Annotated in this window: 45 protein-coding genes, 1 tRNA gene and 1 pseudogene (1 of these 47 cut by a window edge); 21 read left to right on the top strand and 26 right to left on the bottom strand. The window is 63.0% G+C overall.

The window, feature by feature from the left end:
* On the bottom strand, positions 1–829 hold the 5' portion of the coding sequence (dinB, locus tag ACRYA2_RS22320; RefSeq protein WP_433633202.1) for a DNA polymerase IV. It extends 455 nt beyond the left edge of the window; the window shows 829 of its 1,284 coding nt (coding positions 1–829); its start codon is at positions 827–829; its stop codon lies off the left edge, out of view.
* Between the two features lie 432 nt (positions 830–1,261).
* Here dinB and ACRYA2_RS22325 point away from each other — a divergent pair, with 432 nt between their 5' ends.
* Positions 1,262–1,561: a HalOD1 output domain-containing protein gene (locus ACRYA2_RS22325; protein ID WP_433633205.1), complete on the top strand. Its 300-nt coding sequence runs from the start codon at positions 1,262–1,264 to the stop codon at positions 1,559–1,561.
* Positions 1,562–1,774: 213 nt separating this feature from the next.
* Positions 1,775–2,089 (top strand): HalOD1 output domain-containing protein, encoded by a 315-nt coding sequence (locus ACRYA2_RS22330; RefSeq protein ID WP_433633207.1) that lies wholly within the window; start codon positions 1,775–1,777, stop codon positions 2,087–2,089.
* Positions 2,090–2,139: 50 nt separating this feature from the next.
* Here ACRYA2_RS22330 and ACRYA2_RS22335 read toward each other — a convergent pair whose 3' ends face one another.
* Positions 2,140–3,861, bottom strand: coding sequence for an RNA-guided endonuclease InsQ/TnpB family protein (locus ACRYA2_RS22335; RefSeq protein ID WP_433633209.1), 1,722 nt, complete (start codon positions 3,859–3,861; stop codon positions 2,140–2,142).
* Between the two features lie 53 nt (positions 3,862–3,914).
* On the opposite strand from ACRYA2_RS22335, the gene ACRYA2_RS22340 reads away from it, so the two are divergent.
* Positions 3,915–4,052: a hypothetical protein gene (locus ACRYA2_RS22340; RefSeq protein WP_197407743.1), complete on the top strand. Its 138-nt coding sequence runs from the start codon at positions 3,915–3,917 to the stop codon at positions 4,050–4,052.
* Between the two features lie 251 nt (positions 4,053–4,303).
* On the top strand, positions 4,304–4,993 hold the full coding sequence (locus ACRYA2_RS22345) for a class I SAM-dependent methyltransferase (protein WP_433633211.1): 690 nt from the start codon (positions 4,304–4,306) through the stop codon (positions 4,991–4,993).
* A gap of 18 nt (positions 4,994–5,011) precedes the next feature.
* On the opposite strand, the gene ACRYA2_RS22350 is transcribed toward ACRYA2_RS22345, so the two are convergent.
* Positions 5,012–6,376, bottom strand: coding sequence for an adenylosuccinate synthase (locus ACRYA2_RS22350; RefSeq protein WP_433633213.1), 1,365 nt, complete (start codon positions 6,374–6,376; stop codon positions 5,012–5,014).
* Between the two features lie 267 nt (positions 6,377–6,643).
* Here ACRYA2_RS22350 and ACRYA2_RS22355 point away from each other — a divergent pair, with 267 nt between their 5' ends.
* Complete coding sequence (locus tag ACRYA2_RS22355; protein WP_433633215.1) at positions 6,644–6,949, top strand: hypothetical protein; 306 nt, start codon at positions 6,644–6,646, stop codon at positions 6,947–6,949.
* Here the strand turns inward: ACRYA2_RS22355 and ACRYA2_RS22360 are convergent.
* Together ACRYA2_RS22360 and ACRYA2_RS22365 are read right to left on the bottom strand one after the other, a co-directional pair.
* Complete coding sequence (locus ACRYA2_RS22360; protein ID WP_433633217.1) at positions 6,946–9,051, bottom strand: DUF7527 domain-containing protein; 2,106 nt, start codon at positions 9,049–9,051, stop codon at positions 6,946–6,948. The genes ACRYA2_RS22355 and ACRYA2_RS22360 overlap by 4 nt on opposite strands.
* Before the next feature lie 280 nt (positions 9,052–9,331).
* On the bottom strand, positions 9,332–10,570 hold the full coding sequence (locus ACRYA2_RS22365) for an RNA-guided endonuclease TnpB family protein (RefSeq protein ID WP_433633219.1): 1,239 nt from the start codon (positions 10,568–10,570) through the stop codon (positions 9,332–9,334).
* Positions 10,571–10,767: 197 nt separating this feature from the next.
* Between ACRYA2_RS22365 and ACRYA2_RS22370 the strand changes: the two genes are divergently transcribed.
* Positions 10,768–11,532 carry a PHP-associated domain-containing protein gene (locus ACRYA2_RS22370; protein WP_433633221.1) on the top strand — a complete coding sequence of 255 codons (765 nt, stop codon included), beginning with the start codon at positions 10,768–10,770 and terminating at the stop codon, positions 11,530–11,532.
* A gap of 26 nt (positions 11,533–11,558) precedes the next feature.
* On the opposite strand, the gene ACRYA2_RS22375 is transcribed toward ACRYA2_RS22370, so the two are convergent.
* The 3 genes from ACRYA2_RS22375 to ACRYA2_RS22385 form a co-directional block, all read right to left on the bottom strand.
* Positions 11,559–12,035: a metal-dependent hydrolase gene (locus ACRYA2_RS22375; RefSeq protein WP_433633223.1), complete on the bottom strand. Its 477-nt coding sequence runs from the start codon at positions 12,033–12,035 to the stop codon at positions 11,559–11,561.
* 148 nt (positions 12,036–12,183) lie between these two features.
* On the bottom strand, positions 12,184–12,663 hold the full coding sequence (locus ACRYA2_RS22380; protein WP_113277221.1) for a 50S ribosomal protein L11: 480 nt from the start codon (positions 12,661–12,663) through the stop codon (positions 12,184–12,186).
* Between the two features lie 229 nt (positions 12,664–12,892).
* Positions 12,893–13,096: a VNG_1110C family protein gene (locus ACRYA2_RS22385; protein WP_113277222.1), complete on the bottom strand. Its 204-nt coding sequence runs from the start codon at positions 13,094–13,096 to the stop codon at positions 12,893–12,895.
* A gap of 110 nt (positions 13,097–13,206) precedes the next feature.
* Between ACRYA2_RS22385 and ACRYA2_RS22390 the strand changes: the two genes are divergently transcribed.
* The 6 genes from ACRYA2_RS22390 (at position 13,207) to ACRYA2_RS26690 (ending at position 19,150) form a co-directional block, all read left to right on the top strand.
* The gene (locus tag ACRYA2_RS22390; protein ID WP_433633226.1) at positions 13,207–14,316 is read left to right on the top strand and encodes an OBG GTPase family GTP-binding protein; all 1,110 of its coding nucleotides are present in this window, start codon (positions 13,207–13,209) and stop codon (positions 14,314–14,316) included.
* Complete coding sequence (locus ACRYA2_RS22395; protein WP_433633228.1) at positions 14,313–14,726, top strand: TIGR04206 family protein; 414 nt, start codon at positions 14,313–14,315, stop codon at positions 14,724–14,726. Before ACRYA2_RS22390 ends, ACRYA2_RS22395 begins: the two co-directional genes overlap by 4 nt.
* Positions 14,727–14,857: 131 nt before the next feature.
* On the top strand, positions 14,858–15,160 hold the full coding sequence (locus ACRYA2_RS22400) for a ribbon-helix-helix protein, CopG family (protein ID WP_433633230.1): 303 nt from the start codon (positions 14,858–14,860) through the stop codon (positions 15,158–15,160).
* Positions 15,160–15,648, top strand: a complete 489-nt coding sequence (locus ACRYA2_RS22405) for a PIN domain-containing protein (RefSeq protein ID WP_433633232.1) — start codon at positions 15,160–15,162, stop codon at positions 15,646–15,648. The genes ACRYA2_RS22400 and ACRYA2_RS22405 overlap by 1 nt, the downstream gene beginning before the upstream one ends.
* 116 nt (positions 15,649–15,764) lie before the next feature.
* Positions 15,765–16,523 (top strand): VOC family protein, encoded by a 759-nt coding sequence (locus ACRYA2_RS22410; protein ID WP_433633234.1) that lies wholly within the window; start codon positions 15,765–15,767, stop codon positions 16,521–16,523.
* Positions 16,524–17,101: 578 nt separating this feature from the next.
* The gene (locus ACRYA2_RS26690) at positions 17,102–19,150 is read left to right on the top strand and encodes a BGTF surface domain-containing protein (protein ID WP_472850136.1); all 2,049 of its coding nucleotides are present in this window, start codon (positions 17,102–17,104) and stop codon (positions 19,148–19,150) included.
* Positions 19,151–19,462: 312 nt separating this feature from the next.
* Here the strand turns inward: ACRYA2_RS26690 and dph5 are convergent, their stop codons facing one another.
* Both dph5 and ACRYA2_RS22430 read right to left on the bottom strand, forming a co-directional pair.
* A complete protein-coding gene (gene dph5, locus ACRYA2_RS22425) occupies positions 19,463–20,242 on the bottom strand; it encodes a diphthine synthase (protein ID WP_433633236.1) in 780 nt (259 codons plus the stop codon).
* 72 nt (positions 20,243–20,314) lie between these two features.
* Positions 20,315–20,965: a hypothetical protein gene (locus tag ACRYA2_RS22430; RefSeq protein WP_433633237.1), complete on the bottom strand. Its 651-nt coding sequence runs from the start codon at positions 20,963–20,965 to the stop codon at positions 20,315–20,317.
* Positions 20,966–22,375: 1,410 nt separating this feature from the next.
* Between ACRYA2_RS22430 and ACRYA2_RS22435 the strand changes: the two genes are divergently transcribed.
* Both ACRYA2_RS22435 and ACRYA2_RS22440 read left to right on the top strand, forming a co-directional pair.
* Positions 22,376–23,365 carry a class I SAM-dependent methyltransferase gene (locus tag ACRYA2_RS22435; protein WP_433633239.1) on the top strand — a complete coding sequence of 330 codons (990 nt, stop codon included), beginning with the start codon at positions 22,376–22,378 and terminating at the stop codon, positions 23,363–23,365.
* Positions 23,366–23,464: 99 nt separating this feature from the next.
* Positions 23,465–23,539: transfer RNA gene (locus tag ACRYA2_RS22440), tRNA-Thr, on the top strand.
* Between the two features lie 376 nt (positions 23,540–23,915).
* On the opposite strand, the gene ACRYA2_RS22445 is transcribed toward ACRYA2_RS22440, so the two are convergent.
* The 6 genes and pseudogenes from ACRYA2_RS22445 to ACRYA2_RS22470 all read right to left on the bottom strand — a co-directional run bounded on the left by ACRYA2_RS22445 (position 23,916) and on the right by ACRYA2_RS22470 (position 29,109).
* A complete protein-coding gene (locus tag ACRYA2_RS22445; protein ID WP_433633285.1) occupies positions 23,916–24,368 on the bottom strand; it encodes a DUF8173 domain-containing protein in 453 nt (150 codons plus the stop codon).
* A gap of 95 nt (positions 24,369–24,463) precedes the next feature.
* Positions 24,464–25,036: a flavodoxin domain-containing protein gene (locus ACRYA2_RS22450; protein WP_433633287.1), complete on the bottom strand. Its 573-nt coding sequence runs from the start codon at positions 25,034–25,036 to the stop codon at positions 24,464–24,466.
* Positions 25,037–25,277: 241 nt separating this feature from the next.
* Positions 25,278–25,505 (bottom strand): annotated as a pseudogene (locus ACRYA2_RS22455) (zinc ribbon domain-containing protein); the annotation flags it as partial.
* Between the two features lie 313 nt (positions 25,506–25,818).
* Positions 25,819–26,238 carry a hypothetical protein gene (locus ACRYA2_RS22460; RefSeq protein WP_433633241.1) on the bottom strand — a complete coding sequence of 140 codons (420 nt, stop codon included), beginning with the start codon at positions 26,236–26,238 and terminating at the stop codon, positions 25,819–25,821.
* Positions 26,239–26,476: 238 nt separating this feature from the next.
* Complete coding sequence (locus ACRYA2_RS22465; RefSeq protein WP_433633243.1) at positions 26,477–27,220, bottom strand: flavodoxin domain-containing protein; 744 nt, start codon at positions 27,218–27,220, stop codon at positions 26,477–26,479.
* A 455-nt stretch (positions 27,221–27,675) separates the two neighbouring features.
* Positions 27,676–29,109, bottom strand: coding sequence for a cryptochrome/photolyase family protein (locus ACRYA2_RS22470; protein WP_433633289.1), 1,434 nt, complete (start codon positions 29,107–29,109; stop codon positions 27,676–27,678).
* Positions 29,110–29,648: 539 nt separating this feature from the next.
* Between ACRYA2_RS22470 and katG the strand changes: the two genes are divergently transcribed.
* Positions 29,649–31,826, top strand: a complete 2,178-nt coding sequence (gene katG, locus ACRYA2_RS22475) for a catalase/peroxidase HPI (protein ID WP_433633245.1) — start codon at positions 29,649–29,651, stop codon at positions 31,824–31,826.
* A gap of 138 nt (positions 31,827–31,964) precedes the next feature.
* Here katG and ACRYA2_RS22480 read toward each other — a convergent pair whose 3' ends face one another.
* Positions 31,965–32,258 carry a hypothetical protein gene (locus ACRYA2_RS22480; protein ID WP_433633247.1) on the bottom strand — a complete coding sequence of 98 codons (294 nt, stop codon included), beginning with the start codon at positions 32,256–32,258 and terminating at the stop codon, positions 31,965–31,967.
* 205 nt (positions 32,259–32,463) lie between these two features.
* Here ACRYA2_RS22480 and ACRYA2_RS22485 point away from each other — a divergent pair, with 205 nt between their 5' ends.
* Positions 32,464–32,769, top strand: a complete 306-nt coding sequence (locus ACRYA2_RS22485) for a cupin domain-containing protein (RefSeq protein ID WP_433633249.1) — start codon at positions 32,464–32,466, stop codon at positions 32,767–32,769.
* Positions 32,770–32,826: 57 nt separating this feature from the next.
* Here the strand turns inward: ACRYA2_RS22485 and ACRYA2_RS22490 are convergent, their stop codons facing one another.
* The 5 genes from ACRYA2_RS22490 to ACRYA2_RS22510 all read right to left on the bottom strand — a co-directional run bounded on the left by ACRYA2_RS22490 (position 32,827) and on the right by ACRYA2_RS22510 (position 35,621).
* Positions 32,827–33,606: a GHMP family kinase ATP-binding protein gene (locus tag ACRYA2_RS22490; protein ID WP_433633251.1), complete on the bottom strand. Its 780-nt coding sequence runs from the start codon at positions 33,604–33,606 to the stop codon at positions 32,827–32,829.
* 45 nt (positions 33,607–33,651) lie between these two features.
* Positions 33,652–34,164, bottom strand: a complete 513-nt coding sequence (locus tag ACRYA2_RS22495; protein WP_433633253.1) for a hypothetical protein — start codon at positions 34,162–34,164, stop codon at positions 33,652–33,654.
* A complete protein-coding gene (locus tag ACRYA2_RS22500) occupies positions 34,164–34,667 on the bottom strand; it encodes a DUF7342 family protein (RefSeq protein ID WP_433633255.1) in 504 nt (167 codons plus the stop codon). The genes ACRYA2_RS22495 and ACRYA2_RS22500 overlap by 1 nt, the downstream gene beginning before the upstream one ends.
* Before the next feature lie 449 nt (positions 34,668–35,116).
* The gene (locus tag ACRYA2_RS22505; RefSeq protein WP_433633257.1) at positions 35,117–35,359 is read right to left on the bottom strand and encodes a DUF8150 family protein; all 243 of its coding nucleotides are present in this window, start codon (positions 35,357–35,359) and stop codon (positions 35,117–35,119) included.
* The gene (locus ACRYA2_RS22510) at positions 35,337–35,621 is read right to left on the bottom strand and encodes a hypothetical protein (RefSeq protein WP_433633259.1); all 285 of its coding nucleotides are present in this window, start codon (positions 35,619–35,621) and stop codon (positions 35,337–35,339) included. The genes ACRYA2_RS22505 and ACRYA2_RS22510 overlap by 23 nt, the downstream gene beginning before the upstream one ends.
* Positions 35,622–35,775: 154 nt before the next feature.
* On the opposite strand from ACRYA2_RS22510, the gene ACRYA2_RS22515 reads away from it, so the two are divergent.
* Positions 35,776–37,029 (top strand): RNA-guided endonuclease InsQ/TnpB family protein, encoded by a 1,254-nt coding sequence (locus tag ACRYA2_RS22515; protein WP_433633261.1) that lies wholly within the window; start codon positions 35,776–35,778, stop codon positions 37,027–37,029.
* 333 nt (positions 37,030–37,362) lie between these two features.
* Here the strand turns inward: ACRYA2_RS22515 and ACRYA2_RS22520 are convergent, their stop codons facing one another.
* The 3 genes from ACRYA2_RS22520 to ACRYA2_RS22530 all read right to left on the bottom strand — a co-directional run bounded on the left by ACRYA2_RS22520 (position 37,363) and on the right by ACRYA2_RS22530 (position 39,653).
* Positions 37,363–38,604: an RNA-guided endonuclease InsQ/TnpB family protein gene (locus tag ACRYA2_RS22520; RefSeq protein WP_433633263.1), complete on the bottom strand. Its 1,242-nt coding sequence runs from the start codon at positions 38,602–38,604 to the stop codon at positions 37,363–37,365.
* Positions 38,605–38,770: 166 nt separating this feature from the next.
* Positions 38,771–39,229, bottom strand: a complete 459-nt coding sequence (locus ACRYA2_RS22525; RefSeq protein ID WP_433633265.1) for a hypothetical protein — start codon at positions 39,227–39,229, stop codon at positions 38,771–38,773.
* Positions 39,230–39,308: 79 nt separating this feature from the next.
* The gene (locus ACRYA2_RS22530) at positions 39,309–39,653 is read right to left on the bottom strand and encodes a DUF7344 domain-containing protein (protein WP_433633267.1); all 345 of its coding nucleotides are present in this window, start codon (positions 39,651–39,653) and stop codon (positions 39,309–39,311) included.
* A gap of 225 nt (positions 39,654–39,878) precedes the next feature.
* Between ACRYA2_RS22530 and ACRYA2_RS22535 the strand changes: the two genes are divergently transcribed.
* Together ACRYA2_RS22535 and ACRYA2_RS22540 are read left to right on the top strand one after the other, a co-directional pair.
* Positions 39,879–40,778 (top strand): ArsR/SmtB family transcription factor, encoded by a 900-nt coding sequence (locus ACRYA2_RS22535; protein ID WP_433633269.1) that lies wholly within the window; start codon positions 39,879–39,881, stop codon positions 40,776–40,778.
* Positions 40,779–40,805: 27 nt separating this feature from the next.
* Positions 40,806–41,096, top strand: coding sequence for a hypothetical protein (locus ACRYA2_RS22540; RefSeq protein WP_433633271.1), 291 nt, complete (start codon positions 40,806–40,808; stop codon positions 41,094–41,096).
* A 139-nt stretch (positions 41,097–41,235) separates the two neighbouring features.
* Here the strand turns inward: ACRYA2_RS22540 and ACRYA2_RS22545 are convergent, their stop codons facing one another.
* A complete protein-coding gene (locus ACRYA2_RS22545; protein ID WP_433633273.1) occupies positions 41,236–42,492 on the bottom strand; it encodes a threonine synthase in 1,257 nt (418 codons plus the stop codon).
* A gap of 112 nt (positions 42,493–42,604) precedes the next feature.
* Between ACRYA2_RS22545 and ACRYA2_RS22550 the strand changes: the two genes are divergently transcribed.
* Together ACRYA2_RS22550 and ACRYA2_RS22555 are read left to right on the top strand one after the other, a co-directional pair.
* Entirely contained in the window at positions 42,605–42,934 is a 330-nt protein-coding gene (locus tag ACRYA2_RS22550) for a GerW family sporulation protein (protein WP_433633275.1), read from the top strand.
* Between the two features lie 81 nt (positions 42,935–43,015).
* A partial coding sequence (locus ACRYA2_RS22555) for a squalene/phytoene synthase family protein (protein WP_433633291.1) occupies positions 43,016–43,176 on the top strand: 161 nt, incomplete at its 3' end.

Here is a 43,176-nt window from a genome sequence, read left to right on the forward strand (position 1 = left end):
TCGGACGGCCCCTCGGGGTCACGTCGCGCTCGTCTGCGCCGCGAGCGCGCCGGTGGAGCTCGCGGCCGCGCTCGCCGAACTCGTCCTCGAGTTCCCGGGGGTCGGCGTCTGCGAGGTCGCCGGCCGTCTCGACGCCCATCTCGCGGAGCGTCCGGGCGGTGACGGGGCCGACGCCGTGGACCTCTTCCACGTCGAGCGGCGCGAGAAACGCCTGAACTTCGTCGGGGTCGACGACGACCAGTCCGTCGGGCTTGTCGTAGTCGCTGGCGATCTTCGCGGCGCTCATGTTCGGCGCGACGCCGACGCTGGCGGTGACGCCCACCTCGCGGTCGATGCGCTGCTTGACGTGGCGGGCGAACCCCTCCGCGACCTCCCACGCAGTGCGGTCGGTGACGTCCAGGTACGCCTCGTCGACGCTCACCTCCCGGACCGTCCCGGCCGAGTCGTGGAGTATCTCGCGAACGTCCTCGCTGACCGACTGGTAGTATTCCATGTCGACCGGACGGTAGTAGCCCGCCTCCGCCGGGTCGTGGTCGGTGTCGGGGTCGTCGGCGGTCGCCTTGCGCGGCAGACGCTCCAGCGCGGTCGAGATGGCCTGGGCGCTCTCGACGCCGTACTCGCGGGCCTCGTAGCTCGCGGTGGCGACGGCACCGTGGGTCGCACCGTCCTCGTAGCCCATACCGACGACGACCGGTTCGCCCCGCAGTTCGGGCTCTCGCAGGCGCTCGCAGGCAGCGTAGAAACAGTCAATATCGACGTGGAGGACGATGCGGTCCTCCTCGTCCTCGTCGTCGAGCCCCGGCAGATTCGAACCGCCGTGGTCCGTCATCGTCCGTACCTGTCGCGCTGGGCGGATTAAACTGTCCGAACCGCGGCGAAAGTGACGCCGGCGCCAGACATTATTTTCTATCCGTGAAACATTTAAAATAACTTGTGTGTGAACGGTCGGCCATGAACCGCTTCAATAGGCGGTGGGTCTGTGCGGACTGCGGGAAGAAGTACAAGACGCGCCGAACCTGGTGCAAGATGTGCGGCAGCACAGACTACGAACGGCCCCACATGCGGAGTTGACCGCGGCGCTGGTACGGGATGGCTCGGCGCTGGACTGCCACCGCCGCCGCGGCAGTGCTTCCGTTCGTCTCGGCGGAGTCGCTGCCGACGGAGCACCGTCTCGCCGAAAACGCCGGTCGGGGGCCGGGTGCTCGGCCGTACTCGTCGGACGAGGTATGCGCCATCGTTCGACATATTTATTGGAGGAGATGTGAAAGAGCCGGATGAGATGGGCTCACACGCCTCGAACGGCGACCGGCTCAGCATCGCCGTGATCGAAGCCGTCGCCGAGTTCGAAGGAATAAGTCCAACCGACGTTCGGCCCGTGCTGTACGAACTCGTCGACCCCGACGCGCTCGACGCGCTGTTCGGGCCGACCCGTTGCGGGACGCCGCGAGCGGAGGGTCACGTCGCCTTCGACTACAGTGAACACGACGTCACCGTCTACAGCGACGGACGAGTCGAGATAGAGGGCATAGGTGAGTCGCAGGTCGACGCCGGCGGCGACTGACCGGACGAGATTCCCCCGGCCCGCTTCCGGAAGTGCGTTCGACCGACGCAGTTGCGCTCGCGAGCGGACCGGTTCGCCCCGAGCCATCGCCGGGAAGGTCGAAACCGTGCGACCGTCGTACCAGCGGGTTGTACCTCCAGCTTGCGACAGCTATATGAAGCTCACCCTCTGAGTGAGAGTAGTAATCACCGGAATCGTCCGGGCTGATACCGAATGGATATCGAAATTGAATCTCAGAGCGACGAAAACCCAGCGGAGTCAACGAAGACGTACGTGTTCGACATCGAGCGAGAGATGCGAAACGGACAGACCTGCGCGGGCGTCGTCCGAGCGCTCTCGAACGTGATGGACACCGCCCCGAACGCGATGAAACCACTGCACTCCGTCGTCAACTGTGACGCTCTCGACGCCCTGTTCCGCGCTCGCCGGTACGGGGAGTCGCGCGACAACGTCTCGGTCACCTTCACCTACGAGATTTACGACGTGACGGTCGACGCCAGCGGACAGGTCGTCGTCAGCGAAGAATGACATCCTCCCCAGCGTGAACGCCGGAGTCTCCTCGCGCTGGGGGGTATCGCTTACCGACTCATAGAGGCAACTTGCGGGTTCGTATGCTCCTCGTTGGGACGGGGAGAGCGTGATGACTCCAACCAGTCGTGGTTGTCCCACTTGAGGCATACAGGCCGTGCCATCGACCGTGTTACCGTTGTCTGCCGTCTCAAGAACGTCTCTGACGCCACGAGGTCAGCGTGACCCTCGAAGCCACACGGACACGTTAGTGTGTCGCGGTGACGAGTCGTATCCTCTGTCGAACCACAGTTCGGGCACTCCTGACTTGTCCACGCCTCAGACCGCACTTCCACCGACATACCGTATTCTCCGGCGGTACACGCCAACCGGTTCACGAACGCCCGGAACGCCCAGAAATTGTGCGTCTTTGCGTTCGTCTCCACCGACCAGTGCGTTTCCAGCACGTCCGTCAACGCCCCGACGTACACCGTCGAAACGCCTTCATCGTACAGCCGTTCGATAAGGTCACGGGCGAGCGCGTCTTGAGCGTGGTCACGTCGCTTTGTACGCCGGTCGTACAGGCGTCGGATACGGTGACTACTGTGCCGACCGTTCTCCAAGAGTGATTGGAGACGGGCTATTTCTCGCGTCGTCTCGCGGAATCGCTTGAATAGGCCACGTCCTTCGTACAGGAGTTGTTGGCCGGTTGTGGTTGTGCAGGCGACGAGGTTGTTCGCACCAATATCCAGAGCGGCTTCTTCCGAAGCCAGTGGTTGTGCCAGTCGAGAATCATCGACGGTGACTGGCTGAAAGGCCCTGAACGATTGTGCTTGCTCGTCGTAGAACAACTCTAACCGACCCTGCTTCTCGTACTCCTTCCAGTTAGGGTCGCCCCGAACTTCGAGCCGGAGGCGTTCACGGTGTCCCAACCCATACTCGTCTTTCAGGTCTTTACCGACGAGGATTTCGAGTCGAGAGTATTCACCCCACTCGACGGAGTACGAGGTGTTTCGGATGTACGTGCGGAGTTCTCGTCCCTCGTCTGCATTACGTAAATTCAGGCGAGAAAGCCTCGCCCTTGAGGGCGGGGATGAATCGCCGTCTTCGGTCACTTTCACTGTCCGGGAAAGTCTTAGGGTCACTCCCGGCGTCCCTATATCTATCCGACGCGGCCTGTCCGCGCCCATACCGGGACAATCGGACAAATTCGGATGCATCCGACCGAAGCTCGAAGATACCTCTTCGGGATACGTCGGTACCAGTAGCGACACAAGTACCTCCGAATCTGCCGACAATCGGTCGTCCCCTGCCGGAAACGGTGGGGGCGTTCGATTCGAGGATAGGAGTAACGGCCACTTGGCATGGCCAGTGAACGCCGTTCCGCGATGGGATGAATCCCCGACAAGGACCGTTCCGTTCACGAACCTTAAACATCCCAACGACCCCGCTGCAGTGCGGTGGGAATCCTCGCCCTTGAGGGCGAGGAGGATGTCAACCCAGAATCCGGGTTTGCCGTTGGCTTCGCCTTTCTTCTTGAGGCTGAAGAACGACTTCCACGCTTCGTGGTTCTTGCGCTCGATTTGTTGAACCGTCGAAGCACCGAGAACACCGCCGTATCGACCGCGATACTCGCTAATGTCCCATACGTCTTTGTCTGGGTCGGCGTAGTGTTCGCGGCGCTCGTAGTTGATTTCGTTCCAGAGAGCGGCAGAAGCGTCCAACAGGCGTCGAAGCAACTCCCCGTCCTTGTCGGATTGAGGAATCACCTCGAACGTGTTGGCTCGCTTCATCGACTACTGGTTGTACCGGAACACACATAAATGTGTGATTTGTGTGTTGTTGTATGGTCGAAGTTCGCATCGAGTTCGATGATGAGGAACAGTACGAGCGGTTGAAGGAACTGAAGAAACACCGAGGGTTGACATGGAAGGGGTTGCTCCTCGAAGGCGAGAAGAAGGTCAGGGAGGATACCCCGGAGTAAACGTCGAACGTGGTTTGTGTCGTAGAGTGTCGGATTCACGCCCGCCCTGAAGGGCGGGACTCTCTCCTTGATTCAGGTAGCGAGCGTCGACGGTTTCCTTTTCCACAGCGTCTGCGAGAACGTGCGAGGTGGGCGACGTCGCGACGAGCGGTTGCCGTGACTCCTCTCCCGGCCATGCACTGCGAGCATAGATGGTCCGACTTGCATAATCGCCGACAAAGCATTACTCCGTTTGGCTCCTACAGCGGTGCATGACGAAGCCAGGTGAGGTGTTCGAAGACTCCCGCGTGTACGACCCCGGCATCGAGGCCATCGTCCCGCGGTACGACGAACTTCACGACGCCATCCTGAACGCACCCCCGCAGGAGCGCTCGGCCTCGGTTCGCGTTCTTGAACTCGGCGCGGGCACGGGGGAACTCACGGCGAAGCTCCTGACGCGGTTCCCCGAGAGCACGGTGCTCGCGGTCGACCACAGCGAGAACATGCTGACGGAAGCCGAACGCAAACTGGAGACGTTCGGCGACCGCGTCGAGATCACCCGGGGTGCGTTCCCGGATGACTACCCGACCGAGCGCGCGGAGTACGACCTCGTCGTCTCCTCGCTGGCGGTTCACCACCTCGACGGCGAGGAGAAGCGGGCGCTGTTCGACGTGGTCTACGACGCGCTCGTTCCCGGCGGCTGGTTCGTCAACGGAGACGTGGTGCGGTTCGACGCCGACCACCTGGAGACGCTCGCAGACACCATGATACAGAACTGGGTGCGCTCGAAGGGATGGGAGGAAGAGGAGTTCATGGACCGCTGGGAGGCGAGCGACGACTACGACGACCCCGACACGCTGACCGACCAGTTGGTCTGGCTGCGGGAGGCCGGTTTCGAATCCGTCACCCCCGTCTGGCAGTACTACAACTTCGCGGTGTTCGGCGGCGGCAAGCCGGAGTAAGACGAGCGAGAACGAGCGCTACTCGAAGGGGTCGTCGAGCACGACGGTCTGCTCGCGGCCCGGTCCGACGCCGACGGCGTAAATGTCCGTGTCGATCTGTTCGCTCACGTAGTCGAGATAGCGTCGGGCGTTCGCCGGGATGGCGTCGTACCCCTGCTCGGCGACCACGTCCCAGTCGACGTCCTCCCAGCCGTCGAAGCTGCGGAAGTTGGGTTCACAGCGTCCCCAGCGCTCGGTGGTCGCGGGCATCGTAAACAGCTCCTCGCCGTCGAGGTCGTAGCTGTGGCCGACCTTCACCTCGTCGAGGCCGGCCAGCACGTCGACGTGGTTGATGGCGAGGCCGGTGAAGCCGTTGGTGCGCGCGGCGTGACGCAGCATCGGGACGTCGAGCCAGCCGACCCGCCGCGGGCGACCGGTGACGGTGCCGTACTCCCCGCCCTTCTCGCGGATGTACTCGGCGAGTTCCTCGTTCTCGCCCTCTCCCTGCTCGTCGTAGCCGGGCGTGTCGCCGGCGACGCCGCCGAGTTCGGTCGGCAGTGGCCCGCTGCCGACCCGAGTGAGGTAGGCCTTGACGATGCCGATGACCTCGCCGCCTCCGACGACGCCGGGGCTGACGCCGGTCCCCGTGGCGGCCCCGCCCGCGGTGGGGTTCGAGGACGTTACGTAGGGGTAGTTGCCGTGGTCGATGTCGATGACGGTGCCCTGTGCGCCCTCGAACATGACGTTCTTTCCGGCATCGATGCGGTCGCCGAGGAAGTCGCCGGCGTCGACGGTCATGTCCTCCGCGGCCAGGCGCTCGCCGTACTCGCGGTACTGCTCGTAGAGGGCATCGACGTTGAACTCCTCGCCCGTCTCGACGCCGTACACCTCCTCGGCGAGCGCGCGCTTCTGCGGGACGACGTACTCCAGTTTCTCCCGGAGGACGTCCGGGTCGAGGAGGTCGCCGACGCGGACGCCGCGCCGGCCGACCTTGTCCTCGTAGGTCGGGCCGATGCCTCGTCCGGTCGTCCCGACTTCGGCGTCCGAGTCGCTCTTGGCCTCCTCCTCGATGCCGTCGAGCGCGCGGTGATAGGGAAAGATGACGTGCGCGCGACGGGCGAGACGGACGTCGGGGTCCAGCCCCCGCTCGCGGAGCGCGTCCATCTCGTCGAACAGCGTCTCGGGATTGACGACGCAGCCGTTGCCGAGCACGCCGACCTTGTCGCGGACGGCCCCGCTCGGAACGAGCGAGAGCTTGTACTCCTCGTCGCCTTCGACGACGGTGTGGCCGGCGTTGTCGCCGCCTTGGTACCGAACGACGACGTCGGCGGCGTCGCCGTAGAGATCGACGACGCCCCCCTTGCCCTCGTCGCCGAGTTGCGAACCGACGATGGTTACGGTCATACCGACGGTGGATTCTCCCGCACTTCCTAAACCGGTTACGGTATCTCGCCCCCGAATGATGCACGGACGTGCATAACTTCGGAACGTTGTCGACGGAATACCGGCACGGCCGAGGATATTCCGGCGCTCCGACGACCGGTGCGTCTCCGGTGACCCCGCTTGCCAGCCGCAAGTGTTAACCCGTCCCACTTCGAAAGCTCGACTCACTGTCGATTCTGAGCCCGGACAACAACATTTAAAAGTCTCTAAGACAAGTTAACAAGTGCCATGATAGACCGACTTGAAAAGGAAGTCGATATGCTCGAACGGCACTTGCAGGTGCTGAAGATGGTAATCGAGAACGAACCCATCGGCATCGTGAAGATGTCGAACGAGACCGGCTACCCGCACCACAAGGTCCGGTACTCCCTCCGCGTCCTCGAAGAAGAGAACCTCATCTCCCCCTCCAACCAGGGCGCTATCACCACCGACCGCACTCAGGAGTTCGTCGCCGAACTCGACGAGAAGCTCTCCGAGATCACCGACAAGCTCGACTCGATGAAAATCGGCGACATGGCGGAAGCCGAAAGCTAGAGTTCGGGAACGTTCAGGTGGAACTCGCCGTCGCGCGACTCCACGAGACACAGATGATACCCTCGTTTGCGCGATAGTTTCACGAAGCTCTTGCGCTTTTCTCTGGTCAACAGACCACCGCTCGTCACGTCTTCCGTCGTCTCCAGCGCCGCCGGCTCGAAGAAGCTTCGCGTGACCTCGAACGCCCCGCAGAGTTCGTCGTTGGCCTGGCCGACCGCGGACGCGGCGTTGACGAGCGACTCCAGCATCTCGCCGGTGGCCGGGTCGCGGGAGTCGTTGAGGTTCGCCACCGCGAGCGGATTCCCCATCCGGTCGCGGAACACCACGTCGAATGTCTCCTCGTAGACCTCGCCGTCGTCGTCGGCCGCTTCGACCATGCCGCGAAGCTCCACGCGGTCCACGTCGGGGATGGCCTCGAAGACGTCGTTCATGCCGCGCTCGTTCCCCGTATCGACGATCTCGTACAGGAGGTCGGACACTAGCCAGTTCGCGAACTCGTACTCCATGGAGTCGGAGAGGAACTCCTCGAACGGTTCGCCGTCGACCGTGACCGCGTCCGCGTCGAACTGGGTGTGGTGTTCGAGTTTCAGGTTGGCGGCGACCTCCTCGCGACTCGCTTCGCCGACCGCCGCGTCCTCGAGCGTCCCCTTGCCCTTCGAGCCGTACCGGACGAACAGGTTCGTCCCGTCGAGCGCCTGCTGGCGCGTCAGGTCGCGGTCGGCGGTCGGTGCGCTCTCGCCTGCCGCCCGCGCTGTCTCGAGTTCCTCGCGGAGACGCTCGACCTCCGCCTGGAGGTCGTCGCGCTCCTCGCGGAGGCTGTCGCGCTCGTTTTCGACCGTCGAGAGGCGCTCGCGCAACTGCCGTATCTTCTCGCCGCGTGACTCCAGTTCCGCCTTCAGTTCCTGCGGGCTCGGGCCGTCACTGCCCTGACTCTCAGAACTGACCGCCTTCGACGGCTGCCGCTTGGAACCCCGAGGCTGGCGCTGAGACGCCGGTCGGGACTGTCCCTTCGACCGCGACCCGGCCTGCTTGCCCGCGGTCCTCGCTCCCTTCAGTTGTTCGCTGCTCCGTTCGGGGTCGAGCGAGGGGATGGTGGTGGTCTCGCGCCACTGCTGTTCGTCGGCGAGCGGCCCCTCCTGGTCAGTTCCGTCGGCCTCCTGGGACGCCGCCGGTCCGCCCTCGTCGGGAACATGGCGCTGCTGTCCGGCCGTCTCGCCTGCTGCATCCCGGGTCCACTGGCCGTCCAGCCGGTCGCGGTCGACGTCCGCCGACGCGGACTCGCCGGGCGATCGTCCGGTGCCGGCTCCGCCCGCCGCGGCGTCGGACGGGGGCGTCTCCGACGGCTGGGACGCCGCCGCGTCGGTCGCTCCGGCGTCCGGACTGCCGCTGCCCCCCGCCGCTTCCGTGTCGACCTCGGTCGTCCCGGTCGCTTCCGGAGAGTCGCCGTCGTCGCCCGCGTCGCGAGACGCCGGCGTCGACTCCCGACGGTCCTGGGGCCCGGAGTCGTCTCGCGCGTCGGCGGCCGCCCCCGCGGCGGCCCCGCCGTCGTCCGTCGACGATTCTGGCTCCGGAATCTCGGTCACTTCCCCGTCCACGTCGACGACCTCGTAGATGCCGACCTCGTCGTTGGCGCGCTCGAAGGCCTCCTCGCCAGCGATGAGCTGTTCGCTCTCGCCGACGAAGGCGACGCTCATGGAGCGCCCGCCGTGGTAGACGACGTAGTAGTCCCCGCTCAGGACGTTCTCGCTGAGTTCGACGTAGCCGGTGAACCCCTTCTTGGAGAGTGTGTCACTGGCTTCCGAGAGCGGCGTGTCGTTCGTGTAGTACTTCGCCTGCGTCCGCCCGCCCCGTTCCTGCATCGCATAGAGCAGCGGCAGCGACGGGTGAGGAGCCTCGAACGCCGTTCCGTCCGCGGCGTCGAAGTCGGCGAGTTCGCCGTCGAAGACGCCGATGACCCGACCGTTGAGCATGAACAGCCACGACCCGCCGGCGCGAACCGCCCCGGCGAACTCCGAGTCGGCCAGGTCCCGGAGTGCCTCGAAACCTCCCGAGAACGGGCGGGAATCCCAATCTTTCACCTGTTCGACTGTACGCGCATCCATGTTACGTCAAAGCCGCAACCCATTCAAATACTTTCGGGTTGGCGTGGTCGAATGCGAGAGCGCCGTCGAGTCGCGCTGACTCCCCGCGGGCGCGACGTCGCCGGACCGAAACCGGGTGTGTAATATCTTATACGTCGGGGTGTCTGTCGACGCCGACGTCCGTCACTGCGTGTGAAACGATGACGGGTCAGACAGTGTCGGATTGACCTCCTTCCGCGTCAAAAGACGCGGGAGTCCCACCACGGGATGTCAGGCCGAGCGTTTACCCGACCCTGTGGTTTCAAGACGCATACGTTCCACGCGTCTCCTGCTGGATTTCAGCATCGGCGTGGCTGTCTTGTGGCGCGGTCAAACGCGCCCCATCCGCAGCCGAGTCATCGTCGTTCTCGTGTTCTCTGGAACGACTCTCTCCGCTACGGTAGCGGTCTGCAATGTTTATTGCCCCGTTCACGTCCGCCTGGTATTCGCCCATCCAGCAAGCGTCGTTAGAGCATTTGAACGTTGCCTGTCGCGGACGATACCCTACCTCACCGCAAACGTGACACTCCTTCGATGTGTTACGTGGGGTCACCGTCTCGACGGGAATCCCTTTCTCGACGGCCTTGTAGCGTATCTGAGCGTGGAGTTTGGCGAAACCCCACCCGTGGAGACGGCGGTTCATATACTCCCCATAGTCTATCGATTCTCGGATGTACGTCAGGTCTTCCAAAACTAGCACTGGGTTCTCGACGGACTCAGCGTATTCCACTACTTCACGAGTCACACGGTGGAAGACATCGTCAATCTGTGTCCACAAGTCATCTCCGAACGACTCTGCGATACGCTCGCCTCTGCGTCTCTGGAGTCGCCGTTTGGCGGTGAAATAGGTCTTGCGGAGCCGACGAACGGTCTTGCCGTCGTCGGCCCACAGTTCAGGAGCGGTCGGGCAACCGTAGTCGTCGCGGTGACACACCGTGACGAGCGACGCTTCCCCGATATCGACACCGATGGGTGTCCGTTCCTCGGCGGACACCTTGGAACCGTCCTCCACGTTGCGGGTCGCGGTGACGTGGAGATACCACGTCCCATTCCGCTTGAACAGCCGACTCTCGCCCATCTCCGCGTCACCAGCATGTAACGCTTCCAGCCAGTCCCGCTGTTCGGGATTCGGTTGTGCTGGCATCCAGAGGTGGTAGTCCTCATGGTGCGGAATTTTGATGTACCACTCGATTTCGTTCTCGGGCTTGTGATCGAGACGTAGCCCCTCGTTCGTGAAGCGGACGGGGTGGTCGTCGTGAAGCTCGTCCGCGTCGTAGGTCGTCGTCAACTGCGGAATGTACTTCTTGAGTGCGTTTTTTGCGTACCCGCTCAGGTCGTAGTTGACCACCACGTCGTTCGCTTCGGTCTGCGTGGTACATCGGGCGTCGAAGGCGTCTTGGATGGCGTTCTGGTACGCTTCTCGCGTTTCTCGGAGTTTCTGTCGCTTGTGGGCGTTCGGCGCGACCAGTTTCAGTTCTAGTGTCTTCGTGAATTCGGTCACGATCCGCTCTCCCTTCCGTGTTGTACACTATATTGTTCACGTATTTTAATACTATTGGTGTGGTGTAAGGAATCTATCAATGCCGAGATTAGCGGGACATCACACCATTTTACTGCTAGACCTCCGCCTGAAGACGGAAGTATACGCTACTGGTCTGTATCAGAACCCCTAAATTCCGACCGTGGAAACGAGATATCGTGACCGCGCGTGACGAGTTCCGGGTCGACATGCACGTGAAAGTGCTTGACGAGCGCGCAGCCGAGCGCGCGAAGGCCCGCAGTATCGACGTCCTGGTGTACGCCCCCCACTTCGTTCCCTACCCGGAGATAGAGCGACGAGCCGACGAGCTCTCCGACGACGACCTGCTCGTCGTGCCGGCCCGGGAGGTGTTCACGGGGACCTGGCGCAACCGCAAACACCTGCTCGCGGTCGGCCTCGACGACCCGATTCCCGACTTCATCTCCCTGGCCGGCGCGATGGCCGAACTCCGTCGACAGGACGCCGCCGTGCTCGTTCCGCATCCCGAGTTCATCAACGTCGGCGTTTCGGAGGCCGACATCAGGGTGCACGCCGACGTGGTCGACGCCGTCGAGACGTACAACCTGAAGAACCTCGAACGACATAACCGCCGGGCGAAGGAGATCGCCCGCGACACGCGCAAGCCGACGTTCGCCTCCTCGTACGCCCACACGCGGTGGGCCATCGGGGAGGCCTGGACGGAGCTGGCCGAGCCGGTCGCGTCGACGGACGAATTCGTGGACAGTATCCAGTCCGGCGACCTCGGGCGGGTCGTCCACCGGACGGGCCGCCCGCATGAACTGCTCCGCAAGGCCGAGTTCGCCCACATCGGCTGGGAGAACACGTGGAAGAAACTCGACCGCATCGTCCTCTCGGGGACGGAACCCACCCATCCCGACGCCGAGACGTACGACAGGCGGTTCGACGACGTGAGCGTCTACTGACGCCGTCGACGCGGCCGACCCGATGGCTAGATTCCGAGCGCCGCGAGCCCCGCGTCGACGACGAGTCCGCGATAGACGACGAGCGCTGCGACGGCCAGTTCGACGCCCGTCACCACAAGCGTGACCGTCGTCGCCAGCGAGCTGCCGACGGAGACGCCCAGGGGCGCGCCGAACTCCTTCTCGTAGGGGTAGAACAGCGCGAGTCCACGCTTGCTCCCGAGCATGTCCAGCGCGTAGTGGGTCAGCACGCCGATCCAGACGAAGTGGAGGTTGCCGAAGTAGAAGGGGAAGACGTAGAACAGCGCCAGCACTGGCAGGTTGTGCAGCGTCTTCCGATGTTTGCCGAAGGCGGTGTCGACGTCCGGAAACAGCGCGCCCAGCACGACGGGGACGCCGACCTCGACGATGCTGACGAACGTTTCGACGTCGCCCGAGGGGTGGAGGACGTACCCCAGGCCGATGCTCAGAAGTGCCGCGTTGAGGACGTGTTCCTTCCGATTCATCCGGTCAGAACTCACACCCTCGCGTATCAAGGCTTTCCATTTCTGTCGAGTGACGGTCAGACGGAGCCCGGACCGGTGCGTCCGTCGGGTGAGGCAGGGCGGACGCGTCGCTCGGCGGTGGTCGCGAATCGACAGGAGGAACTCCGCGTTAGGCTTCCGCGAGCTCGTCGTCGTACTCGCCGTCGTCGACCTTCTTCTTGAACTCGCGGGGGTCTTCGCCCTCGATGGTGACCCCGAGCGAGGTGCAGGTGCCGACGACTTCCTTCGCGGCGTTCTTCGTGTCGTAGGCCAGCAGGTCCGGCTTCTTCTGTTCAGCTATCTTCTTGATCTGGTCGACCGAGAGGTCGGCGACGAACTCCTCGTGGGGTTCGCCGCTGCCCGTGTCGAACCCGGCCTCGTCCTTGACGAGCGCCGCTGTCGGCGGAACGCCGACCTCGATCTCGAAGCTACCGTCGTCTTCGACGGTGATGGTGACGGGCACCTCGGTGCCGTCGAACGCCTCGGTCTGGTCGTTGATCTCGTTGACGACCTCCTGTACGTTGACCGCGGTCGGCCCGAGTTCGGGGCCGAGCGGCGGTCCGGGGTTCGCCTCTCCACCCGGAACCAGCACTTCTATCGTATCAGCCATAGGTGAACGAAGTCCCGCGGCAGTTTTAAGGATTTTCTTTTGGTGCCTCGCCGGAACCGCGGACCGGCGAACCGTCGCGACTTCGACGGGTCGCGGGTCGACTGCCGCTTCGTCCGGTCCCGCGACGACCGGGCGTCGCCGGCGAGGAGATCTCGGCGTCGACGGCGAGGGCGTCGACAGCGGGCGTCGCCACCGACCGTCGGGTCACCTCGGTGGCGACGCGGTCACGTCACGGCAGGTTGACGCCGTGTCGTCCGAGAAACTGACTGACGTCCTGTATCTCCACCGGGCTGCCGACGATGCGGAGATACTCCTCCTCGACCGGCACGATGGTCACCGTGAACTGTCGTTCGAGCTCCTCTCGTACCCCAGCGAGCGCCTCGTCTGGAAGGACGATCTGTGTGCTGTCGCGTAACGTCGCGGGGTCCGGCATCTCTCGTCGTCCGTTCGAAGGCCAGTAACTATTAACGTATCGAAACCGGAGGACCGCACCGCTCGAACGAAGGAAAGGGTTTTTCGGCGGTCGTGGCGGAGGTTCCCGTGATGGGACTGGAGGAGGAGATAGAGGACCTCCGCGAGGAGATCGCCGAGACGCCGTACAACAAGTCGACCGAGGAGCACGTCGGACGGCTGAAGGCGAAGCTCGCGGAGAAAAAGGAGAAGCTGGAGAACCAGTCCTCCGCTGGCGGCGGCCAGGGCTACGCCGTCGAGAAGACCGGCGACGCGACCGTGGCGTTCGTCGGGTTCCCCAGCGTCGGGAAGTCCACGTTGCTGAACGCCCTGACCGCCGCGGAGAGCGAGGTCGGGGAGTACGAGTTCACGACGCTCGACGTCAACCCCGGCATGCTGCAGTACAACGGCGCGAATATCCAGGTGCTCGACGTGCCGGGGCTCATCGAGGGCGCGGCCAGCGGACGCGGCGGCGGCCAGGAGGTGCTGTCGGTCGTCCGCGCGGCCGACCTCGTCGTCTTCGTCCTCTCGGTGTTCGAGATCGACCAGTACGACCGCCTCAAGGAGGAACTGTACAAGAACAAGATTCGGCTCGACCAGGAGCCGCCGAGCATCCACATCTCCAAGAAGGGGAAAGGCGGTATCAGGGTCACCTCCAGCGTCGACCAGGACCTCTCGGAGAACGTCATCAAGGAGGTGCTGCGCGAGCAGGGGTACGTCAACGCCGACGTCACCCTCCGGGAGAAGATCGACATCGACCGCCTCGTCGACGGCGTGATGGACAACCGGGAGTACCTCCCCTCGATGGTCACCGTGAACAAGGTCGACCTCATCGAACCGGACTACGCAGAGAAGGTGCGCGATGAACTGCGCGAGCGCGACATCGACCCCGACGAGGCCGTGTTCATCAGCGCCGAGAAGGAGAAGGGCCTGGAGTCGCTGAAGGAGAAGATCTGGTCGGAGCTCGGCATGATGCGGATATACATGGACAAGCCGGGTCGCGGCGTCGACTACGAGGAACCGCTTGTCGTCCCGCAGGGCAGCACCATCGAGGACGCCTGCGAGCGGCTTGGCGGCGACCTCAAGCAGCGGTTCCGGTTCGCGCGCGTCTCCGGCCCGAGCGCGAAACACGACGAACAGCAGGTCGGCATGGACCACGAACTCGCGGACGAGGACGTGCTCCGGCTCATCGTCCGGAAGTGAGACGACTCGCGCTGCTCGCGCTGCTCGCCGTCCCGTGGACCGTCCTCTTCGCGCCAGGCGGGACGACGCTCGTCTTCCCCTGGGGGCTGGTGAACCCCGTGACGGGCCACGTCACGACCCTCGCCGACTACCTCTTCGTCTACACCGCCGGCCTCCCACAGCGACTGCTGGCGTGGCCCGTCTCCGTCCTCCTGTATCTCGCCGGCGTGGCCAGCGCGTTCGCCGGCCGGTTCGAGGACCGCCGGGTGACGGGCGGCCTGCTCGTCATCGCCGGCGCGAGCAACGCCGTCTTCGCCTCCGGGTTCGTGCGCCGCGGCGGCCAGGTGGTGCCGCTCGGAACCCTGCTGCTCTGGGCCGCCGCCTGGTGGTTCTACCGGTCCGATCTTCGCGAGTCGCTCGACAGGAAGTAGTCAACGCGTACGCGAGTACAAATTGTTGTCTCACTGTATCGATACTATTTTCCTCGAGTCGAATCCGTTGGCCTTCGGAGAAGTGGAGCCACCGATACGCTCTTAGAATCGTACGTACAACGTACATACATATGGGCACGAAGCGAGTCAACTTCCGGCTGCCGGAGGAATTGATCACCCAGGCAGATATCGCCGCGGAGGTCACCCACAAGAACCGAACGGAAGTTCTCATCGAGGCGCTACGCCAGTACCTCGAAGAGAAAGAGTCCGAGGAGGACTTTCGAGAAGCAGTCGTCGAACTCTACCTCGACGACCAGATCGAATTCGAAGCGCTCGTGGACGTCATCGGGCGGCAGGACGCTGAGTCGGTCCGCGCTTCGAAGCAAGTGCTCGATCGCGGCGAGGAGCTTGCGGACAAGCTCGCAGATCTCTAATGCTCGTCGTCGATACGAGTGCGTTCATCTCACTCGCAGTCGGTGACGTTCTCGAAACAGTCCTCGACGAGTTCGATATCGTCACGACTCAGATCATCGTCGACGAACTCGAACAGACAGCTGACTACGAGGATCTCCATGGACGAGGGGCCACCAACGCACTCGCCTACATGGACAGGGTCGACATCGTCGATGCCGACGGTCAAGACTTCGTAACGAGTCGTATCGATAGCGGTGAGGCTAGCTGTATCGTCGCTGTCCGAGCGGTCGATGCTGCGTTCCTTATTACCGACGACTATCGTGCACTGCCGGAATTACAGCGCCTCGTCGATGCAGACGTTGCGTTGTCCCCTATCGTACTTCGTGCATTGATCAAGCGAGACGCTCTTAGTGAGGAAGAAGCGAAAGCCACACTCCAGACGATTGCTGAGCAAAGAGACTGGCTCGGTGCGCCGATCTATCGGTACGCCCGCCAACTGTTCGACTGACACCGTACTAGTGGAAGCTCACGGCTTCAGCCGTGGGAGAAGGTCATCTCGTCGCCCAGTCTCGGCGTTCCGCGAGCGGTAGCCTTAACGCTCCGGAGGGGATGCTCTAGAACGCAATGAGCGGGACACTCGACCACGTCATGATGCGCGTGGAGGACCTGGAGGAGACGCTGGACTGGTACCAGGGACACCTGGACTACGAGGAGAAGGGTCGGTGGGAGGCGGACACCTTCACCAACGTCTACCTCGGCCCCGAGGACCTCCACGAGGAGGGGGCGGTCCTCGAACTCACCTACAACCACGACGACCGCTCGTACGACCTGGGCGACGCCTGGGGACACATCGCCGTGCGCGTCGACGACGTGTACGACGCCTACGAGCAGTTGATGGACGAGGGCGTGGAGGACTACCGCGACCCCGACTCCTGCGGCGGTAGCTACGCCTTCGTGAAGGATCCCGACGGTCACGAGGTCGAGATCGTCGAGCGCGACCACGGCGCGCCGTGGAGTCTCGACCACACGATGATCCGCGTCGAGGACGCCGACGAGGCGCTCGGGTTCTGGACGCGGAAGTTCGAGTACCAGCACACCGGCCGCTGGGAGTCGGACACGTTCGCCAACTACTTCGTGAAGCCCGAGGACGCCGCCGAGGAGGCGATGGCGGTCGAGCTGACCTACAACTACGACGGGCGCTCCTACGACCTGGGCGACGCCTGGGGGCACCTCGCCGTGCGCGCCGACGACCTCCACGACTACTGGGAGACGCTGCTGGAGCGCGAGGCCGAGGACTACCGCGACCCCGAATCCTGCGACGACCGCTACGCCTTCACCAAGGACCAGGACGGCCACGAGATAGAGATCATCTCGCGGGACTGACCGCGCTCGCCCACCCACTGTTTTTCACGCGCGGATCGACCGTCGCGTCTCGTGCGAACCACCCACGGTTTTCTCGTTCGACTGCGCCGCCATCCCGCGCGCTAATCGACCGTAACTTCTCACTCTGATTGACTCTCTCAATTACAATTTCCCGCCGATATAACGCGGTCGCGTCCGAACTACCACTTTTGTATCATACCTAACCGCATCTTTTCATAATCTATCTTTGAAATCTGCACCGAAGAGAACTACTTAAAGGATGGCGATGTGAACCGGCGTCTTGCAGCCCCGAAGGAAATTTCCGTCCCGGGAGGATTCGGCGGTAGTGGTCTGCTGAATTACGTATCACCTACACGCCACTGAATCTGCGATTAGCTGTATTCCGACGACTGAGTCCTTGAGGTGGCGTTTCAGACCACAAAGCATATATAACGAGGGCATAACGTTTTCAGTGTACCCCTACCCATGGTGGCAGGACGAGTCCCGCTTCCCTGCTCGGTCGGTCCGAGTTACACAAAGTATTCAAAGGGTCGTGGGAAAGATGCTGTCGCCGAACAACAACCAAAGAAAGACAAACTATGGCAGGAAACGTAGACAAAATCCGCAGCCTGTTCCTGACAGCGCTGATGGTCATGTCGGTTTCCGCCGGCGCGACCGCGTTCGCAGGATCGGCTGCAGCGGCAAATAATACCACGACTATTACGGACGATAAAGTCGTGTACCAAGGTCAGGTCGGACTTGTTTCTAAGTTCGGGACCAGTACAGATGTAACGCTTGCCGAAGGTAAAAACGGTGAAGGCCAGTTCGTCGACTCGTACAGTACCGGCGATAACGGTGAATTCACGGTCGACACTGCAGAACTGGAGACTGGATTCTGCAACCTCTCCGACGGTAGCACTAGCATCACGTTCCAAGTTGTCAAACAGACACTCAAAGTGAGCGCTGACACGACCTCGGTTAAGAACAGTGGTGCTGACTCAGTAATTAAGTTCACCGTCGATGACGCTAACCGAGAGGACTTCACGGTTAACGTGACGTCCGATGCCTTCGGTGATGATGTAGTGATTCAGAAGTCAGGTATCCACGAGAAGGGTGACGTCCAGGCCGTGTTCTATGTTGACTTCGCCGAGAACACGAGTCAGGGTACCTCGCAGGTCTCTCCGGGAACGTACAACCTTTCCGTTTCCGTGAGTGACACGACGGCTACTGAGGAATTCGAAATCGATGTTAAGAAAGCAGGGTCGTCTAGCGCTTCGTTCGACGAAAGCGTCTACACGGCCCCGCGCGGTGACATCGTTCCGGTTACAGTGAATCTGGAAAACACTGACTCTTCAATCGTTACTGTCGGTAGTGACGATGCAAACTTCAAGATGACTGCAGAGGTCACCGACAATGACGATGACAATCAGGTCACCTTCTACCTGAACACGTACAAAACGACGAGTGGCACCGCGGAAGATGCCCTCTACGTGAAACCGGGTAGTTCCGACAGTGTGAGTGCCTCTTGGGTAACGCCCTCGAGCGGTGGTCTTGACGACCCCCTAGCAGTCACTACTGGCGATAGCATTTACGAGCTGTCGGTTGAGGCCGACGGCGACAGTAGCAGCCCAGAAGATGTCGCGTCAGTCTCCATCAATCAACGGTCCACCGGCAGCGCCCAGACGTGGGTCGCTCCCTCGGACGCTGACACGACGAACGCGACGACGCTGAAGGCTGACCTCACCCAGCGCGGGAACGTCGCCTACGGCGACTACGTTGTCGTGCAGGTTCAGAACACGAACGGTATCTTCGGTGCTGTCAGTGACGGCGACGCACCACTCCCGACGGGCCTCTCGATGACGCTCAAGGAAGTCAACCCCGAACCGAACACGGTTGCGGACAAGTTCAGCACCGGTGACAGTGGCGTCTCGCTGCTCGCTGACAGCGAAAACGAGGCGCTTTACGTCCTCGTCGACACGGCTTCCGCTTCCAGCATCAACGACGGAGACGCTACGCTCGACGAGAAGGACTTCAAGGGCGAATGGAAGGCTACCTTCAAGGTCAGCAGCGACTACGCTGTCAAGCCTGACGAGGAACAGACCACCTCGACGAAGTTCAACGTCGAGGATGTCTCCCTCGAAGTCAACGATGGCAACGACGTCTCCGTCGCCAACGCGAACAACCAGACGATCTCGGGCACCACCAACCTCGCACCCGGTACGAAGCTGACGGTCCAGGTCCGTAGCCCTGGCGTCTTCTTCAAGGAAGTCGAGGCAACCATCAACTCCGATGGTTCCTACTCGAAGGAATTCGACTTCAGTGACTACGAGAACGGTACCGAGTTCAACGTGGACGTCTCCTCGTCGACCGGTACGTCAGCTAGCGCTTCCGCTGACGGTGTCCTGAACGCTGACCTCCAGGACCCGACGACGACCACGACGACCACGACGACCACGACGACCACGACGACTACAACGACTACGACGACGTCGACCACGTCGACCACGTCGTCGGATGATCCGTCCGAGACGAGCACGACGTCGACCACCAGCACGACCAGCAGTGACGGTCAGCCTGGCTTCGGCGTCGCCGTCGCCCTCGTCGCGCTGATGGCCGCCGCGTTCCTCGCACTCCGCCGCGAGAACTAAATCGGAGTAGCTGACTCCGATTCCACACGATACTGACTTTTCTTTCGCGCTCGACCGGTGAGCGACGCTGTAGCAATACGGATTACTCCGCGTATTGCGACGAACCGTTCCGACCCGAGCGGTGACGGAACCGCTCTACCCCGTGACGTGACAGAACCGCTCTACCCCGCGACGAGACGAACCGTTCTAATCCGAGACGGAGTACTACCAATCGAACCGGAGCAAGACACGTCCCACTGCTAAACCGAGCACCACAGAGAAGGAGTGAACGCGGACGATTCTACGTGACGACGACCTATCGAGAATTGCGGGCTACGCCAGCTTCTCGTCGAGCAGGTCCGCCGGCGCGTCGGCGAGCGTCGCCAGCGCGTCGCGTTCGATATGATGCAGGTCGCCGGGGACGACGAGCAGGTGGAGCGGGTCGCCGAACTCCCGCGTCGCCAGTTCCGACAGCGGGGCGGCCTCGACCACCGGACTCGGACTGCCGGCACGCGCGACAGCGACCGCGAGGACGTCCTCGTAGCCGGACGCGAGCATGTTGGCGGCGGTGCTGGCGGTCATGTAGTCACCGCGGTCTTCCTTGATGTCGAGGTAGACGAGCGTGTGGAGGCCGCGCTCGCGGTTCTCGTCGAGCGTGTCGGTGACGCTGGCCGGGAGCCCGTCCGCGCCGTGGGCGTAGTCGAATGGGAGCGTCGTCGCCTTTCCGAACCGGTAGTTCTGGAGGCCGGTCAGGCCCGCGGCAGCGGACTGGGCGGTCGGCGCGTGGACGACCCGGATGTCGATGCCGCGCTCCTCGGCGCGCAGGCGCAGGTCGACGTGGGTCGTCGATATCATGCTGTCCCCGGCGGTGACGAACGCGGCGTCGCCGTCCTCCGCGGCCGCGAGAATCTCCTCGGGGTCCTGCTCGACGCCGGCGCGGTCCCGGACCTCGATGTCGGCGTCGTGATACCGTTCGAGGTCCTCGACGGACGCGCCGACGAGGTGGCTGGTGTAGAACTCCGCGAAGACGCGGTCGGCCGCCCGGAGCGCGTCCCGACCCTCGACCGTGATCGAGCGCTCGTCGTACAGGCCGAGCCCGATGAAGGTGAGCATACCCGCCTCTCGTCGCGCGCGGGAGTTAAGCGGCGCGCATCCACCGTCCGCGAAAAACGGTCGATCGCCGGGTCAGTACCGCGGCGTCTGCGTCTGCTGCTGGGGCTGGTACTGCTGTTGCTGGCTGCCCTGCTGTGGCTGATACTGTTGCTGGGGTTGCTGGTACTGCTGTGACTGGTACCGCTGGCCACCCTGCCGACCGAACTGCTGGCCGCCCTGTTGGCCGACCTGCTGTTGACCGCCCATCGTCTGGAGCGACATCAGACCCTTATCGATGGAGTCCAGCGACCGGCGGGTCTTCTCGACGGCGTCCTGCACCTCTGGCTCGTCGATGTACTGCTGGAGCTCCTGCAGTCCCTGCTGGAGGACCTGCTGTGATGTCTGCCCGATCGGCTGGGCGAACGGCGACTGTCGAATCACGAGTTTCTTCTCCAGGTGCGCGATGTCCTGAATGTCGTCACAGACGCGCACGACGGTCGGCATGCCGCGCTGTGCGGCCTGCGTCTTCACCCACTCCGCGACCGATGCGGCGCGGTCGAGGTCGTGGATAGTCGTGCGAACCTCGCTCGAGAACGCCTCGTCGAAGCGCCGGCCCATCTCTTGGCCGAACTGCCGCTGGGGTTGCTGTTGCTGGCCGAACTGCTGCTGGCCGGTCTGCCCGTGCTGGGTCATCGGTCCGCCGTATCGCTGCTGGTGCTGTGGCTGCTGTAGTTGTTGTGCCATGGTCTTGTTCCAACTCCAAGCGACGCCCGGAGCGATTCAGTCTTCGGTAAACACCGACTTAACTTGGCGCAACCGTTCGAACGATTTGGCGTTCAAAACGCCAATAGATGCCTATACAACCGCTTGCTCTGCCGATTCAGTGAGTTTCGTCGAAGCTGTCGACCAGGTACGAGTAATAGGCCGTTTCCCGGCGATGTCCGTGACGGCGTATTCGAAAACGACGGCGGATGTGAACGATTTCGGTTCTGAATCGTCGGTTCGCCACCGACCTCGGATGATCGGACAGTCGTTACTGGGGTTTCACGGACGAGGGCGTGACGTTCTCACACCCGAGCGGAGTGGGCCACCGCTCGCTACGTGTCGGCATCGGCGTGACTGTCTCGTGGCCCGGTCGACGAGACGGCATCCATGGTCGAGTCCTCGCCACCCCTTCTGCCGGGAATCCTGATTCCTCTAGGGCCGGCGCTCTCCGCTCCGGCAGCAATCGTCGATGCCGCCTCGATTCATAATCAGAATCGCGGGACGAGAACCGATTATGAAAGTTCTCCCCCGATATCGAGGCGTAAAACCGGGTTCATAATCGGCCCGAACGCCCGGTAAAAGACTGTGTGGACGCGTGAAAAACGGAACTAGGGAAGTGAGTTGGAGGCGTCGCGAATCGGCTGAAGCCGCACATTTCGCTGGATAGACGCAGTCTCACGAGGATCGCATCCGACCGGCGGCGAGGAGACGGACTCCGATATCGGGCGTCTCATTCTTCATAATCGGTTTCCGTCTGGCGATTCTCGTCCGTGGACTCCCCAGAATTCAGAGCAACCACCATCACCGAAACCACCGGACGCAACCGCATTCACTCGCTCCGAATCACTCACCCACCTCACTCGCAGACGCTCATACCACGCTCTCGCATCATACTCCCCCCTTCGAACACACCGCTCACTCCTCCTTGCGGGGTTTGACGCCGATTATGAACTCACGTCGAGACCCGCTCGTCGCCGAACGGTCCCTCTCGTCGCACGAGCGACCGTTTTCCCGATTATGACTCGGACGCCGCGTCGAGGCGGTCGCGCGACCACGCGGTCGGAGACGTCACAGCCATCCCAGCGTATCGACACGGCACTGCTGTAGTGGATTCATCTTGCTATCGGTCATCTCGATACGTGGTTCGCTCCTACTATGGGTACCCCCGTTCCCGTGTTCAATCGGAACACCACTTGCACAGATGCCGGGCATACGCTTCAGCCGTAGTCTCGACGGCACGGATTCGACGGGCCGGAAATACGGCGAGTCCGAAACTAGTGCTCTATCCGTCGCTCGCTCTCCCTGACCGAGCGAAATCTCTACCATTCGTCTGATTGCCGTGGCCCTCGAAGCGTCAGGGTTAACGCCCGCTCGGGGAAACGAGGAAGCATGGAGACGCCGTGCGTGCGCGTCGAGCGTGAACGCGGGGAGGCGACCCGCCGCGAACTCGCGGACGCCAACCTGGTGGCCGAGAACCGCGAGATAGAGGTCGAGGACGGATGGCTGTACGTCCCCGTAACGGATCCTGAGGCGGTCCCCGACGGCTTCGAGGTGGTCGAACGCGACGTCCCCGCTCGCGAGACCCAGACGATGCCCGCGGACCTGCTCGGCTCCTCGCCGAGCTACGAGCGCCTGGGAGACATCGTCATCGTCGACGAGGACGACCCGGAGCGCGCCCGCGAGATCGCCGACGCAATCACGAACTCCGACCTGCCGGTGAAGACCGTGCTCGACCGGGCGTCGAAGGTGAAAGGCGACCGGCGCGTGCGCGACTGGACGGTGCTCGCGGGCGACGGCACGGAGACGGTCCACCGCGAGTACGGCTGCGAGTTCGTGCTCGACGTCGCGCAGGTGTACTTCTCCCCCAGACTCGCCACGGAGCGCCACCGCGTCGCGGAACAGGTCGGGGCGGACGAACGCGCGTTCGACATGTTCGCAGGCGTCGGCCCGTTCGTCGTCCCGTTCGCGAAGCGGGGAGCGGAAGTCGTCGGCGTCGACATCAACGAGGCGGCCATCGAGTACCTTCGGGAGAACGCACGCCGGAACGGCGTCGCAGACCGCGTGACCGCGATTCACGGGGACGTCCGAGACGTCGCGTCGGATTACGGGAACTGGGCCGACCGCATCGTGATGAACCTCCCACACAGCGCCGACGAGTTCCTCGACACCGCGGTCCTGCTCGCAGGCGACGACTGCACGGTCCACTACTACGACATCCAGCACGAGGACGATCCGTTCGGTCCAGGCGAGGACACTATTCGCGCGGCGGTGGAGTCGGGAGACCACGCGTACGACGTGACGGTCGAGAACCGCCGCGTCGTGCGCTCGTACGCGCCCCACGAACTGAACGTCTGTCTCGACGTGCGCCTGTCCCGGTAGCTCGCCCTGGTTTCGTATAGCCCGGCGGCGATTCCGCAACCCTTAAGCCGTTTCTGGCAAGAACATTCGAGTGCAGAGAGCGCAGGTGACCCTGAGCGTGCCGGTGTAGCTCAGACTGGCTAGAGCGATTCCTTCGTAAGGAATAGGCCGAGGGTTCAAATCCCTCCACCGGCTTGTCTTCTGCGACGAACAAACGTGAGGAGCGAAGCAACCGTGGCAGGATTTGGAGTAGGGTAGACTCTTGCTCCGACCGTGGTTCAAATCTCGCCACTGGCTCTTTCCTTCGAAATAACCCAATTAAGTCGCCAGCGGCTTACTTACTCGATTGTTCGCTCGGAAGGAGTAGCAGTCTGCCCTCGCTACACAACGGGTTCCCGATATACTGTGATACGGCTCTGTTGAACCTCTCACCAAGTGGCTGGTATAGCGTGCTGTGTAGAGAGCTGTATTCATCGAGCAGGACGTCCAGTACATACGAATTCACGGAATATCTCATAAGGAACGTCGTGAAGCTTGACTTCCAACTCTCGATTAGATCTGGTCACCCGCCTCACGCAAGATATGCCCGCAGAACTGCGCCGAATCCGGCGGCGCCGACGCAGACGCTGACGAGGCCGCCAATACCCGTCAGCGTCAACAGCCCGTTGATTCCGGCCCCCACCAGCAGGGGTTTGGTCCAGCCGTCTTCGTGGCCGACGAGTCGGTCGGCGATGGCGAGAAAGCCTATCGCCGACCCGACTGCCCAGACGACCCACACCAGCAAGAGGAAGGGAATCGCCACTACGATTCCGATGATGGTGATGACCAACACGACGGTTACCAGGATGACGACCAGAAGGCTCACCAGCCCGTAGATGAAGGTCTCGACGGGGTTCTCAAGGACCTGCGCCATCCGTTGGCGCGTGTACTCAGGCGCCGCAGCAACCATGATACCCCCGACCAGCAGCGTTGTCAGGAAGGCCCCAACAGCACTGCCAGCGACGTTGGTAACAGGGTCACCCATCGGTGCGTCTACTGGCGGTCCCCCCTGTAGCAGCGTCCACTGCCGCACTCCCACGATTACTGTGGATTCGATTCCTGCGATGACGAACGATTCACTCATGAATTTGTGTCGACCGCTTCGCCGGTCCGTTCGCCGACGAACGTGGCGAAGTCGTCGGCGAATGCCGTGACCGACTCCCAGTCGGTGAACTCGACGTCGTTAGACGTGTCCACTTCGGGATGTTCTTTCCTAGCGATACGTTTCATCAGCGAACGAAGCAGGAAGCCGTACTCCGAGAAGCGCAGCGCACCGCCGAAGAGGCCGATTCGATCGGGACGCCAGTCCGTGGCCTCGATGAACTCGTCGATATATCCTGCTGCCTCCGCCTCTCCCTTCTCGGTCTCTTCTCCTGACGCCCCGGAGACTTGGAAGAGCCCCGTCGGCTTCGTCACCAGTGCGCCGCGGTTGGTGCTGACGAATCGACGCACCGTCTTCTGGTGTCTACCCATGTGGATCGATGCACCGACCAGTACGGCGTCGAAGTCCTCGATATCGAGGTCGGAATCGATCTCCTTCACGTTGATCGTCGTCGTCTCGTGGCCGTGCGCTGTGAGTTTGTCGGCGATACGGTCGGCCACCTTCGCGGTCTGGCCCTCACCGGTCCCATAACAGACGAGAATCGAGGCCATCGTTACTCCCTTCCTCATAGGGCCGTCTCGGGGATAACCATACGGGGTCCTCGCACATAGAACTCAGTACCGTTCGACGCATTGACTTCCTCCCACGGCTTCAGCCGTGGGATTCCTCCGTGTGAGTGATTCAGGCCGTGCCTGCGCCACCGGAGGCAAATTTCCCCACGTCGTCGCGGGTACTCCGGTCTGTGGGTTCCTCTTTGGTCGAGCGATCCCGCCGTCGCCAGCGGTGATTGTCCTACTCGAGGCGGGCCACCTCGCGGTGTGCCCTCTCCGTCGTGTTCTCTCGGGAGACCGCGGGCCGAGCCCTCGACCCATCCTTTGCGTGATCCACCAGCAGATTCTCACTCACCGCCAAATCGCTGTGTCCCTCGAAGCCACAGTCGTAGCACGTGAACACGTCCTCCTCACGATGTACGTTCCCCGATCTGCACTCGGGACACATCGAGGAGGAGCCAGTTTCGCTGACTTCGCGTACCCCCGCTCGCCACGTGTCAGGGACGGTGAACGCGAACGGCGATTATACGCCTTCCGCGTTGCGCGGGTAGAGCGGGAGTCTACTGACAAGCCTCGGGGCGTGACCCCGATGCGGTTGACCCTACAGCGAGGGCGGTGATAAAGCTCAGCGGTGATCGAAACGGTGATGGAAACATTGCTGGCTTCGCGCGTTGTATGCAGCGGTGGCTGACTGACCTCCTCCGAAGATATCAGGGAGTTTTTATACAGACAGAGGGTGAGTTCAGCACCTCCTGTCGCCGAATGTCCGAAAGTGTTCGCGGTCAGCCAACGGGCTGGAGCCAGTCGGTCATTGCAGCCCACAAAACGACGAGGTCGAGGGCCATCGGCAGCACCTTCGTAGCTCCGAAGAATCCCGCCAGCAACAAGAGCGACAGGACGGCTCCGCCCCCAGCCAGCACCCGCCACCAACCGAACGGAACCCAGATTCCCACTACCGCCAGAGCCGCACAGAAAAAGAGCAACGCCGCGATTATGGCGAGAAAGATTCCGGAGAGCGGATAGCCGGAAGCCACCGTGACCTCACCCAAGACCCCACTGTCGCCACCACTCCAGGGCCAGACCCACCTCAACAGACCACCAAACTCTCGCTGGGCCTGGCTGTCCAGGGGAACGAGGTACGAAGCCGCGAAGTGGGCCTGTAATACCAGAAGTGCCGTGAAAAGCCACTTTTGCAGCGCCATAACCTCTTGTCCACCAGCCTGGCTGTTAAGTCTACACTGCGATGGCGCAGGAATACCGCCGAGGTGAGCAGATCAAACATCGTTCCAGGCACTCCGGGGCGACCCCTTTCCGCTCCACACCCGCTGAAGGTGCGGCTTCGCTTGACGAACGGCCAGTCTCACTGTTAGCGATTGCTGAAGCAGGCGAACAAGTTCTCTCTAGTGTTGGCTATCTTCTTCACGGAGAGAATCCCGCCGTTCACGCCGGGGAGGATGTCACCACAGTGTCATCGGGTCCGTCGTCGGTGCTTGTACCCGCGCTTTCCCGATTCCCCTCGTGACGCCGGGATACAAGATAGATAACTCCAGCGAGACCGATTGCCAGCGAAAGGGCAGCATCGCGACGCCCGAACGTGTCTCGAACAGCGCTCCGGAGCGTCCCGCCATGGCGGGACGGAGACCGTTCGCTCCCGACGAACTCTCCAAACGACGTCGCGAAGCGTTCGACATCGTCCCAGTCCGTGTACTCGTAATCGCGGGACGTATCAGTATCGAGGCCAAATGCCAGTGCGGCCAACTTGAAGAGCCAGCGCCGCTTGAAGTCGTACTGCGTGTACTTGAGAGCGCCTGCGAACAGGCCCACTCGATCCGGATGCCAGCCGGTCGTTCCAGTCAGCTTCTCGACATAGTCCATTGCCTCTTCCCGAGCCCACTCCGACGAGATGGCTGACGCCAGCGACAACTGGAAGAACCCCGATGGCCGGTCAGCCAGCGCCTGCCCGTGGCGCTCGACGAAAACCAGTACTTCCGGTTGGTGCCTGCGGTTGTTGACCGAGGCGCCGATTAACACCCCGTCGAACTCGCTTACGGCGATATCGGAAGCCTCGGATACGCGGGTGGTCGTCACGTCGAGCCCCCGTCTTTCGAGGACCGAGTCGATGTACTCGGCCACTTTCTTCGTCTGGCCCTCGCCGGTTCCGTACGCGATGAGAATAGAAGGCATGGTGACTTACGGACGCCACGAGACGCCAAATAGGTTTCCTGACTTCTTCTGGAGAGCGAGCCCGGTACGTCTCGGACTTCTTGAGACGCGCTCGCTGAATACGCACCCTCTGTTCAGCAACGCACGGGTTGTCTGTCGGGCAACTGGTGGAAAGGCCCTGCTGAATACAGAGGATATATTCAACACGACCGTTAGGGCATGACAGTAGACGAGTCAGTGTTCACCATCCCGGTGAAATAATCGCAAACGGACGGAAGCCACTCCCAGGCATACGACCAGTCTCCGATTTGGAGTAGACGAGTCGCTACGTTCGAGACTTCCCGGAAGCTGGAAGCCCCAATTCGATTGTGTTCGGCCTGACGTTGGAGTTTCGTCACGTCGGTATCCCCGCCCCTACGAAAACCAGCCCCGCCGTGTCCTCGTGCTCCTGACGGCGCCGCTTCTCGCGTACCCGGTCAGCCGTCGCCGCGCGCGGCCTCGAATGCCGCGATGGCGCGCTCGCGGCGCTCGCCGTGGTCGACGATGGGAGCGGGGTAGTCAGGCGCGATGGCGACGCGCTTCTCATCGTCCAGCGTGGGCCACTCATGGATGGCGTCGGTCGGCGCGTCCCGGAGCTCGGGGATGTATTCTCTGACGTACTCGCCGTCCGGGTCGTACCTCTCGCCCTGGGACGCGGGGTTGAAGACGCGAAAGTATGGCGGGGCATCCGTTCCCGTCGAGGCCGCCCACTGCCAGCCGCCGGCGCCGTTCGCGGTGTCGTGGTCCGCAAGCTTCCGTCGGTACCAGTCGTATCCCTCACGCCAGTCTACCAGCAGGTCCTTCGTGAGGAACGCGGCGGCCACCATCCGGACGCGGTTGTGAATCCAGCCCTCGGCGCGCAATTGCCGCATCCCGGCATCAACGAGAGGGTAACCGGTTTCACCATCCTTCCATGCCTGAAGCCCCTCGGGATCGTCGCGCCACTGGATTTCGTTCGGGAACTCGCGGTAGTTCTCGGTGACCACGTCGGGACGCGCGTCGAGGACGTGCGCGTAGAACTCCCGCCAGGCGAGCATTCGCCGGAACGCCTCGACTGACTCCCGCGCTTCCCCGTTGGACGCGGTAGCCGCCGCGTCCTCAGTGTCTTTCCAGACCGTCCGGACGCCGACGGTCCCGAACTTCAGATGCGGCGAGAGGCGCGAGGTCGCTTCCCGGGCGGGGTAGTCACGGTCGTCCCCGTAGCGGTAGATAGTGTCCTCGCGGAAGTCGGCGAGTAGGTCGTGGGCGACGTCGGTGCCCGCTGGCTGCACGTCGGATTCGGGCTCATCGAAGCCTAGGTCGGCGAGTGACGGTAACGGGCCGGCGGCATCGGAGGACTCGTCGAGCCACTCCTCGTCGAGGCTGTCGCGGGGGTCGACAACGTCACCGCGAACCGGCGCGGCGACGGGGGTGGCCTTTTCCAGGTTGCGCCACTGCCGCCAGAAGTACGAGAAGACGGAGTAGTGGCTTCCGTCGTTCGGCTTGATGCTCTCTGGTTCGTGGAGGAGAATGCCGTCGAACTGCTCGACGCCGACGTCAGCGTCGGCGAGCGCCGCCGTGACGGCGCGGTCACGTTCGGTCGCCAGCCCGGAGTAGTCGCGATTCCAGGTGACCGCGTCGGCGTCGCAGGCCGCGGCGAGATCGGGAAGCACCGCGCTTGGGTCGCCGCGGGCCAGGAGCAGTTCACCGCCGCGCTTGCGGTACTGCTCGCGCAATGAGTCGAGTGCATCGAGCAGGAACGATACCACGGGCGGCGCGCCGTAGGCGAGTATCGCGGGATCATGGACGAACACCGGGAGCACGTGGTCGTCGCCAGTCAGCGCCGGGTTGTCGGTCACACGAAGGTCGCGGCGGTGCCAGTGGAGTTGCATACCGGAGTCTTGGCGGGCGCTGGCGCCGCCCATCGCGAGGAAGCCGGCCAGACCCGCCCCGCGAAGCGCAGTGCGACGGGTTGCCCGTAGCGGTTCAGAGTCCGGTTCTGCGTCGGCCGGCGTGTCGTGTGTCTCGTTACTCATGGTTGGTGTCTCGTCTCGCTATTTCTCTCGCGTGGTGCCCACAGCAATCCTCTACTCAACCCGCGCTCTCTACGTCAAACCCCTATAAAGAGATGATGGCTAATAAACATAAGATTCTGACATACTGGCGGTGAGAACTGGTAAACGACTAAACAGAGCCCGTGACACTGATTATTTTCCGAGAGCGCTATGACTCCACGTTCTCCTTAGCCAGAATCAAGCCAGACGCTTTGTCGAAATCATCAAGCGCTGATGCGTTCGATGGCCGTGAGGAAAGCAGGGCACGAATTCACCACTGACAAAGAACCATAAATTAATAACATTGTTTGGGATACGGCGAAGACTTCATCACTGGATCAGAAATCTTAATATGCGAAAGTGATAACCGCCGGTAGATGAACGGGTCCAACCAAGACTGGTGGCCGAATCGATTGAACTTGGAGATTCTCGACCAGAACGCTCGCCACGCCGATCCGATGGGCGAGGAGTTCGACTACGCGGAGGAGTTCGAGAAACTCGACTTCGAAGCGGTGAAGGCGGACATCGAAGAGGTGATGACGACGTCGCAGGAGTGGTGGCCGGCTGACTACGGCCACTACGGGCCGCTCTTCATTCGGATGGCGTGGCACAGCGCCGGCACGTACCGCACCAGCGACGGCCGCGGCGGCGCGTCCGGCGGCACGCAACGCTTCGCGCCCCTCAACAGCTGGCCCGACAACGCGAACCTCGACAAGGCACGCCGGCTGCTCTGGCCGGTCAAGCAGAAGTACGGCCGCAAACTCTCGTGGGCCGATCTGATAGTCCTGGCCGGGAACGTCGCCTTGGAGTCGATGGGATTCGAGACGTTCGGGTTCGCCGGCGGACGCGAGGACGACTTCGAGCCCGACGAGGCCGTCGACTGGGGGCCCGAGGACGAGTGGGAAGCGTCCGAGCGCTTCGACGAGGACGATGAACTCGAGAATCCGTTCGCCGCCACCGTGATGGGGCTCATCTACGTGAATCCGGAGGGACCGGACAGTGAGCCTGATCCGATGGGGTCGGCGGAACGAATTCGAGAGTCGTTCAGCCGGATGGCGATGAACGACGAGGAGACGGCCGCGCTCATCGCCGGCGGACACACCTTCGGGAAGGTCCACGGCGCCGACGACCCCGACGAGCACGTCGGTCCCGAGCCCGAGGCAGCCCCCATCGACCAGCAGGGCCTGGGCTGGGAGAGCAGCCACGGCTCCGGCAAAGGAAGCGACACGATCACCAGCGGGATAGAGGGGCCGTGGAACGCCACGCCGACCCAGTGGGACATGGGCTACCTCGACAACCTGCTCGAGCACGAGTGGGAGCCCGAGAAGGGTCCCGGCGGTGCGTGGCAGTGGACCACGAAGGACGACGCGCTCGATGGCGTCGCACCCGGCACCGAGGACCCATCGGAGAAGGAAGACGTGATGATGTTGACGACGGACGTCGCCCTGAAGCGGGATCCGGACTACCGTGAGATCATCGAGCGCTTCCAGGAGAACCCACGCGAGTTCCAAGAGGCCTTCGCGAAGGCGTGGTACAAGCTGATCCACCGCGACATGGGCCCGCCGTCCCGGTTCCTCGGCCCGGAGGTTCCGGACGAGGAGATGCTGTGGCAGGACCCCATCCCCGACGTCGACCACGGACTGATCGGAGACGAGGAAATCGCCGAGCTGAAGGAGGAGATTCTCGCTTCGGACCTGTCCGTCTCCCAGCTGGTCAAGACCGCCTGGGCGTCGGCGTCGACGTACCGCGACAGCGACAAGCGCGGCGGAGCGAACGGAGCCCGCGTTCGCCTCGAACCGCAGAAGAGCTGGGAGGTGAACGAGCCGGAGCAGCTGGAGACTGTGCTTTCGACCCTCGAAGAGATTCGGGAGGAGTTCAACGGCTCGCGGTCCGACGGGACGAGAGTCTCGCTGGCCGACCTGATCGTTCTGGGCGGCAACGCGGCCGTCGAGAAGGCTGCGGCGGCCGCCGGGTACGACGTGGAGGTTCCGTTCGAGCCGGGCCGTACCGACGCCTCGCAGGCACAGACCGACGTCGAGTCCTTCGAGGCGCTCGAACCGGAAGCCGACGGGTTCCGTAACTACCTCGGTGGCGAGCACGACCAATCGGCGGAGGAGCTGTTGGTCGACAAGGCCGACCTCCTGGATCTGACGGCCGACGAGATGACGGTTCTGGTCGGCGGCATGCGCGCGCTGAACGCGAACTACCAGGATACCGACCTCGGCGTCTTCACCGACAGGCCGGAGACGCTGACCAACGATTTCTTCGTCAACCTCCTCGACATGGACTACGAGTGGGAAGCGTCCTCGGAGTCCAAGGACATCATGGAGCAGGAAGCGTCCTCGGAAGCCAACGATATCTACGACCTGCGCGACCGTGAGACGGGCGAAATCGGGTGGTCGGCCACCCGCGTCGATCTCATCTTCGGTTCGAACGCCCGGCTTCGAGCCATCGCGGAAGTCTACGGCAGTGACGACGCGGAGGAGGAGTTCGTGCGTGACTTCGTGGATGCGTGGCACAAAGTGATGACCCTCGATCGCTTCGACCTCGAGTGATCTGAGCCGAGAGTCCAGGTCGGTGTCCGTGTACGACGTCTCGATGGCGTGTGGCCACGGTCCCCGCCCGGTCTCGATGTGTCGCGAAGAAGTACTGAACGCAGTGGGGTGTGACTGTTTCCTTGGTGATTCGCGCTACTACAGATGAGTCCCGCTCTGGAGTTTCCTCGGTAGATTGGCGAAGAAGACGCCGGCAAGAACGAGCATCAGCCCGGGCACGCCGGCGGCGATTCCGTTCTGGAGAAGGATAGAGAGCGGATGGCCCTTCGGCAGTGCTATCGGTATCGAAACGAGGAACAGCACCACGGAGATGGCGCACAGACCTGCTCCGGCGGCGTACAGCCCTCTGACGATCTGATACCTGGACACTGATTGAAGCGACACCTGTCGATGCGTCCCCGATTTGAGCGACGTCCTGTTGCGGTCAAGCATACCGCACGTCGTCCTCCGTTTCACGTAATAGTATCTGATAGAAGATGATACTTCGACCGGCCTCGACCACGTCACCATCCGGAGTCCTGTCCGAACCCCTCGCCGTCCGAGGTCCTTCTGTCACGATTCCGCGATTCTTCCTTTCGACGAACGACCGACTGCGCCCGCCGAAACCGTTCTGGGGTCGCCGGGCGAACGTCCGGACATGGAGCGAACGCAGGCGTCCTCCGACCGGTGGTTCGACGTGGTGCTGACGAACGACGACGCGCAGGCGGCGGTGATGACGCTCGACCCCGGGGAGTCGACCGGCGGGCCGGACAACTACCACGCGGACAGCGACCAGTGGTGCTACGTCGTCGACGGCGAGGGCCGGGCGACGGTCGACGACCGCGACGTCACCCTCGCGGCGGGCGACCTGGTTCTCATCGAGGCGGGCGAGACCCACGAGATAGAGTGTACCGGCGAGCGGACGCTGGAGACGCTGAACCTCTACGTGCCACCCGAGTACTGACCGACGGGGACGGCGTGTCCGACCGTCGGGGCGTCGGTTCTCTGGGTCACAATCCCGTCAGCGGAGCCGAGCGCCCTCGGACGCGACCCGCGTTCGCTCGTCGAGCACGCCCTCGACGCCGACGGCGAACACCGTCTCGCCGAGCATCGCCATGCTGGCAGCCCCGCCCGCGGCCTCCACCTCGGTGACGGCGTCGCGGACCCGGTCCGTCGGCAGGCCGATCTCCCGGGCGAACTCCCAGGCGCGGGCGGTGAGAGACGGGAGCGATGGGTCGGTGGGCAGGTCGTCGAGCACCGCCCCGCCGACGCGTTCGACGTCGGCCATCAGGTCGGCGTCACCGAGCGCGTCGCTAGTCGCCATCCCGCCGAACGAGACGTACTCGACGCGGTCGTCGCGGTCGTGACGCTCGATACCGTCGCCGTAACTCGTCACCAGTCCGCCCATCGACTGGATGAACACGTCGCCGAGACCGGTGCCCGCTGCGACCTCCGCTCGGTGGGCGGCCTCGACAAGTTCCTCGCGCGTGTGTCCGAGACCGAACCGCTCGTCGACGGCGAGCGCGGTGGCGAGCGTCGCGGCCCCGCTCGCGCCGAAGCCGCAGCCGACCGGTACCTGAGCGGTGAGGTCGACCCGCGCCGTCACGTCGAGGTCCTCTAGCAGCAACTCGACCGGTTCGAACGACGTCTCGTCGCCGTCGAGGGTGACGACCCGTCGGTCGGCCGACGCCACGCTGGCGACGACGCCGTCCTCGATTGCCACGCTCGCACCCCTCGACTCGTTGCCGGACTCCGCGGGCGCGAAGACGGCGGTTACGCTTCCCGGAGCGTACGCTTCCATGCGGGAAACCAGGCGGGAGACGACCTTCAATGCTGGGAGACGGCATCAGTACTCGACGACAGACGCAGATGTATCGAGTCCAACGGGCCGTCCCTGATCCCACTCGACGCCTACTACTACCTCTTGGAGAGATGCGAGTCTGCGTTCGACGATGTCGAGCGGATGCGAGTCGATGAACTTGGCTGGCTGATGGTCGATAGCCGTCGAGCTATCGTTCACTTGCAGATGTACCGGGCCGAGATCGCCGTGCGTATCGTCTTGATGCCACCCGACGAGCAGACTGCGGTCTGGCTCGATCCAATTGAACCAGTAATACTCGTACGGATCACTCGTTCGCAGTTGGAAGCCGATCTCAACCCGGGCAGTCGTCACTGGGTACTCGTCGTCGCCAAGGAACTGTCGCGGGTTCACGTCACCAACGACCCGGTGTGAGCCGGCTTCGCGCGGCTCGGCACGCCGTCGACGGACGTCGTTGAACTCAGCGCTGAGTTGGTTCTGGATGCGGTCGTGGAGCCGCTTGCTCTGCAAGTTCGTCCGGTTAGCGAGAAAGACGACCATCAGGCGAGCGTCGAGTGCGAGTCAGTCCGTGGTGAGGAGAGTTCCACCACATCCCTGTACAGCTGAAGAGCATGCTTCACGAGTCCGAGTTCCGTGTTGATCGCCTCCCACGTGGCGATCACGTTGCGACGCTCGCGGAGTTCTTTCGCCGATAACTCGTCTTCGACGAGTCGTTCCCGGAACTCGTCGAGCGAACTGACGTCGTACTCCGCAGCCAGTTCCTCTTGTTCCTCCTTTAGCTCCGTGAGCCGGTTCTCTAACTCGTCGCGTGAATGCTCCTCAATTAGGTCAGTCAATTCGTCAAAGAGCATCCGCACCGGATTCAGATCGTACGCTTTCGTCCCGTCGACGGTCGTCTCGGTGACCCAGTCGTCACTCTGGAGTCGCTGGAGCTCATCGTCGGCCGTCGCGCGCGAGACATCTGCCCGGTCTGCGATATCCTGCACCGGCGTGGGCTCCTCCAGCAACTCCACGACGTGTCGGACACGCTCACGCCCGCTCATACTCTCCGTCCACGATCCGGGATTCGATTCAGCCATCGTACTAGCTCTTGCACTGCGTGGTTCAAATAATCTGGCTTCGTTCAAATATTCAAACAGCGGTAGCGGTGGCAGGACTCGCCTCCACGATCGACCAAGAAAGATATGCGGCTTTGGAAGAGTTCGTCGAGGCTGCGGCCGCCGTCTATATCGTCGTCCGCTCCACGCTGTTTTCTGCAGCGACTCGGCGTAGACGATAGTTTGCTTGGACGATATCGTGTCATATCTTCTGGAAAGATAGCAGTGAACCGTCTGCTGGACCTCGTAGGAAACGGATTTGTCGACGCCGAAGATGGGCGCGACCGACGGCACGCTCGAATACGCGAGAGGCCGGGGAGGTGCAGTTGAAAATCAGATCCTTCGTCTGGAGCGGCCTCGTACAGAAATGCCCCTACTTCGAATCATCGCCGGAGTCACCCCTTTTCTGCGAGGATATCTTCTGCGACGTCCTTCACGTGTTGCCGGTGGGCTGCCGTGGTCTGAACGCTTTGAGCGGCGTCGAGTTGGTCGTTGACGACTGCGTTCTGTTGGGGACCCCACGTCTCATGGGGCTCGGATTTGATGTATTCGACCCAGCGCTTGATTCCCTCAATGCGCTGCTCGCGATTGCGTTTGTGCATCGTGTCGAGGTGTTCAGGCGCGTTTGAGTCGCTCATATTCGTCTTCAACGTCGAGCCGCGTTACCCACTCTTCGAGACGGGGCACACTAAGACTTTCTTTGAAGAGCGTATATAGATGAACCGCATCCTCGATGTCCTTCTGCGCGCCGAGGTAGAGCTTGTATGCAATCTGGAGTTCTAGCGGCCCAATCGGAATTACCTCGTCGCCGATACGGGCCGTACTCGCGTTTTCGAGGGACGCACGGTCAAACTCGTCGCGCACGAATTTCACTTCGAGATGCGGTGTGACCTGGTCCACAGGGGCGACCCAGATGTTATCGCCGTTATACGGGCTGCAGGAGAAAACCCACGGCTTTAGCCGTGGGATGAATCCGTACGCTCCGTGTCACAATTCACCGACGATGGAAGGCTGACTCCTAACCAATAAGTACCCATACGCCTACATATAAGATATGGACGTGCGGCGTACTGTCCCCGTTGCGCTCGACGTGGACAGTGCCGACGCCGCACTCCTCGAAGACACCGTCGACACCTTCCTCTGGTCAGCGCAATACGTCGTCGACCACGCCTTCCAAGGCGAGTACGTCACCACCAGCAAAACACAACTAGACGACGAAACCTACGACGATGTGCGAGAAGCCACGGACGGCTTCAACGGTGGCCTCGTGCAAGCCGCTCGGAACAAGGCCGCTGAAGCCTGCAAGAGCGCCGTCGCCCGCTGGAAGAACGGGAAGAACGCATCGAAACCCACCTTCACCAGCCCGCACGTCGTCTACGACAAGCGTACCGCGACGTTCCACGATGACTCCGTGAGTCTCGCCACAACCGACGGTCGCGTCGAAGCCGACTACGTGCTACCCGACGAGGACAGTGACACGCCGCACTCGGAGTACCTCTTCTCCGATGAGTACGAAACCACGGGTGCGGAACTGCACTCCCGAGACGGTAACTGGGTGCTTCACATCCACTGCAAGATGGAGGTGGAGTCTGATACGCCGGATAAGGCGACCACCGAGAACGGAGCGGTTCTCGGGGTTGACCTCGGCGTGAACACCCTCGCCGTCACGAGTACGGGCACGTTCTGGACGGGCGACGAGTTCGACCACTGGCGCAGAGAATACGAGAAACGCCGTGGGTCGCTCCAACAATGCGGAACGCGCTGGGCACACCAGAACATCCAGTCAGTCGGGCGGAAAGAGACGGGGCGGTTCAAGCAGATGCTTCACCGCATCAGCAACGAACTCGTTGCTGAAGCCCGTGAGAACGAGTGTTCCGTGATTGCGTTCGAGGACTTGACCGACATCCGCGAACGCACTGGCGCGTCGTGGGGCCACAAGTGGGCGTTCGACCGCTTGTACGAGTACGTCGAGTACAAAGCCGAAGAACACGGCATTGTGGTCGAGCAGATCGACCCCGAAAACACGTCACGGCGGTGCTCACACTGCGGGTTTACGCACCCCGACAACCGCGAGGACGAAGCGTTCGAGTGCCTGAAGTGTGGCTACGAGAATCACGCGGATTACAACGCTGCGAAGAACATTGGTTTGCGGTATCTCCGTCGCACCCAAACTGGGGGCGGCGGAGGCGCACCCTTGGGCGTGCGCTTGAACAGCGGGATGATGACCGTGAACGGAGGCTACTCTCCTGCCTCAGATGAGGCCAGAACGGGAGTCCACGCTGAATCCCACGACTTTAGTCGTGGGTAGCTCAACGAGCATCTCATACGTCGAAGGGAGCGGCATTGCCGGGCCCCAGAAACCCTCCTCGTCGAGCGTCGCAGCTAATTCGTCAGCAGTCTCCTCGTCGATTCGTTCGATGAGGACATCCACATCTTCGGTAGAGCGAGCCCGACCAGCGAGTATCGAGACGTAATCTGGATGTAGACGTGCTCGATATGGAACTGATCAAGAATCTCGGAGAACCTGATCGCCAACTCGTCGAGTCGGTTCGGTTCGCGCCGGACGACGAGTGTTCCGTTTCGTAGCTCGATACCGCCCATAGACGTTCGTTAGCAGGCGGACGCGTGAATCGCCTCGGGGTCAAGCCTCGAGGCTTCCCGTTTCTACGACGTGACGTGCAGACACACGCCGAAAATCATCGGTGTCCGTAGCGGTCACAGTCTCCACGGGCGTTGATTCGGGCCATCCCAGCCCTAACTCAGAAAAGCCTCGTTGAAGGATGTTCATCGCCGCATTCGCATCCCTGTCCGTCTCGAACCCACACGACGGACAGGAGTGTTCCCGCACCCAGATAGGTTTCTTCGTCTCTACGCCACACGACGCGCATTTCTTTGTTGTTCCTCGTGCCTCGACTTGAACGACGTGCGTGCCGTGCAAGTCGCCTTTGTATTCGAGGAGCGTGATGAACTGACGCCACGCCGCGTCCTGCTTGTTCCGAGCGTTTCCATCGTCCCGAAGCATTTCAGTAACGTTGAGATTTTCAACAAATACAGCGTCGTATTTGTGGAGAAGCAACGTCGTAATCTTGTGCTGGTAGTCCAGTACCTTCCGACGGATGTGACGCTTGACCTTTGCCACTTCCCGGCGCTGTCCCTCGTAGTTGTTCGACCCCTTCTGTTTGCGAGACAACTTGCGTTGTTCTCGGCGGAGTCGTTCGTACTCGTCTTCGAGGCCGAGCCAATCCACGGTCGTCCCGTCGCTGGTGTGGATGTAGTTGAGGATGCCGAGGTCGATGCCCACGCTGTTGGTCGTGTTGAGCGAGTCCACCGAGGGTTTCTCGGGAACGTGTTCGTCGTCGGTTTCGAGGCCGAAGGAGACGAACCACTCGCCAGTTCGTTCTTTCTTGAACGTGACTTCCTTGATAGTGGTGTGTTCGGGGAGCGGGCGATGGTAACGGATTTTGACCCAGCCGATTTTGCTGAAGCGCACGAACGCATACCTGCTGCGGCCCCTCTTTTCATCGAGGTCGAAACCGGACTGGTTGTACGTGACGCTCCGATACTCGCTGGGTGCTTGCCGTTTGAGTTTTCCGACCTTGCGCTCGTTGTTCTTGAGTTCCTTCAGGGAAGTCAAGTTGCGGTGGAAGCGTGCGATGGTGGCTTGTGCGGCCTTCGAGTACAGTTCACTGAAGAGCGGCCACTTGCGTTTCCACTCGGGGAGTTTGTTGTTCTGGTCGTACTCGCTTAGCTTCTCGTCCCCGGGGATGTTCTTGTAGTCCCAGTGGACGTGGTTGTAGAGTTGGCGATGAACGTCGATATGATGTTCCAGTCGCTCCGCTACCTCTTCTGTCGGGTAAGCGTGGTAGCGGTGACTATGTTCCATCGCTATCTCTTAATTAGCAACGTATTGACTTAATTATTTGTCTCCCTGCGTGTCGGCTTTATCCCCGAGGTCAAGCCTCGGGATATTCGCCTTGACCGCAAATAAATCGTCGGGAGAGGTAGTATCCATAACGGCGATTCAGCGTCCCCGTCCGACGACATCCCCGTCACAGGACGAGAGAGTCGTCGTTCCCCCGACCCGGATTGCCGTCCCCCTCGCCGTTGCCGAGACCCTCGTCGTCGTCCTCGTCATCGCTTTCGTCGTCGTTCTCCCCTTCGTCTTCGCCCTCAGCCTCGCCGCCGTTCTCGTCGCCATCCTCGGAGTCCGCCTCGCTCTCTCCGCCTTCGTCCTCGCTCTCGTCGTCGCTCTCACCTCCCTCGTCTTCGCCGGCGTCACCGTCGTTTCCTCCACCGTCGTCCGAACTCGCCGATTCGGCGGTCGACCGCCCCGCGTCACCGTCTTCGGAGTCAGTTGCGCCGCCGTCCTCCGGGACGACCGTGGTCGAGAGCCGGTCAGACGGAGTCGTCGATTCGGCGCCGGTGTCGAACACGCCCGCGATAGTCGACATGCCGAGGAGGAAGAATACGATCCCGACGACGACCAGCGTCCGCTGCAACTGCTCCATTGCAGCCGCCAGTTCATCCGGTAGGGTCTTAATTAGTAAGAGATTAAACCGCGAGACGACCCCCGATTGACGGCACAGGTCAGGTCTGACTGGAGTCGAACTCCAGGGTCACGTCGAGCAGCTTCTCGAAGACGTCGGGAAACTCCGCCGTCTCGACGCGCTCTTCGTCCTCGTCGTACCGTATCAGCCCCGCGGCGGACAGTTTCGGGACGTCGGTGTGGTGGAGGTCGGTGTAGATTCGGACGTGGCTCTCGGCGGGGAGCGGCTCCGACCGGTCCGCGTTCATCCAGCCGGCGACGTTGTCCGCCAGCCGCGTGACCGTCGCCGTCTCGTGGCGGCGGAGGTGGTAGAGCGCGTACCGACGGCGAGGCTCAGCGAGTATTTCGAGGAGGATGCGCAACGAGTCTGGAGCCGTATCGGCCATCGTGGGGGACTGCGAGAGCGTTGGAATCCTGCTGTCTTAAAACGACTGATTGGCGGCTGCGAGCCGCTTCTCGTCTCTTCGCCGATCGGCGCGACCCTCGGCCGTGGCGTCGAGAACGCGCCAGAACCGGGCGATTCTGGTGTCGCCTGAACCGGTCGTTCGGGTTCCGGTAGCGTCGGCGACGTCGAGGGAGAGGTTTATGTTCTCCGTCCGGTATGTTCGGGCATGGTCGACTTTCTGCCCTCCAGCGTCGACCCGGGGGACGCGGCGGACCGCGACCCGCGGGTGGTCGGCGTCGACAGCGAGGACGCCGACGACCTGATGGCCGCGCTGTCCTCGGACACCAGCCGCAAGGTCCTCGCCGCGCTGTACGAGGAGCCGGCGTCGCCCGCCGCACTCGCCGACCGCGTCGACACCTCGCTCCAGAACGTCCAGTATCACCTCGGAAAACTGGAGGACGGCGACCTCGTCGAGGTCGTCGACACGGTGTACTCCGAGAAGGGCCGCGAGATGGACGTGTACGGTCCGGCGGCGGAGCCGCTGGTTCTGTTCGCCGGCAACGAGGAGCGGACGGTCGGTCTCCGGTCCGCGCTGACGAACCTCCTCGGCGGCGTCGGCGTGCTCGGCCTCGCCAGCCTCGTCGTCCAGCGCCTCTCGACGGGCGAACTGCTCCCGTTCGGCGCGACGTCGAACGGGGGCGGTGACGGTGCGCCGGTCGACTACGACGGGGGCTCGAACGCGGCCGACGGCGGCGCGAACTCGACGACCGAATCTCCCGGTACTGCGTTCGGCGCCAACGACTCGGGCGGAACGGAAGTGAGCACGACGGTCGACTCGTCTCGACCTGGCGAGACCGTCACCGTGTCCGTCGACACCGCGGAGAGCACGACGTCGGCGGCGACGACCACGACGGCCGAGCAGGTCCGAACGACCGCCGACGCGGCGTCGACCGCGGCGACCGACGTCGCGCGGACCACCACGGAGGCCGTCACGACGGTCGGTTCGGACGGAGCGGCGGCCGTCGCTGGGCTGCCGCCCGGCCTGGTCTTCTTCGCCGGGGGCGCGCTGGTGCTCCTCCTCGGGTTCGCGGTCTGGTACGCCCGGGCGCGGCCCGGACAGGTCTAAGGTCCGGGCTGCCGAACCTCGACGGGAATGGAGCCCGGACGACTCCACGCGCTCGGAACGGCCTCGCTCGCGGCCGGAACGACGCTGCTCGTCCTCTCGCTGCCGGTCATCGTCGCCAGCGTCGCGGGGATCGCCGACGGCGCGCCGACCGTCGACAGCGCGATTCGGACGCTGACGAGCGTGCTGTCGACCGAGTACGCCGGGCTGGACGGAACGAAGCGACTGCTGTACCTCGGTGTCGTCGGCGTCGCCGTCTCGCTGTGGCTGCTCGGAGCGGGACTCCTGTTGCAGGCCCGGGCCGAACGCCGGGAACGGTAGCGGAGAGCGGGGACGTGGCGTATGCTCTGACTGGCGGTCGAGGGACGACCGACACTGCGGTGGCGTCGCCGGTTCGCACGCCACGTGCCCGACGAGCGTCCGAACCGTAAAAAGCGTCGCTAATCGTGGTACGTGGGCCTCAAGAGGGCTCCTCCGACTTCTCGACGTCTACCGGCAACGCGTCCAGTCGTGGTTCGACCCGCGGCGTCTCGCCCACGACGTCGGTGACGATGTCGGGCCACTTGCTGCCTGGACCGGTCGCGACGGCGACGACAGTCTCGTCCGGGGCGACGACGCCGTCGGCGACCGCCGGCGGGACGGCCGCCGCGGAGAGCGCCCCAGCGGGTTCGACGAAGACTCCGTCGCGGCCGCAGCGTCTGAGCGCCCGCTCGACGCCGGACTGTTCGACGGCGTACGCCGCCCCGCCCGAGGCGCGAACGGCGTCCAGCGCGTGGGACCCCGACCACGCCCCCTTCGTGGACACGCTGATGGGCATCGGACCGTCGTCCCGGCCGACCGTCTCCGCGCCGGACTCGTAGGCTCGCGTCAGCGGCGCGCGCTCGGCCGTCTCGCCCGCGACCATCGCCGGCAGACCGTCTATGACGCCGGCCTCGCGGAGTTCGCGGAAGCCCTTCCAGATGCCGTAGAGGCCGTCACCGGACCCGACCGGCACCGCGACGGCGTCCGGGACGCCGTGGCGTTCGACGACCTCGAACGCGATGGTCTTGTACGCCTCGTAGACGTACGGCTGGGCGGCGTAGGCGTCCGCGACCTGGTAGGTCGGGAACCAGCCGCGGTCGGCGAGGGCCGCCAGCAGGTCGAGGCGGCGGTCCTCGGTCAGCGTCACCGCCTCGGCTCCGTGAGCGCGAATCTGGGCGAGGTGGGGGCGGTCGCTCTCGTCGGCGACGAGCACGAGCGTTTCCTCGACGTCCGCGGCGCTGGCGTAGGCGGCGACGCTCGCGCCGTGATTGCCCGTGCTCGAACAGGCGATGCGGTCGTGGCCGAGCGCGGCGACGTGCGAGAGCACGACCGCGTTCAGGCGGTCCTTCCACGACCACGTCGGGGCGACCGTCTCGTTCTTCAGGAGGACGGTCGGGCCGGACGCTCCGTCGGCGGCGGCCGCCGAGCAGTGCTCGCCCTCGACCAGCGGGGTCCACCCCTCGCCGAGCGTGAGCGGTTCGAACGCGGCGTCTCCGGGCGCGTCGGTCGGCAACCAGTCGCCGTACCGCCAGACGTCGTATCGGTCGGCGTCGGTCGGCAGGTCGGCCGGCGAACCGACGTCTGTCGGCGGGTCCAGCGCGACTTCGAGGCGGCCGTCGCAGGCGGGACACCCCGGCGGCTGTCGGGCCGGCGAGACGCGCTCGCCGCAGTTCCGGCAGACGAACTCGTGGTCCATGTCGCCCGGTTCGTCGGAGTCCCGAAAAATCGTTTGGGAACCGGCCTGGACCGCTGGAATCCGGGGAGTATGTCCCCGAAGGGCTTTACGCGGCGTGGTCGTCGGTTGGCCCATGGACGCCATCGAGCAGTTCGAGGACCTCGTCGAACGGCTTCGCCAGAGCGCGACCGTCGAGACGGTGTACGGCGAACAGATAGAGCGAGAGGGGAAGACGGTCGTCCCCGTGGCGACCGTGGGCTACGGCTTCGGCGGCGGCTGGGAGACGGAGGAGGACGAGACCGGCGGCGGCCTGGGCGGTGGCGTCAGGGCGACGCCCGTCGGCGCACTCGAGGTCACCGACGAGGAGACGCGGTTCGTCCGGCTCGACGAGGGCTCGCGCGCCGGGGCCGGACTCGTCTTGTTCGCCGGCCTCGTACTGGGATTCCTCCTCGGCCGTCGATGACAGCCGTCCCGACTTTCTCGCGCTCCAACGATTTATGCGCCCCCGCGTCGTAAGGGTACGGAAGCGTCGGGCGATCCACGAATGGTCACCGAACGGCAACTCTCCACCAGCAAGACGATTCAGCGGCAGACAGGGCGGACGTTCTACGTAGCCACGCGGCTGCTACCGGAGCGAGTTCGCCACCCGACGTACGTGCTCTACGGGTTCTTCCGTGTTTGTGACGACGTGGTCGACCACCCGGG

Source organism: Halomicrococcus pelagicus (assembly GCF_050954125.1).

What these genes read in the sequence shown, in the direction of transcription:
- ACRYA2_RS22330 (WP_433633207.1), top strand. Translation starts at nt 1,775, where the DNA reads ATGGATATCGAAATTGAATCTCAGAGCGACGAAAACCCAGCGGAGTCA.
- ACRYA2_RS22335 (WP_433633209.1), bottom strand. Translation starts at nt 3,861, where the DNA reads ATGAAGCGAGCCAACACGTTCGAGGTGATTCCTCAATCCGACAAGGAC.
- ACRYA2_RS22340 (WP_197407743.1), top strand. Translation starts at nt 3,915, where the DNA reads ATGGTCGAAGTTCGCATCGAGTTCGATGATGAGGAACAGTACGAGCGG.
- ACRYA2_RS22345 (WP_433633211.1), top strand. Translation starts at nt 4,304, where the DNA reads ATGACGAAGCCAGGTGAGGTGTTCGAAGACTCCCGCGTGTACGACCCC.
- ACRYA2_RS22350 (WP_433633213.1), bottom strand. Translation starts at nt 6,376, where the DNA reads ATGACCGTAACCATCGTCGGTTCGCAACTCGGCGACGAGGGCAAGGGG.
- ACRYA2_RS22355 (WP_433633215.1), top strand. Translation starts at nt 6,644, where the DNA reads ATGATAGACCGACTTGAAAAGGAAGTCGATATGCTCGAACGGCACTTG.
- ACRYA2_RS22360 (WP_433633217.1), bottom strand. Translation starts at nt 9,051, where the DNA reads ATGGATGCGCGTACAGTCGAACAGGTGAAAGATTGGGATTCCCGCCCG.
- ACRYA2_RS22375 (WP_433633223.1), bottom strand. Translation starts at nt 12,035, where the DNA reads ATGAATCGGAAGGAACACGTCCTCAACGCGGCACTTCTGAGCATCGGC.
- ACRYA2_RS22380 (WP_113277221.1), bottom strand. Translation starts at nt 12,663, where the DNA reads ATGGCTGATACGATAGAAGTGCTGGTTCCGGGTGGAGAGGCGAACCCC.
- ACRYA2_RS22385 (WP_113277222.1), bottom strand. Translation starts at nt 13,096, where the DNA reads ATGCCGGACCCCGCGACGTTACGCGACAGCACACAGATCGTCCTTCCA.
- ACRYA2_RS22390 (WP_433633226.1), top strand. Translation starts at nt 13,207, where the DNA reads ATGGGACTGGAGGAGGAGATAGAGGACCTCCGCGAGGAGATCGCCGAG.
- ACRYA2_RS22400 (WP_433633230.1), top strand. Translation starts at nt 14,858, where the DNA reads ATGGGCACGAAGCGAGTCAACTTCCGGCTGCCGGAGGAATTGATCACC.
- ACRYA2_RS22405 (WP_433633232.1), top strand. Translation starts at nt 15,160, where the DNA reads ATGCTCGTCGTCGATACGAGTGCGTTCATCTCACTCGCAGTCGGTGAC.
- ACRYA2_RS22410 (WP_433633234.1), top strand. Translation starts at nt 15,765, where the DNA reads ATGAGCGGGACACTCGACCACGTCATGATGCGCGTGGAGGACCTGGAG.
- ACRYA2_RS26690 (WP_472850136.1), top strand. Translation starts at nt 17,102, where the DNA reads ATGGCAGGAAACGTAGACAAAATCCGCAGCCTGTTCCTGACAGCGCTG.
- dph5 (WP_433633236.1), bottom strand. Translation starts at nt 20,242, where the DNA reads ATGCTCACCTTCATCGGGCTCGGCCTGTACGACGAGCGCTCGATCACG.
- ACRYA2_RS22430 (WP_433633237.1), bottom strand. Translation starts at nt 20,965, where the DNA reads ATGGCACAACAACTACAGCAGCCACAGCACCAGCAGCGATACGGCGGA.
- ACRYA2_RS22435 (WP_433633239.1), top strand. Translation starts at nt 22,376, where the DNA reads ATGGAGACGCCGTGCGTGCGCGTCGAGCGTGAACGCGGGGAGGCGACC.
- ACRYA2_RS22445 (WP_433633285.1), bottom strand. Translation starts at nt 24,368, where the DNA reads ATGGGTGACCCTGTTACCAACGTCGCTGGCAGTGCTGTTGGGGCCTTC.
- ACRYA2_RS22450 (WP_433633287.1), bottom strand. Translation starts at nt 25,036, where the DNA reads ATGGCCTCGATTCTCGTCTGTTATGGGACCGGTGAGGGCCAGACCGCG.
- ACRYA2_RS22460 (WP_433633241.1), bottom strand. Translation starts at nt 26,238, where the DNA reads ATGGCGCTGCAAAAGTGGCTTTTCACGGCACTTCTGGTATTACAGGCC.
- ACRYA2_RS22465 (WP_433633243.1), bottom strand. Translation starts at nt 27,220, where the DNA reads ATGCCTTCTATTCTCATCGCGTACGGAACCGGCGAGGGCCAGACGAAG.
- ACRYA2_RS22470 (WP_433633289.1), bottom strand. Translation starts at nt 29,109, where the DNA reads ATGCAACTCCACTGGCACCGCCGCGACCTTCGTGTGACCGACAACCCG.
- katG (WP_433633245.1), top strand. Translation starts at nt 29,649, where the DNA reads ATGAACGGGTCCAACCAAGACTGGTGGCCGAATCGATTGAACTTGGAG.
- ACRYA2_RS22480 (WP_433633247.1), bottom strand. Translation starts at nt 32,258, where the DNA reads ATGCTTGACCGCAACAGGACGTCGCTCAAATCGGGGACGCATCGACAG.
- ACRYA2_RS22485 (WP_433633249.1), top strand. Translation starts at nt 32,464, where the DNA reads ATGGAGCGAACGCAGGCGTCCTCCGACCGGTGGTTCGACGTGGTGCTG.
- ACRYA2_RS22490 (WP_433633251.1), bottom strand. Translation starts at nt 33,606, where the DNA reads ATGGAAGCGTACGCTCCGGGAAGCGTAACCGCCGTCTTCGCGCCCGCG.
- ACRYA2_RS22495 (WP_433633253.1), bottom strand. Translation starts at nt 34,164, where the DNA reads ATGGTCGTCTTTCTCGCTAACCGGACGAACTTGCAGAGCAAGCGGCTC.
- ACRYA2_RS22500 (WP_433633255.1), bottom strand. Translation starts at nt 34,667, where the DNA reads ATGAGCGGGCGTGAGCGTGTCCGACACGTCGTGGAGTTGCTGGAGGAG.
- ACRYA2_RS22505 (WP_433633257.1), bottom strand. Translation starts at nt 35,359, where the DNA reads ATGAGCGACTCAAACGCGCCTGAACACCTCGACACGATGCACAAACGC.
- ACRYA2_RS22515 (WP_433633261.1), top strand. Translation starts at nt 35,776, where the DNA reads ATGGACGTGCGGCGTACTGTCCCCGTTGCGCTCGACGTGGACAGTGCC.
- ACRYA2_RS22520 (WP_433633263.1), bottom strand. Translation starts at nt 38,604, where the DNA reads ATGGAACATAGTCACCGCTACCACGCTTACCCGACAGAAGAGGTAGCG.
- ACRYA2_RS22525 (WP_433633265.1), bottom strand. Translation starts at nt 39,229, where the DNA reads ATGGAGCAGTTGCAGCGGACGCTGGTCGTCGTCGGGATCGTATTCTTC.
- ACRYA2_RS22530 (WP_433633267.1), bottom strand. Translation starts at nt 39,653, where the DNA reads ATGGCCGATACGGCTCCAGACTCGTTGCGCATCCTCCTCGAAATACTC.
- ACRYA2_RS22535 (WP_433633269.1), top strand. Translation starts at nt 39,879, where the DNA reads ATGGTCGACTTTCTGCCCTCCAGCGTCGACCCGGGGGACGCGGCGGAC.
- ACRYA2_RS22540 (WP_433633271.1), top strand. Translation starts at nt 40,806, where the DNA reads ATGGAGCCCGGACGACTCCACGCGCTCGGAACGGCCTCGCTCGCGGCC.
- ACRYA2_RS22545 (WP_433633273.1), bottom strand. Translation starts at nt 42,492, where the DNA reads ATGGACCACGAGTTCGTCTGCCGGAACTGCGGCGAGCGCGTCTCGCCG.
- ACRYA2_RS22550 (WP_433633275.1), top strand. Translation starts at nt 42,605, where the DNA reads ATGGACGCCATCGAGCAGTTCGAGGACCTCGTCGAACGGCTTCGCCAG.